The sequence below is a fragment of the Brevibacillus composti genome, from assembly GCF_016406105.1.
Taxonomy (GTDB): Bacteria; Bacillota; Bacilli; order Brevibacillales; family Brevibacillaceae; genus Brevibacillus; species Brevibacillus composti.
In genome coordinates this window covers 1,019,383-1,077,053 of record NZ_CP066308.1, presented here as the reverse complement: position 1 = coordinate 1,077,053, position 57,671 = coordinate 1,019,383, and the positions used below count along the sequence as shown (strand labels likewise).

Genomic DNA, 57,671 nt, shown 5'->3' with positions numbered 1-57,671 from the left:
CGTCTCGTCCGGACTTTTGGAGAAGCCGAAGTCGTAGATGGGATCATCCATGTCCTCGCTGAGGATGCCCAGCTTGACATGGGTGACCTTGGAGGCCTCCTCCAGCTCCCGCGTGCGGATGATCCCCAGCGCCTGATTCAGCTCGCTGCCGATTTCGTTTTGCCCGCCTTCCCCCCGGTTGGCAATGATGCTGGACGTGTCCACGCCCAATCCCAATGCCAGATAGGCGAGCATCGCACTATGCTCGTCGTCCGGGTGTGCTCCCGTATTCATCGCGCTGGCAATCGTCGTGAGCGGCTTGATCGCCTTCCACAGATCGACGACGCCGCGATCCGCATGCGCCGTCTGCGGCGACAGCGGCAAGACCAGACCGACTGCCAGCACAAAGACTGCAAGGAGAGAAAACAGCTTGGGATAAGTCCTCTTTCTCATGAACGCTCCTCCTCTTCTTCTGTACGATGATCTGCTCGCAGAAAGAGCCTGCTTTATCAATCATGGCCCCCGTGCCGGTGAGTTCATGCGGTCGCCATGGATTGACGCGAAAAAATACGGACTTTCTTCAGACAGCCGTGGTTGCTTTGTCGCCTGCCAGTTTGCGGGAGAGGAACAGCACGATGATGATCACGGCGATTTGCAGGACGCCGTAAGCGCAGGCAGTCCCGAATTCAAAGGCGTACATGCGCTGAAAAATCGCCACGGACAGGGGCATGGTCTTCGGCGTAAAGATCAGAATCGAAGCGACGAACTCTCCAATGCACTGGACGAAGGCGAGCAGCGTCCCCGCCAGAATGCCGCCGAACGCCATCGGAGCGACAACTCTGCGAAAGCTGTACCACCACGTCGCCCCGAGATTGCGCGCAGCCTCCTCCACCGACGGGTCCATCTGCATCAGCGTCGCCGAAGTAGAGCGGAACACCAGCGGCAGATGGCGCACGAAGTAGGCGAGCGGAATGATCCAAAACGTGCCGATCAGCACCTGGTTCAGGCTGAATACGGTCGGTTCGCTGAAGGCGGCGATCAGGTTGACGGCCACGACGGTGCCGGGCAGGGCCCACGGCAGCATGATCAGGGTATCCAGCAGGGTTTTGCCGCGAAACCGGAGCCGGACCATCGCATAGGCCGCGGCCACGCCGAACAGGACGATGCCGATCGTGGCGATTCCGCTGAGCTGGAGGCTGTTCATGATCGGCCGCCAGGTCTTTTTATCGGTAAACAGGTCCTTGTAATGCTCCAGCGTGTAGGTCGGCGGCAAGATCTGTACGGTCCAGGTGCCGTCTACCGAAAAAGAGATCAGCACCAGCACGAGGATCGGCAAAAGCAGAATCACCATCCCGACAAACGCGAGCACCATCGACACGTAGCGGCCTGCCTTGCTCTTGATCTCTGTTCGGTGCACGCTGACGCCCTTGCTCAGATTCTGGTAGTTGCGCACCCCTTGATACCAGCGCATCAGCAGCAGAAAAGCGACGGAGACGATAGAGAGAATCGTCGATTGCGTGGCGGCCATGTCCAGATCGCCGTTGGTCCGCGAGAGATAGATCTGCATCGTCATCGTCCGGTCGATGCCAAAGATGAGCGGAGCGGTATAGGAAGCCATCGAGATCATGAATACCAGCAGGGACGAGGCCACCAAAGCCGGGGTCAGCATCGGCAGGATGACCCGCCGCCAGACCGTCAGACGTCCGGCTCCGAGGCTGGCCGCCGCTTCCTCCAGGGAAGGGTCCAGCCCCTTGATCGCCGCCGATGCGGTCATGAAGAAGTAGGTGTACATCGTAAAGGTGTGGACGACGACGACGCCCCAGATGCCTTTCAGCGCAAAAGGCACCTCGGCCAGCCCGAACAGTTCTTTGATCGCCCGGGGAAAAATCCCGCTCTCTCCGTACAGGAAGGTAAAGGAGAGCACCCCGATCAGCGGCGGCAGGGCCATCGGCACCAGAGCCAGTACGGACAGGATGTTGCGCCCCGGAAAATCGTACCGCTCCAGCAAAAAGGCCATCGTCACCCCGACGATACCGCAGGTGATCACGCTCAGGACAGAGATGTAGATGCTGGTCCAGAGCGCTTCCAGATTGGCTGTATGGGCCAGGCTGAAAAAACGGGCATAGTTTTTCCAACTCGTCTCTCCGTCGATCTGGATGCTGGCTACGAAGGTCTCCCACAGCGGGTAAATCACATACGCGAGCAGGATGATGAATAGCGGCGAAACCAGCACGTAGACGAAAGCCGGAGAAGCGGTCCACGACATGCGCCGGGCTCGCCCCCATCGCGGCTCTAGCTCTGCTCTCATCGCTTCTCCTCCTTATCCGGCAAAATAGATGCTCTCTTTGGGAATCTCCAGAAAAATTGTCTCTCCCCGCTGTTTCACCGGGCCGCCTTGGTTGACGAACATGCTTTTCAACTGGTGGGGGCCGACGCTGGTCACGTAGTTGACAGAGGCCCCGGTAAACTCGGCCATCGTCACCTGTCCCCTGACCACGTTCTCACCGTCCGCTCCCGCACTCTCCCGCTGCAAAATCGCCTCTGGACGAATGGATACGGTCACTTTTTCCCCCGCCGACAGACGCGCCTCGGGCGAGGCCTGCCGCTTCGAGCCGAGCAGAATCAGCCCCGGCGACACCTGCACGCGGACGTCCTCCCCCCTGATCTCGGTCACCACTCCCTCCCACAGATTGGTCTCGCCGATAAAGGAAGCCACAAACCGATTCACCGGCCGGTGATAGATGTCGTGCGGCGTGCCGATCTGCTGGACGATTCCGCTGTTCATCACCATGATCCGGTCGGACAGGGACATCGCCTCCGCCTGATCGTGGGTGACGTAGATCGTGGTGATGCCCAGCTCCATCTGGAGGCGCTTGATCTCATAGCGCGTCTCTTCCCGCAGCTTGGCATCGAGATTGGACAGCGGTTCGTCCAGCAGCAGGATTTGCGGCTCGATCACCAGCGCCCGGGCCAAGGCCACCCGCTGCTGCTGCCCGCCGGACAGCTGATCGATGCGGCGGCTGCCGTAGCCGTCGAGGCGCACCAGATTCATGATCCGCTCCACCCGCTCCCGGATCACCGCTTTGGAAGCCTTGCGCACCTGAAGCCCAAACGCGATATTTTCAAAGACGGTCAGATGCGGAAACAGCGCGTAGTTTTGAAACACCATGCCGGTATTCCGCTTGTGCGGCGGCAGATGGGTCACATCCTGACGGCCGAAAGCGATCCGCCCCTCTGTCGGATAGTAAAAGCCGGCGATCATCCGCAGCGTCGTCGTCTTTCCGCAGCCGCTCGGTCCGAGAAAGGTAAAAAATTCACCCGATTCGATATGGATGTGGACATCCTCTACGCCTTTGGCCTGGCCAAAGCGCTTATGTACATGATCCAAAGTCACACTGCTCATCTGGTGTCCTCCCTTGCAAAAATGAGCGGTCATTGTTGGGGAACCGGCAGAAAGCGGGCTTCCACGCGCAAGCCGGATGAGGCCAGACGGAGTGGACCTCGCCGCTCCGCCTGGACGCTCGCCTGCTTGGCTCACCGGCTCTTGGTGCCAGCCAATGGCGAGCCAACCGCGGGTGTTTCCATGCCGCTTGCTGTCACCCGGTGGTTACTTCTTGCCTTTGCCCTTGATGTTCTCGTCCCAGTACTGCATCCACTCTTTTTCCTTTTGCGCCATGACGCCCCAATCCAGCTCCAGCGGCTTCAGCTCCAGGTTTTTCATGAAGTCGGGGAGATCGTCTTTGCTGATGTCCGTGCGGGAAGGGAACTGGAAGCGTTCCTTGGCGAGCTGCGCCGCGATTTCCGGGCTGAACAGGAATTCGTAGAACTTCTTGGCGGCTTCGGCGTTCTTCGCCCCTTTTACCAGGGCGACGCCGTCGACGAGAATCGGCGCGCCGCTCTTCGGATAGATGAAGTCATACGGGTGATTGTTCTGCTTGCTCTGAATCAGCACATCCTGCAAATTCCACAGGGAGATGACGCCTTCCTGACGGTCCAGCTTGAGATAGAGGTTAGTCGGGTCCTGGGTGTATTCCTTGGTGTTGGCATCCAGCTTGAGCAGCCACTCATAGCCCTTTTCCGGGGTGTCGGGGCCTTGGCGGTAAATCATCGCGGAGTAGATGGTTCGCATCGTGCCGGAGGGGAGGACGTTGCGGATGACGATTTTATCCTTGAATTTGGGATCGAGCAGCTCATCCCAATCCTGGGGCGCTTCTTCCGGCTTCAGCGCGTCGGAATTGTACATGATCACCTCGGGCAGCAGCATCTCCCCGTACCAGCGGTCCTGCGGATCTTTGTACAGATCGGGGATCTTGTCGGCAAACGTGGGCTTGTATGCCTCCAGCAAGCCTTCATCCGCTGCCGTGCTCAAAGCCGACTGGGTGCCGCCCCACCAGAAGTCGGCCTGCGGGTTGGCTTTTTCCGCCCGGACCCGCTCCAGAATCTGCTGCGCCCCCATCTCCAGCGTTTCCACTTCGATGTTCGGGTACTTTTCATTGAATTTGGGGATGACGATTTCGAAGATGTTTTTGTCGCGGGCCGTGTAAATGATCAGCTTCTGGTCGCCCTCCGGTTCGGCAGGCTTCGTCTCGCCGCTCGGTGCCGGCTGTGCGCCGGGATTTCCGTCAGCGGGCTTTGCCTCCTGACCGCCGCCGGAGCAAGCGGCCACGGCCAGGGCCAGTGAGCTGGCAAAAATGCCGCGCATCCATTTTTGAAAAGCGCTGTTGGACCTTTTCAACACAAACTCCCCCTTTTTCTACCTACCTGTCCAGCAGACGTGTGGACGGGAATGCCTCTAAAACACTGTGGACGGCACCGATCAAGCCTGCCTGCTCTCCCAGACTGGCCCTTTTCAGCTCTGGCGCGACAGGCACCCACTCGCACAGCCAGTCTTGTATCCGCTTCACCCCTTCGTCATCGATATGGACCATCTCCCCGCTCAGGATCAAGAGCTCCGGATTGAGGATGCTGGCGATATTGGCCATGCTGTACGCCCAGTGGCGGTACACCTCATCCAGGAGCCTGGCTGCTTCCGCCTGTTCCTCCTTCGCGCAGCGAATCAGCGCTTCTATGACACTCGAACCCACCTGAAGGTCAGAGAGAAATCCCTTTGCCTTGTTCATGATGCCGGGAGCGGCGTAATGGGTCTCAAAGACGCCGGACGCATCGTCTCTCCTGGCCGGCTCGGGACCGATCATCATAAAGCCGATCTCCCCGGCCGCTTCCCGGCTGCCCCGGTAAAACTGTCCATCCAAAATGATCCCGGAGCCGATCCCTGTGCCGACGTAGAGATAGACGACGCTCGAATAGCCCACCCCCACGCCGCGGACGTACTCGCCCAGCGTCATCATATTCACGTCGTTGTCGATAATGACCGGCAAGCCCAGCCGCTCCTCGATCGTCTGCTGAATCGGCGAACCCATCCAGCCTGTGCTGGGCGAGTAACTGACCGTGCCGCTGCCCCGCTGCGTCACGCCGGGAAGTCCGACGCCGATCCCGAGAAACCGCTCGCTCTCCAGGCTGCACTCCCGCATCATCTCCTCGAATCCCTGAGCCAATGCTTCCATCACCAGCTCTCCGTTGGCTGGCTGCGGCAGTCTTTTCTGGTACCGGACCAAGAACTTTCCTTTCAGGTCGGCGACTGCCATCTCCAGCGTCAAGCCATCAAATACCGCTCCCGCGATGGCATACGCCCGATAGTTGTACTCCAGCAATATCGGCTTGCGGCCGCCGCGGGAGTCGCCCCTGCCCACCTCCTGCAGCAGTCCCTCCCGCATCATCTCCTCGACGAGCGCGGAGACGCAGGGACGGCTCAGCCGCGTATGCTTGGAAATGTCAGCACGGGAGATTTGGCCATGGGCAATCACCTGCTGCAAGATCTCCTCCTTGTTCCACTTTTTGACCAGTTGGCTGCTGCCAGTTCTTTTGGAAGAGCGCACGCCTTGCTATTCACCACCGGAAGAGTTAGTTAACCTTACTAACAAAGTAAGCCGAAACCCATCTTTTTATTACTGAATAATCAAACAATTTATCTTGCCAACATTTCTCTTTACATACTATACGGGGGTATTGTATATTTACTGACACAAGCACTGATTCCATCAATCCTGTCTTGCAGAGTTGCCACTTTCAAGGAGTGAAACCCATGAACACCCAAACAACTACGGTCGAAAATCACAGACAAGGACTGAATCGAAGACTCGTCACCTTCCTCTTTCTCGCCGGCATCTTCCTCGGCGCGCTGGATCACGGCATCGTCGGGCCCGCGCTCAGCACGATCTTTACGACCTTTCAGGTCAGCTCCTCCTGGGGCGTGTGGAGCTTTACGATATATACCCTGGTCTTCGCGATCAGCATCCCTGTGCTTGCCAAGCTCTCCGACCGATTTGGCCGGAAGGAGACCTTTCAGTTTGGCATCGCTGCTTTTGCTCTCGGTTCCCTGATCGCCGCTCTCGCTCCCAACTTTCTCGTCTTTTTGCTCGGACGAGCCGTTCAGGCTGTCGGTGCCGGCGGGATCTTCCCGATTACCGCAGCCCAAATCGCCGCTACCTACCCGCCGGAAGAGCGGGGGAAAGCGATGGGCTGGATCGGTATCGCCTTTGGCTCGGGGACGATACTCGGACCGCTGGCAGGCGGCTGGATCATTTCCTCCTGGGACTGGCAGTGGATATTCCTGATCAACCTGCCGCTCTCCGTCATCATCTTTCTGCTGATGGGCCGGTACAAACCCGTGCAGCAAACCGTGAAGCAGCCTGTAGACTGGATGGGCATTGCCCTTTTGGGCGGCGTGATCTTTTCGGCAATGACCGGCATTTCCAGCGGCAATGGCTGGCTCCTGCTGATCGCGCTCGCCCTGCTTCTCGCACTCGTTCGCATCGAAAGGAAACAGACCGATCCGGTTCTGAACGTCTCCTATTTTACGAACCCGCATTCTTTGTTCGTGCTTTTGGCTTCGCTCGTTTCGGGATTCGTGATGGCTGCGGCGAACACGCTGCTGCCTCTCTACTCCGAGACCGTTCTCGGACTGGCAAAAGGCGCAAGCGGCGTCAGCATTATCCCGCTGGCCATCGCCACCATGACCGCTTCTTTGGCTGGCGGCATCCTGACCGACAAATGGGGCGCCTCTCGCGTGCTCCTGGGCGGCTTCCTGCTCACCGCGATCAGCGGTCTGTCTCTCGCCTTTGCTGTTGACGGAATGATTCTCTACCTGATCACGATCGTCCTGATGGGCTTTGGCATCGGCGTTATCGTCGGCGCCCCCCTGAACATCCTGATTCTCCGTGCCGCAGCCCCCCGGGAGATGGGAGCGGCTGTCGGCTACGTAAGCCTGTTTCGGTCGATGGGCTCTACCCTCGGGCCAACGGTTGCCGGATTGATGCTGGACCGGTTTGCCGACGGGTTTTCCTACCTGTACAGCATCAGCGCGCTCGCTTCTCTGCTCGGTCTGCTGTTGATCGGCGCCCTTCTCAAAAGTAGAGTAGAGAACTGAAACTTTTGGGCGACCATATGGTCGCCTTACTCATTTCAGCTCCCCCTCATCAAACCGTACGTGAGGTTTTCCCTCATACGGCTTTCCGATGCTCTTCTTTCTTTGGCATTCGGTAGTCCTCTCCGGCAAGTTTCACCAATGATCCCCGTGTGGCTTTCATTACCTCCCCGACCCTGGAATGCTTGTTTCGCACATTCCTTTTCTTGTTAACGAATAGCGTCAGCCTTTCTATTACATACCAATCAATTCTGTTTAACCATCTTGCTGCTATAGTTGAAATTGAATAGTAGTTCTTGAATCCCTTAAGCTTTCGATTAAGCCCTTGTACCACCTCATGCAGCGGCCAGTACAACTTGCTGCGCGGTTCGGTGTACATCTTAATTTTCCGTCTCATTTCTTTCATTGCTTTCTTGCTTGGAATATGTGACATGACATATATCCTTTTTCCACCTTTAATGAGAACGGGAAATTTTCGATGATGAAAACCGAGGAAGTCAAAGCCTGCGGTGTTGTCCCAGATATTGATCAATCGAGACTTTTCCTTGCTAAGAGTCAGGTCAAGTTTGCTCATAATGGCCTTTATAACCTGAATGCTTTCCAAGGCATCCTTTTTCGTCTTGCACATGACCACGAAATCATCGGCGTATCGAACTAATTTGCCAAGATGAGAAAATTGTTTCTCCCAGATTGTATCCATGTAGTTGAGGTAAATGTTCGCAAGCAGCGGCGAAATTACTCCTCCTTGCGGAGTTCCCCAATCCGTTTCATGGAACTGTACACCTTCCATGACACCTGCTTGCAGCCATTTTCGAATCAGTTTTAGTACTCTGCGGTCCGAAATCCTTTGCTCAACCAGTTTCATCAGCTTCTCCTGATTGATGTTGTCAAAGTACCCCTTGATGTCTACATCAACTACCCAATATGCCTGTTTGCTCGCTTTTCTGATTTGTGCAATCGCCTGGTGGGCATTTCGTTTCGGTCGGAATCCATATGAGCAATCTTTAAAGTCCGCCTCGAAAATTGGCTCAATGACCATTTTGGTTGCCATTTGGACAACTCGATCTCGTATCGTCGGGATGCCAAGCGGTCTTTGCTTCCCATCCGCTTTTGGAATGTACGTGCGTCGAACTGGTGCCGGATGGTACCGTTTTCTCTTTAGGTCGAGGTAGATTTCATTGAGGAATTTACTCTCTCCGTATTCATGTACAATTCTTTCGATTGTCTGTCCGTCCACTCCGCCGCTTCCTTTGTTGGCACGCACTCTGCGCCATGCTTCGGCGAGGATGTCAGGACGATACACCTTGTCATACAGAGCATGAAATCGCCGTTTTGGATTTTCCTTGGCACAAAGATATAGGGTTGTCCAAAGTTGTCGAGCTTTTGCATCGGTGTAGTTAGCAAGTTTACTTGCATTCACTCACTCTTACCTCCTTTCAACCCGTGAACAAAGCAGGGCTCCTTTCCTCCATGGAGTTTTGTTGTCTCCACTTCTCTGGTACTATGAGCCCCTCCGACTCCCTCTCTGCCGTCCACCACTTCCCTTACGGTTATAGGTTTCCGCTTTACACTCCGACGGAGTGTGCAAAGTAGGGTCTCCCCAGTTCCGTTCCTTACTTTCTCAGCATACCGTTCCCCTTACCCCGAGAGGTTCTTGAGTGCTGCGATCCAAGTTCTACACACCTTCCGTGGCCTTCGCCCACTTCCCCCAGGCTCGGCTCCTCCTTGTCCATCTTACAATGGTCTTTCTTAACGAGGCGGCAGGATTCACTTTATGTTACGGTCTGCTGATTTGCTTGCACCCTTTCGGGTTACTTTGTCACAGGGCTTCAACCTTAGGATCACTCCACCAGTTGCCTGTCAGCTACGAGGCGACTTGGCTCTTACCTCGGTTGGACTTTCACCAACTAGCAATTAACGGCTTGCTGGGCACGCAGGCAGCATAAAAACAAGCCTCCCCTCCCCGCAGCACCGCGGGGAAGGGAGGCTTTCTTTTCGAAAGCAACCTCTTGTTTATTGCGTTTCCCGAACCGATTGCCATACATCCGAGACCAGCTCGGTAAAGGTCTGGATCGCCGCTTCCTCTTTTCTCCGGTCCAGACAGATGACCGAGGTCTCTGCCCGCTGGGAGAAGCGGTGGAGCTCCACTAGTGCCCCGGAGCGCAGTTCGGCTACGACCAGCGCTGTACTGAGAAAGGCTACGCCGGTCTCGTTGAGGACGGCCCGTTTGATCGTCTCTTCGCTCGTACACTTGATGACAGACGGCGGCGCGTAATTGATTTCCGACAGGCATTGGCTGATAAAGCTGTCGAGATTGCAGCCCTCCTGGTAAGAGAGGAACGGATACTGCTCCAGCACCTCCGAAAAGCTGCGCTCTCCGACCATGTCGGGCGTGGCGACCAGGGCGAACTCCTCCAGGTCCACTACGCGGGCATGCACCTCCGGCAGCTCGCAGGTGCCGGCGATGATGCCCACGTCTGCCTCATGGTTGCTTACTCTCCGCAGCGTCTCCTGGCTGCTGCAGGAGATCACCTGCAAATTGACCTGCGGATGCATTTCCAGATAGGACTTCAGCATTTGCGGCATGTACTGCGTACAGTAAAATTCGGGAGCAGCTACGACCAGATTGCCATAGGGATTATTGAGATGGTTCAGCTCTTCCTCCATCAACTGCATCACGGAAAACAATTTTTCCGTGTGCGCCAGGACGACCTTGCCCGCCGGCGTGAGAAAGGTGCGCTTTCCTACCCGGTTTAACAAGGAGTGGCCCAGTTCCCGCTCCAATGCCTGGATTTGCAGCGTGATGGTCGGTTGGCTGTATCCCAGCTGTTCGGCTGCTTTGGTCAGATTCAGATGTTCGGCGACGACCTGAAAGGTCTTTAAATTACGAAGCTCCATCGTCTACTCTCACTCTTTCTGAATGTTGAAAGGCGAAAACCGCACAATCTTCTTCACAAAAGTGTACCCGATGGAGCCACTGAATGCTATGTCAATTTTATGTGAATGCGCGCCAGGGAGGCTATTTTCTCCTCCTGGACGTCGATGCCCAGCCCCGGCGACTCGCTCAGCCGGATGCGGTCCCCCGCGATCGGGAAGTCCGCCACATCGTCGGCAAACATGCGCGGTCCGACCATTTCATTGGACCAGACGTTCTTCTTGGCCAGGGAGAGATGGGCCCCCGCCGCCGTCGCCACGGCAGACTCCACCATGGAGCCGATCTGCGTCCGGATCCCCGCCATCTCCGCCTGGTGAATCAGGCGAACTGCCGGATAGAGACCGCCGCATTTCATCAGCTTGATATTGATCCAATCGGCCGCATTCTTCTGAATGATCTGCCGCATCTCTTTGTCTCCGAGGAGACCCTCGTCCACCATGACCGGAATCGCGGTCTGGCGGCGTATGTCGGCCATCCCGTCCAGATCGTCGGCGTGGACGGGCTGCTCGATCCAGTCGATGTGGCAATCGGCCAGCTGCCCGAGCGCCCCTAGGGTCTCGGCCGCATAGCCCCAGCCCTGATTGACGTCGACGCGGAGCCTGATGTCAGGCCCGACCGCCTGACGAACAGCTCGGACGCGGGCGACATCCGTCGGGACATCGGTTCCGACTTTCAGCTTCAGGGTCCGATACCCGTCAGCCACGGCTGCCTTCGCTTCCTCAGCCATCACATCAGGCGGCAGGATGCTCATGACGTACGGGATTACCAGTTCCTCATGAGCGGGACCTCCCAGCAGGCGGTAGAGCGGCTGTCCGGCCAGCTTGCCCATCAGATCATGGCAGGCGATGTCGATGGCCGCCTTGGCCGCAGGCACACCCTTCACCTTCTGGTTCATCTTGGCGTGAATCCGCTCCAGCGCAAAGGGATGCTCTCCCAGCACGGCCGGTCCCAGATGGTGCTTGAGCACTTCGATCGTGCTCCAGTAAGTCTCTCCCGTCACATGCTCATCCGGGGTAGCCTCGCCGTACCCCACGATCCCCTCCTCGGTTTCCAGGCGAACCAGAATCGTCGGCATCTCGTGGAAGGAATCGTAGGAAATGATAAACGGACGAATCAGCGGCAGCGCAATCGCGTAGATGTCCACCGAACGAATTCGCGCCATTTTACTGGTACCTCTCGATCAGCTTCGCCAGTTTGCCCGCATCGACATTGCTGCCGCTGACGATGTTCAGCACCTTTTTGCCCGCCACTCCGGGGACTGCCCCCTGCAGCAGAGCGGCGACACCGACAGCTCCCGAGCCCTCTACCATCAGATGATGCTCTTTCGCCAGCCAGTGCATCGCCTGTCCGACATGTTCTTCTTCGACGAGCAGAATATCGTCGACGATCTTCAGCGCCAGCTCGAGATTCCCCTGGGTAATGCCTCCGTGCAGACCGTCGGCGAGGGAATCGCTGTACTCCACGTCGACCAGATGTCCGGCGCGGAAGGAGTAATACCACGGCGGCGAAGCGTGGGTCTGAATCCCGATGACTCTGATCGCCGGGTTGATCGCTTTGGCCACTGTGGCAATCCCGCAGATCAGCCCGCCGCCGCCTGCAGGGACGATGATCGTATCAAAATCCGGCTCCTCCAGCAGTGCTTCCAATCCAACCGTCCCCTGCCCGGCGATGATGTGATCGTCCTCGAACGCATGGACAAAGGTTCGGCCGGTCTCTTCGGCCAACTGGTACGCATGGGCTTCGGCCTCATCGTAGTTGTCTCCGTAGACGACCAATTCGGCTCCGTATCGCATGATGCCGGCTCTTTTGGTCTCGGGTGCCGTCTTGGGCACGACGATCAAAGCCGAGATCCCCTTCAGGGCGGCCGCATACGCCACGCCTTGGGCGTGATTCCCGGCAGATGCCGTAATCACGCCCTTTGCCAGCTCCTCTTCGCTCAGGGAGGCCATTTTATTCAGGGCTCCCCGCACTTTAAAGGAGCCGGTCTTCTGCAGACACTCCAGCTTCAGCCAGACGTCCGCTCCCGCTGCTGCGGACAGCGCGGCGGAATGCTGCAGCGGCGTTTTCGTCACCTGTCCTTGCAAATCCTTATGTGCTTTCACAACGTCCAAAAAAGAAACGGATAACATGCTGTCAACTCCTTCTTGGGCAACTCTACGCAATCTTTAGGCAAACTCGCGGACGAGCTGGATAAACAGATTGACCGCGGTCGGAATCGCCTCTTCGTCGATATCGAAGCGCGGATGGTGATGGGGATACGCGCTCTTTTCGCTGTTCATGCCGATGAAGACATAAGCCCCCGGCTTCTTTTGCAGGTAGTAAGAGAAGTCTTCGCCGCCCATGACCGGGTCTACATGAACCAGCAGATCGCTTCCGATATTTTCGGTAACTACGCGCTCCACGAACTGGCTCATCTCTTTGTCGTTCACCAGCGCAGGCGTCCCCCAGTCCACTTCCAAGGTGCCTTTGGCGCCAAAAGCGGCACAGATGCCTTCGACCGTGCTCTTCATTTCAGCCGCCAGCGCTTGGCGGGTCGACTCCGAATGCGTGCGGAACGTCCCGGACATAAACGCCTGGCTCGGGATGATGTTGTAGGTAGTCCCCGCCTCGATCTTGCCGACGGAGATGACGACCGGCTCGATCGCATTCATCCGGCGGCCGACAATCCCCTGCAGAGCGCCGATGATATGGCTGGCGATGTAGATCGGATCGACCGTCTCATGCGGCATGGAGCCGTGGCCGCCTTTTCCTTCGATGACGATGCGGTAGTCATCCGCCGAAGCCATCATCGCCCCGTAGGTAATCCCGATCTTTCCTTTTTCGAACGGCTGCCAGAGATGCAGGCCAAACACCGCGTCCGCCTGGTCGATCGCTCCCTGGGCGACCAGTTTTTCCGCCCCGCTGGGCAGCATTTCCTCGGAGGATTGGAACAGGAACAGGACGTTCGATTTCACTTCCTGCCTGTTTTCCGCCATCCATTTGGCCGCCGCGAGCAGGATCGCGGTATGACCGTCATGGCCGCACACATGAGCGACTCCCGGACGCTTGGAAATATAGCCCGGCTTGTCGCCGTCCTCCACGATCGGCAGCGCATCAATATCGGCGCGAAGGGCAATGGTTTTCTTCCCTTCAGTCCCTTTCAAAAATCCGACGACGTTCGGCGCCGGATAATCGAGAATCTCGATGCCCAGTTCTTCCAGACATTTTCGGATGTAAGCCGCCGTCTCAAACTCTTCTCCAGACAATTCTGGATGTTGATGCAAATAACGGCGGTGTTGAATCGCCCATTCCGCAAGCGAAGGCGTGCACAAGGCAGTCGTCATACGATCACGCTCCTGAAAAAGTAGTCACATGGTATTATAACGGATCAAAAAGGTCCGTAGCCAATCAATTGCGCGATGATTACTGCGGCGGTGGCAATCGCGTAGTGGATCGCCAGCAGCGGCAGAATCCATTTCATCCAGCGCACCCAAGGGATGCCGGCGATGGCCAGCCCCGCCATGAAGTACCCGGAGGTCGGGACAAAAATATTGGAAATGCCGTCGCCGAATTGATAGGCGAGGACGGCGGTTTGCCGCGTGACGCCAACCAGATCGGCGAGCGGCGTCATGATCGGCATCGTCAGGGCGGCCATGCCGCTTCCGGACGGGACGATGAAGCTGATGATCGTTTGCAGCACGAGCATGCCAAACGCAGTCAAAGCAGGCGGAATCTCATTGATCAGAGCTGCTGCATAGTAGAGGATCGTATCGAGAATATGTCCGTCGTTCAGCACGACCACGATCGCGCGGGCTACCCCGATCACCAGCGCTCCGGCCAGTACCCCGGCTGCACCCTTTATAAAGGAATCGACAACGGTGTTTGCGGGCAGCTTTCCGGCGATCCCGATAATAATTCCCAAAAGAAGGAAAAGTCCGGCAATTTCAGTGATATACCAGCCGTATTTGATGACGCCATAGGCAAGCACACAAAAGTTGAGGGCAAAGAAGCTGAGAATCACCTTGTGACGAGTGGTGAGCACGGCGTCGCCGCTGAACATCTCTGTGGCATTTTTGCCTTCGAAGTTGCCGAAAAAACCATAGCCGCGGTCTCGCTTCACCTTCATGGCGTAGCGATAGACAAAAGCCACAGAAGCAATGTACATCACCACAAAAATCCCGATGCGGTAAGCGGCCCCGGAGAACGTAGGCAGCTCGGCAAGTCCCTGGGCAACGCCGATTGTAAACGGATTCATCACCGCCGAAGTGAATCCGACAGAGGCGCCGACCAAAACAATGGCGGCTCCGGTGATCGCGTCAAAGCCTAAGGCGATCGCCAGCGGGATCATAATGGCGATATACGGAATCGTCTCCTCCGCCATCCCCATCAGCGAACCTCCCATGGCAAAGAAGAACATCATAATCGGGATCAGCCACTTTTCCTGATTTTGCAATTTTTTGGATAGTGTGACAATTAGAGCCTCAATGGCCCCGGTCGCTGTCAAGATACCGAACGTCCCGCCGATGATCAGAACGAAAAAGATGATGCCCGACGCTTCCTCCATGCCGGTGTGGACACTGTTGACCAGACCAAGCGGCTTCACGGGCGATGATTCGGTAAATTGGAATGATTGCGCGTCGACGACACTTCTGCCGTTTACATCCACCCGGGCGTATTCCCCGGCGGGAATGACGTACGTGAGGATGACGGAGATTGCCAGTACAGCAAAAAGCAGGACAAACACGTTGATTTCCAGCAATTTGGATGTGGATGATTTTGGTTTCAATTCAAGTTGCGCCATCAGATTTTACCCTCCTTTAATTTGTTTAATTATAACATACTTTATTATAATTATTCATCAAAAGGTATGAAGAAAGCCCACACTTATTGGTGAGCTCTCAGATATTCAGATACTTTTGCCAGCCCTTGCCGCAGCACCTCGGTCCCACAAGCATAGCCGATCCGTACATACCCTTCCATGTCAAAGCAGCTTCCCGGTGTTAAAAAGGCCCCGGTCGTCTTGAACAGATCGATGCAAAAATCCTTCGAAGGCATGTCCATCTCGATCTTCAGCATGGCCGTCGTCCCTGCTTGCGGCTTGACATAGGAGACCCGCGGCTCCTGCTTCACCCACTCGTCCAGAATCTGCAGATTGGTGCGGACAATCCCCAGGTTGCGCTCCATGATCTTGTCGTAGTTTTTCAGCGCGTGGACGGCGAGGACATCGTCGATCATGCCGCAGCTGATCGTGTTGTAGTCCCGGTGCTTGAGGCATTCTTTGATCACGTCGGCAGGCGCCGCAATCCAGCCCAGTCGGAGTCCGGCGAGGGAGAATACCTTGGACAAGCTGCCCGTGCTGATCCCTTTTTCGTACAGATCGGCGATAGAGGGGATCACTACTTCGGGATCCTGATGCAAGCCCCGGTACACTTCGTCGCAGAGCAGATAGGCATCCACACTCCGGGCGATCTCTACGATCTCGCGCAGCATCTCTTCGCCCATCAATGCACCAGACGGGTTGTTGGGGTTATTGATGCAGATCAGCTTCGTTTTCGGACTGACCAGACTTCTCAGTTCGTCCAGGTCAGGATAAAATCCATTCTCCGGCAGCAGCTTCAACAGTTTGACATCAGCACCGAAGGATTCCGGCACAGAGTATAGCTGCTGATAGGTTGGATGGACAGAAATTACCTCATCGCCCGGCTCGACCAGGGAGTAGAGCAGGAGAAAGTTGGCCCCGATCGCACCATTCATCGCGATTACATTTTCCGGCTTCACGGTTTTGTACAGTCCGGCGACCAGGGAGCGGAAATTAGGCGAGCCTTCGATATGTCCGTAAGTGAGCTTCATCTTTGCCAGTTCCCCGAAAAAGGCCTCCGGTTCGTCAGAGAGGCGGATGAGCTCTTCCAGCGTCAAAGAGTCTACGCAGGTCTCCGCGATGTTGTAGACCGCATCCATCTCGTACTCGTTCATCCACTCTTCCACTTGAAACGGCTTTACTTGCATCTCGCTCGTTCTCCTCCTTTATTTGCGGGGTCGTCCCCTATCCTAGATCTCTACGACAGTGCCTGCCCCCAGCTTTTCCGCTTCGTCCAGCACGAGATTGGCGGTGAGCAGATCCTGGATAGCGATGCCCGTGCTGTCAAAGATCGTAATCTCCTCAGCCGATTGTCGTCCGGGGACGCGTCCAAGAATCACTTCACCGATCTCGGCCACGATGACGTCAGGTGTCACGATGCCTTTTTTGATCGCTGTCTCCAGCTCCCCTACGCTGACCGACTGCGTCACATCGTCTACGAAGACGCGCGCCTCGGCAAACAGACGCTCATCGATCTCTTGCTTGCCTTCCATGTCGGCTCCGACGCAGGTAATATGCGTCCCTGGCTGCACCCACTCTCGCTTGATCAGTGGCTGACGTGCAGAAGTGGCGGTGATGATGATATCGGCCTCTTTGGTTGTCTGTTCGATGTTTTCGACGGGGACAAACTCAATCTGACAGCGCTTCGTGTACGTCTCACGCAGCTCGTCCTGGCCGCTGTACTGATCCGCTACCATCTGGAGCAGCTTCTCCTGAATCTTCTCGCAGAAGGCCTGCGCTCTCTCGTAGGAACGCGCATTGTAGACAGACACCTTTTTCACATTCTCCATCGTGGTCAGCGTGGCCAAAATCTGAAAAGGTGCCTGATGTCCGGTACCGACGAGGAGCAGATGCTCCGATTCCGGCCGCGCCAGGTACTTGGCACCGATCCCTCCCGCTGCGCCGGTGCGCATGCAGGTGATATGCTCGCCGCTGAGGATGCCGCGCGGGGCTCCCGTCCGGCTGTCCAGCACCATGACGGTACCGATGAGTTGGGGCAGATTTTTCTCCGTGTTCTCGCCAAACCAGGAAACCACCTTCAAGCCAAAAATATTGGCGCCGGTGAGATGGCCGGACTTGATGTCCATATCCGCTTTGCCCGGTTCAAATTCATGGAAGACCATCGGAAACAGGGTCGCTTCCTTTTGGGCTTTCAAGGTATATGCTTGTTCCACTTTCTCAATGACACGTGCCATGTCCAAAATCTGTTCGATCGTTTTCTGGTTGATGACGCGAAAAGGCAACAACGGACAACACTCCTTTTCTCTCATGTTGTTCTTTGGACTTACAGTACCATAGTCGAAAGAAACACAAAAATGAGAAAACGCAATCGTAACCATTGCAAAAACTTTAGATTCGCTCCGGCGCACCTCTCGCGGAAAAGTCCGGCGAGGCGAAAAACGGCCCGGTATCTATGCGATACGGGCCGTAGGTTGGCAGCGGGTCACGCTTGTCCCTGCCGAGTTTTTTCTCGATCCTTTTTGGGTGCGGGGCTGCTTTTCCCCAGTTTGTGCTTGATGTAAAGGTATTGTTCGATCTCGCGCAGCAGATAGAACAGCGCTGCCTGCGTCTCGAATTCCTCCTGCGTCTGCGGCAGGGGCGTCTCGCGAATCTTTTCCCGCATGGCATGAAGCTTGTCCAGAAAGCGGTACGCCGTATTGCCGGGGTGGATGGAGTGACTCAGGTGGTCGAGAAAATCGGCAATCTGCTGTCCCTCTGGCACCTGTGCATGTAATTTGGAGACGACGGGCAGCATCCGTTCCAGATAATCAAACTGCTTTTGCCGCATGAGAAAATACTGGTAGTAGGTATCCTCCCCTTTGCGTCCAAACCGGTTTTCCTCATCCCGTGCAGCGAGCATTTTCGCTTCGAGCAGCAGCTTCTCTGTCTCGATCATCTCATGGCCGTCCCAGTTGCTTTGGCCGTGGCGCAGATAGTAGGCAAACTCCTGCATAATCCGGGAGAAGTTGCGCTCGACGGCGGCCTGCATCCCCTTCAATTCCTTTTCCAGGCTGGGCATGTAGAGATTGGCCAGAAGCGCCACCCCCACCCCGATAAGAATCAAGAACAGCTCATTGAGGATGACGGCCGGGTCGATGCTCTGCACCGAATAGAGATGCAGCAGCACGACCATGCTGGTCACGAACCCCTCCTGGATCCCGAAGCGGACCGCCAGCGGCAAAAAAGCCAAGATCATAATCGTGAGCGTCACGGGCTGAAAACCGAGCGAGGCGTAAAGTACGATTCCTACCGCCAAGCCCAGCAGGCAGGCGAGGACGCGGTTCAGCGCCGCGCGGAACGACTGTTTCCTCGTCACCTGAATGCAGAGGATCGCAATGATGCCCGCCGAAGCGTAAAAGGATAGGCCCAGTTTCTGGGCAATCAGGATCGCCACGCCGGTTCCGATCGCCGTTTTAATGGTACGATAGCCAAGCCTCAAAGCCATGATTCCACCATTCCAGTCTCTGTCCATGTTGCTGATCGACAGAATCGATCAGTACGTCCTCTCTACAGTAGCAAAAACCTCGTCGAAAACAAAGGAAAAAGAGCCCCTCGCGCGGAGAGACTCTCTGTTGTTCACCATTTATTCGAAGGTGACCGACACGCCTTCCGCCACGGCCCAGTCTCCTGCCGGCGCTACCAGATACGTGGTGCCCGGCACCAGGGAGGCGTCCTTCAGTTTGCTGCGGTTTGATCTGGTCAGCCCCGTATCCGGCCAATACCTGCTGGGCCACCAGGGCCTGGACAGCCGCCTGGTACGCGCCCGCTTCATTCATATCGGTAAAAACTCCTGCCGCTCCAGCCGTTTGCGCAGGGAGCAGGGCAGCGGTACTGATCGCCGCTGTCGCCAGCAGGGCGGTGAATCTTTTCGCGTTTATCTGTTTCATCTGAGTAGACGCTCCTTCCATTCCAGGGATTATTTCTCTCTCCCAGAATAAAAGGCAAATCTAACCCCCGCCTAAAGCTGTTCTTAAATAAATCTTAAACGGAGCAAAACATTTGGTAAACTAGACGGTAAACCGATAGCCCGCCCCCCACACCGTCTCGATGTACTGCGGATGGGACGGGTCTGCCTCCACCTTTTCCCGGAGCTTGCGGATATGGACGGTCACCGTCGAGATATCTCCCGCCGAATCCATCCCCCAGATTCGTTCGAACAACTGCTCCTTGCTGAACACGCGATTGGGATGGGTGAAAAAAAACGTGAGCAGATCAAATTCTTTCGTCGTAAAAGAGACCTCCGCTCCATGGACATAGACGCGCCGCGAAGCCCTGTCGATCCGCAAGCCCCGGATCTCAATTTCGTCGGTTTGCTCCTCTTTTCCGCCCAGCAGGCGCTCGTAGCGGGCGAGATGGGCCTTGACCCGGGCGACCAGCTCTCCCGGGCTGAACGGCTTGATGACGTAATCGTCCGCGCCCAAGCCGAAGCCTCTGATCGTATCGATCTCTTCCTTCTTGGCGGTGACCATCAGAATCGGGATATTCTTGCGCGCGCGAATCTGCTTGCAGAGCTCAAAACCATCCACATGCGGCAGCATCACATCCAGGATGATCAGGTCGTAATCCCCTTCGAGCGCTTGGGCCAGTCCGCTTTCCCCGGATTGCTCCACATGGACGGAGAAACCATTTACTTCCAGGTAGTCCCGCTGCAGCTCCGCGATGCTGATATCGTCTTCTACGATCAGTATTTTCTTGTTCATCGTTCCGCCCCCTTTTCGCGCGGCAGGGTAATGATGATCGTCGTTCCTTTGCCCGGGACAGCCTTCGCGGCAATGAAGCCGCGGTGCTCGTGCACGATTTGGCGGGCAATCGCCAGTCCCAGCCCGCTTCCCCCCGAATCGGCGTTGCGCGACTTCTCCCCACGGTAGAAGCGCTCAAAGATGTGGGGGATATCCTGCGGTGCGATGCCCGGGCCGTTATCCGCCACCTCGATCACCACCTCGTCTGCCCCGATCCGCAGATCAAATCTCAGCTGCCCTTCAGCCTTGTCCATGTATTTCAGACTGTTGTCCACGATATTGGCCAGCACGCGTCTCAGCTTTTCCCGATCGGCCAGGACGACGGCTTTTTCCTGGCCGGGTCCCGCCTTCTGCCCCGCAGCCGATGCCAGCCCCTGCTTTTCCCAGCGGAGGGCGACATGCCGCTCCTCCAGGTCGAACTGCAGCTCCGTCAGATAGTCGTCCAGAAAACGCTCGATGTCAATCCGCTCGAAGGTAAACGGCAGCTTGCCCAGATCCAGCTTGGAGTACAAGAACAGCTCGTCGATCAGCCGATCCATCCCCTTCGCCTTGCGGGCGATCGTATCCAGATACTTGTCCAGCTTCTCCGGCGTATCGGCCACGCCGTCCCGGATGCCTTCTACATAACCGAGGATGGACGTGATCGGGGTCTTTAGGTCATGCGAGATGTTGGAGATCAGCTCTTTGCGGTTCTCCTCGTACTGGAGCTGAAGCTCGACGGATTCCTTCAGCTTTTTCCGCATGTCTTCGAAGGTTTGGGAGAGCTGGCCGATCTCGTCGCGCCGGGTGGAATCGACATGAAAATCGAGCTCCCCGTCACGGATTCGCTCCGCCGCCGTCTTCAGCTTGTTCAGCGGCCGGACAATGCTGCGGGAGACATGCAGATTTAACAGGCCGTTCATCAGGGCCAGCATCAAGAGCAAAAACAGAATCAAGACGGGCAGGAGGCTCCGGGCCAGCTCCGCGTAGGGACTGACCTCTTTCATCACGTAGACGCCGCCTGCGGTCTTGTCCGAATAGGTAAAATCAAATTTGACGTAGGCAAAATAGCGGCCATCTGTCTCCAAAATGTCCCGCACATGAATATTGCCAAACTCATAGCCCGGCAGCACTTGATCCATCCCCGGCACCCGCAGCACCGGTGAGGCGTAATAGATCTCCCCGCCCCTGCGGACGAGGAGGCCCGCATTCACGGGCTCCAGCCGCTGCTCCAGCTCCTGGAGCAAGCGGGGGTCGAGCAGCTTTTCGGGACTGTCTTTGCCCAGAAATTTGGTCTCGACGGACACCGTCTCCTCCGGTTCCGTGAGCGGCATGACGGCGTAGCGGCTGGTAAACAGATCGCGCACATGCTGCACGTCACCCGTCACGGCGACCGCAATGAGAAAAACGGCCGCCACAAATAACAGCACGGTCACGAGCAGCATCGCTGTATAGGAAAGCAGCAAACGAAGCCGAATCGACACAGATACTCCTCCAAGCTCTCATGAAAAGTAAACAGCAAGCGGTTCTCACTGCGCGATGCTCCGCAGATAATGAGAACGCGGCGATCAGCCATGGGAGCGATCACCTCCATTTTCTTTCTCTGTCTGGTTTGTTACAACCGTTTTGTTTTTTACTGTACCATAACGAAAAAATGAAAGGCTGTCGACTTCAAATCGTCGACAGCCTGCTCTTCGTCCGTTCTTTTTCGCAAAGAAATCAAGTCGGTTCCATACCTCTTCCAGCATCTCCATCCGATCGGCAAAGTCCTGCGCCTTTCAGCCGTTACCGCTCCTCTTTCTTCAGCTCCATGAGCTGCTCGATGATTTTGGCCATATCCGCACGGGTAAGCGTCGCATTAGGCTGGAAGCTTTGTTTTCCTTTATCTGTCATCAGCCCGTGGGCGTACGCGATGGCCGCCGCCGGCACGGACTGTTTCTGCAAATCGCCGTAAGGTACGGTGAAGATCTCCGTCTTGTTCAACAGGTCGCCATAACCCAGCAGCCTCGCGATCAAATCCGCCATCTCAGCTCGCGTGATCAACCGATCCGGCTCGAAGCGCTTCCCTTCCTTGGCAATCAAACCGTACTGGAGGCTCTTCTGGATGACGCCATACAGCGGGTGCTTGCTGTCTACATCTTCAAACACATAGGGCTTCTCCTCTTCGTCTCTGCCAGAGTAGACGTAATGCACCCGGTGGAATTCGATGCGATCGAGCAGTTTGGCCGCGATCTTCGCGACTTCGCCGCGCGTCATCTCCTGATCCGGTTCCAGCTTTCCGTCGGTAACGGTGAACATCCCCTGTTCCCACGCATAGACCAGCGCTTCCCGGTCGGGGTGTTCCGCGATGTCGCTTGGCTCCGATTTGGTGTTCAGCTTGTCCAGATTCACCCATTCGCCCGTCACCGCATCTACCACGCCCCGCTCGCCGACATAGCGGTATACCAGCACAGGCTCTCGTTTTACAGGTGTGCCTCCGTAGTAGTTCATTTGCGGCAGGAGGTAGGTGAGCATGACTTTTTTCCGTTCTTGTTCCGCTTTTTTGGCAGCTTCCCGATCGATTTTGGCGGCGGTCTCTTCAGCCGCAAAAGAGTGGCTTCTTCTCCACAGATTCAGCGATTCGGCTTCCCCGGTCTCGGGATGGACGACCACTTCGAACTCCGCCGACTCGATGGGAATGCCGCCCTTCATCTTGCCGAACGGAATCGTGTAATACTGGCCGCGCTCATGCATTAACGCCAACTCTTTGGCAGACGGAGCCCGGTCGATCAGGTAGATTTCCCCGAGCTGGTCTGCCAGCAGCGTCTTCACCAATTTTATCGCGCTTTCCACTGCTTGCTCATAGGGAACGGCCTTGTCGATCATCTTGCCTGTCTCTCTCGGGTAGCGGCGCTCGTTGCTGGAATAGCCTACCAATTCCCCGCGGTCCCCGATCTCCAGCTCCACCTTGTTGACCGTCTTCCCTTCAATATGGAGAGGCGTGTACTCAAAGCTCCAACTGCGGCGAGTGATGCCATCCGGTCCCGTACTGCCCCCGCTCCCCCGATTTCCCTCGGAGCGATACGATCCCGGGAGGAGCTTGATTACCTGATCCGCGATCTTCTGCGCTTCCTCTTTGGTGATCGTCTTCTCATCGTCGATTGGTTTTTTCACCGTGCTGCCCAGCGGCTGTATGTCTTCCGCGACCGCTTCCTGTCCCAACAGGTTCAGCGCCGCTCCGGTCCTCGCGTCGAGAAACTGCGGGTCCTTGTCCGTGTAGCGGTATACGAGCTGATACTTGCCGTAATCCACTTCGTGATCTCCGGTCAGGAACGATTTTTCCGCGAAAACCAGCGAAGGTCTGGTCAGTTCGGCCAATTGCTTTTCCGCTTCTTCCTGCGAGAGCACCTCCCCTACCTCCGGCAGCGGACCCGGACTCCAGATGCGGTCATAGCGTGCGATCGCGCCGTCCCGAGATACTGTCACATCTACCCCATTCTCCAAGAAGGGGATGTTATTTTCCATGCGCGTGAAGCTAAATCCGTATTCGTTCCAGCTGGTGAAGCGGGGACGGCTGAACTCGTTCGGTTTGGAGAGCTTCGCCATCTCCTCGGCCTTCAATACCTTCTGGAGAAATTCCTCTGCGACCGCAAGCGCCTTTTCTTCTCCTACCGCAGCGTCGGCACTCTTGCGATTCTCGTCTCCGTAGGTGTAGTACTGGAGCAGTTGTCCGGTGACCGCGTCGATGGTCATGGACATCCGGCCCTTATTTCCTTGGTCCCAGTACAGTCGCCAGGATGGCCCTTCCATAAAATACCCTTCTTTTTCCGGATCGAAAAAGTTCGCATCTGCCAATTTGTAGTCGGCGGGAATCTTCACATAGCTCTGCGCCTTTTGAATGGCTTGCTCTTTGGTCAGGGTAGCAGCCTTGCTCGCCGCTTCCGCCGCATAGGCAACTCCTCCCCCTGCCATGTGCCCTCCCGATGGCACTGCAAATGACGTCAACAACACTGCCGTAGACAGTCCGGCAATCATGCACCAGGACTGCTTTTTACTCGTCACGTTCGTCCAACCCCTTTTCCTCTAGTAGTGATCTTTTCTATCTTACCAAAAGTTTTCCAATTAACAAAATCTTGCTACTCTTTTGTAGCTCTCTGTTTTTGATTCATCTCGCTCGACCTGTCCAGGTGGATCCACTTGCCCGTCACGGCATCGACCACGCCCTTGTCTCCGACATAGCGGTATACCAAACGGGGGTTCTTTTTCTCTTTTGCGCTCCCTTCCGGCAGGAAGTAGGTCAACATGAGCTTCTGGTTCGCTTGCACCACCTGATGAGCGGCCGCCGGGTCCAGTTTGGCGGACGGAAGCTCTATTTGCAGGCGATCCAATCGGAAGCCGTCCAGCATTTCCACTGTGCCTGTGGCTGCATTGACTGTTAGCCGAAAACGATCATGCAGCACCGGCACGCCCTCCTTCATCCAGCCAAAGAAAAAGGTGTATTTCTCATTCTCGACTGAAACCAGCCGATCCAAATAGATCTCTCCCAAGCGGTCAGGAAAGTTTTTACGGACAAAGGAAATCGCCCGCTCTTTGGCTTGTTCGGCAGTGAGAGCCGGTGCGCTTCTCTGGACCGCCCCGGAGCCCACGATGCCATCCGCCGTCCGCATGTCCGCGATCACCCACCGGAAATCAAAGAGTTCGCCTCTGTCTGTGATGACCACCTGTAGGGTAGACCCCTGCTTCCCATTTTGTCCCGGCAGCTCGTATTTATAGATCCAAAACTGGACCGGCATGCCGTCTTGATTCTCTTTTCTCTCCTCCTCGTTCGCTGGCCGGTATGCGTCGCTTTGAGGACCCGCAATTTTTTTCGTCCATTCATCAGCGAGCTTCCTTGCCTCTTCCCGGCTGATCCGATGGTTAGCATCCCCCTTGCGGACCGTCTCCCCCAGTGCCGCGGGCACGAACTCCTTCGCGTCCGCCTCTCCTCGGCCGTTCAACAGCTTGCCGCTTATGGCGTCCACCATCTGTGCGTCATCTTGCTGATAGAGGAAAACCGGCAAGTACGGCTCCCTGTCGAAGCTCTCGTATTCGAAGCCCCAGCCGCTCATCAGCGAGAAGAGATCGACAATCGCCAGTCCAGGCTTTGCCTGTGAGGCCAGGAGCTGTGCCGCCGCTTCCTCCCCGATTACCCCCTTTGCATCCGGCAGGGATACGTCGTCCCATAATCTTTGGAAATGGCGAATGTCTCCCTCCGGCGACAGGATGATCCGAATGCCGTTTTCCAGAAAGGGAATGCCGTTCTCTACCCGCGTAAACGTATATGCGCGCTGCCGCGAAGCATCGTACACATACGCGTAATGCTGTCCGTATTCATTGGGCCGGGAGAGTTTTTTCCGCTCTTCCGCCGAGACGGCTTTATCCAGAAACGCGTAGACCTTGTCCAGCGCCGTCTGATCGTCGACCGCTGACTTCTCGGATGACTCCTGCTTTGTCTTCCTCCTAAACTGATAATCGAGAAGCGATCCGGTCTTCGCATCTATTTCCACCGAGAGAGAGCTCCACCCCTCTTTCCCTATCTGGCCGCTCTCCCATCGGAGATGCCAAACCTGACCATCAGAATCCTGGATTACATCCGCCCCTTGCAATACAAGGGTTTCAGGAATGTTGGCTAGTTCCGCTGCTTTTTTCACTGCCTCTTCCCTGGAAAGCCCAACTTCTTCTGCAGCGTGTACAGCCTTCGTCCCCCCTGCCAGACAGACCCCTGTCGGCACTGCCGCCACCGTCAGCCATGCAGCCGCAGACAGTCCGGCCATCTTGCTTCGGAGATGCGCTTTGCTCTTCACCAACAGCCACACCTTTCCTTCCTTTTTCTAATCGCCATAATCTTACCATTTATTTGGCCCATTTTCCAAATTAAAGAAATAAAAAACCTCTCCTACGGCAGGGATCGGCCATGCAAAAAAGCACGGCGTTCATCCGCCATGCTTTTTTAACTTCCTTGCTTATTTATTTTTCTGCATGCCACTCCTGCTCCGGGTGACAGGCGTTTCTTCGTGCTATCAGAGCTGCAGCATGGCTTGCAACGATTCCGAGGTCACGCGATTTCCGACCAGGAAGTTGCCAAATTCGCCGTAGCGGGCGCTGACTTCGTCGAAACGCATTTCATAGACGATATGCTTGAATTCCAGCGGATCGTTGGCAAACAGGGTAACGCCCCATTCCCAATCGTCGAAGCCGACGGAACCGCCGATAATTTGCTTCACGCGGCCCGCGTACTTGCGGCCGATCATGCCGTGCGAGCGCATCATCTCCTGGCGCTCCTGCATGGTCAGCATGTACCAGTTGTCCTGGCCGTCCCGCTTTTTGTTCATCGGGTAGAAGCAGATATGCTCCCATTTGGGCAGGATCGGGTAGAGACGCTCGCGGACATGCGGGTTGGATTTCGGGTCTTCGCCTGGATTATGTACGTAGTTGCTCAATTCCACGACGGAAATGTACGAATAATCCACGTCGGTAAAGTCAGCGAACTTGGTTTTGTTAAAAGCGGTTTTGATCGCATCCAGCTCCTGCATGGTCGGACGCAGGAACATGAAGACCAGGTCCGCCTTGTGGCCCAGGATCGAATAGACGGTCGTGCTGCCGGCTTGCTCCTGTTCGTTTGCCTCCCAGGTGCGAATCAGCCCTTGCAGCTCGTCCACCGCCGCATCGCGTTCTTCCTGAGTCGCCTTCTTCCATTTCTCCCAATTAATCTTGCGAAAATCGTGATACGTATACCAACCTTCCAAGGTGAGAAGCGCTTCATTTGTACTCATCAGGATCAGCTCCTTTTCATCATGTGGCTTGTTTTTCCTGCAACATTCCCAGTATAGCATAATTGGCGAAGTCGTAATCGATACGAATTGGTGAACAAGCCGCGGGCCGCTGCTCGGCTCAGCTCGGCTCCACAAAGTCGCTGCGCATGGGAACATGCTTCTTCTTCGGGCCTCTGAACAAACAAAAAACACGCCCCCTACAGGACGTGCTTCGGATCCAGAAACCGCTCGCTCAGTCTTGCGGCCGCTTGCCGGTCCATGATCACCGTTACATCCGGATGCTCCCTCAGCAGCGAAGCGGGCACACCCGGGGTGATCTCCCCTTCCAGCATCCGCTGCATCGCCTCCGCCTTGGAGGCTCCACAGGCCAACAGGACGATTTTCTTCGCCTCCAGGATGGTCTGGATCCCCATGGTGACGGCTTTCGTCGGCACCTCCTCGATCGACGCAAAAAAACGGGCATTGTCTGTGATCGTTCTCTGCGCGAGATCGACTACCCTGGTACGGGACGATACCGGAGAGCCTGGCTCATTAAAACCGATGTGGCCATTTCCGCCAATGCCGAGAATCTGCAGGTCAATTCCGCCAGCAGCTTGAATCGCCCGCTCGTACCGGTCGCATTCTTCGTCCAAATCGGCGGCATCTCCGCAAGGGATGTGGATTCTCTCCGGCTGTACGTTGACATGCTGAAAAAAAGTCTCATGCATAAACACCCGATAGCTTTGCGGATGCGTTGCCGAAAGACCGACATATTCATCCAGATTAAACGTCGTGATGCGGGAAAAGTCGAGATTCCCGGCCTGGTGCTGGCGAATCAATTCCTGGTACATGCCGACAGGGGTGCTGCCTGTTGCCAGTCCGAGCACGGCGTCCGGCTTTTCCCTGACCTCTCTCGCTACCAGTTCTGCCGCTTCTCCGCTTAACGCTTCATAATCCTCGACAATCAACCATCTCATGTTGGTCACCTCATCCGATCCCGATTGTGAGATCTGTATGGAAAGTGCAAAAATTCTTCCGAAATATCTTATCATGAAAAGGAACTTTTATCCAAAGCAAAATGAAAAGCAAATGAAATTGTACCTGTTGAATAAATAAGGGCCGTTCCCCTTTGGTTGCTACGTCAGGGGAAACCGCCCATTTTTCCGGAAACAGCCTTTTTCATGGAAACAGCCTAGAAAAGAACGCGATAGCCGATCAGTATGACCACGACCAGCAGCACGAGGGCGCCCACAAAGAAACCGATGCTCGCTTCGTTTCGGCGTGCACGCCCCAGGGACATTTCCATCAAGCCAAAGGCAAGGATCGCCAAGATTCCTTTGACATAGTACAGAACGTCGCCGGCGTGGTAAGCAAACAGCATCCAGATGCCGGAAACCGCGATGATGATAATCATCAAGCGCAGAATCATATGCAAAATTTTAGCGACACGCTCTTTTCCTGCACGATACAAAATATAGCCAATGATCAGAAGCACGAGGGCGACTTCCCATCCGCCTACATGGGATTCCAGCAACGCATTTTGCACGAACGTTTCACTCCTTGGCAGAATATCAATTTTTCACTCGCCTCATTATAGCAGAAGGAACCAGATTACCAGATGCTTGGCAGTTTTGTGACAAAAACAGGGCCAAACGGGATCAGTCCCGTCTCTCCTTCGCCTGCTGCCAGAGGATGAACGGATTTTCCTCGGATTGATCATTTTCCAGCTTGGCCATCCGAATCGAGCGTTTCTCCATCGGCAAGGCGATTTGTTCGTAGATGGCACCGGAATTGAAACCATAAGGCTGTGCTTCTTCTTTGGAGTAGCCGTAGTAGACCGTCTTGATGCCCGTGTAGTAAATGGCCGTGAGACACATCGGGCACGGCTCTCCGCTGGCGTAGACCACGCAGTCCTCCAGTTGGAGGCTGTTCTCGTGCTTGCAGGCTTCCTTGATCGCGAGAATTTCGGCATGCGCCGTCGGGTCGTTGGTCGCTGTCACTTCATTGACGCCGCGGCCGATGACCTCGCCGTTTTTTACCACCAAAGCGCCGTACGGGCTGCCGTGGCCCGAGCGTACATTGTCGCAGGCCAGCTTGATCGCTTCTTGCATGAAATCCTGCTCTCTCATGGTCGATTCCTCCTTTGTCCATCGGACGATCATCTTCTTCGTTCTATTCTAGCATATCGTCCCTTTTCCTCTAAAACTCCGCTTCATCCGGGAATCTGTGCCTGAAAGATTCCGCCTATCCGTCTTCCCTGCTACACCGCCCGAAACCCTTCTCCCAGCACCTCCTGCGCCGGACAGAGGATGATAAAGGCTTCGGGATCGACAGAGCGGACCAGCATCTTCAGCTTGCTGACCTCACTCTGGCTGACGACGGCCATCAGTACCTTGCGCTCGTCTCCGGTGTAGCCGCCGGAGCCGTCCAGAAGCGTCACGCCGCGGTCCAGATCATAGAGGATCGCCTCGCGTATCTTGTTCGTCTCGTCGGAGATGATGTAGGCCACTTTGGAGGTATTCCAGCCCATCTGCACGATGTCGATCGTCTTGCTGGTGACAAACAGGGCAATCAGCGCGTACAGGGCTTTTTCGGGCGTAAACACAAAGCCGGCGAGAAAAATGACCAGCCCGTCAAAGACAGCTACGGATACCCCCAGGCTGATCCCGCTGTATTTGTGCAGAATTTGCGAAGCGATGGACAAGCCGCCGGTAGAGCCCCTGCCCCGAAAGACGATGCCAATCCCCAGTCCGACCCCCATCCCGCCGTAAATACTGGCGAGCAGCGTGTTGTCCGTCATCGGCTCCAGATGGCTGGTCAGCGCGACAAACAGCGGCAGGATAACCGAGCCGACTGCCGCTTTCATGCTGTATTGTCTCTCCAGCAGCCAAAAGCCCAGGAGGAACAGCGGAATATTAAACGCCCACTGCACGATGGACGGCGGCCAATTGAAAAGGTGATGAAAAATGACAGACAGGCCGGAGACGCCGCCCGACGCCAATTGGTTCGGGTTGAGAAAGAGGTTGAAGCTGGTGGCGAGCACCAGGGAGCCGATGATCAGCATGCCGTACTCCGCGATCTTTCGCTGCGGGCTGTTGAGGTTGTGAGCGGTCCGACGTTTTCGAGGCACGTTCGTTCTCCTGCCTTCCTTCTAAGATGAAAAACCGTCCATACATTACCATGTTTTGCCCAAAAAAGAAACCCTGAAGCCGCGCAAGCCGCGATCCCGTGCGCCTCACACGGACGATGCAGCAGCCCCGAAGGCCGGACAGAAGAAAAAAAGAAGAACCCGGCGAACCGGGCTCTCGATCTAATTCTCAAACCACCCCACAGGCTGCACCTGCAGATTGATGTTGATCTGCTTCACTTCGGTAAATTCGTCAAAGCCGTACGTGCCCAGACCGCGCCCGATGCCGCTCTGCTTGTAGCCGCCCCACGGCGCTTCATTGTAGGTCGGATGGTAGCAGTTGATCCAGGTGATGCCGGCCCGCAGCTTCTTGATCACCCGCATCGCTTTGGCGCCGTCCTGGGTAAAGACCCCGCCTGCCAGACCGTAAACGGTGTCATTGGCCAGGCGAATCGCCTCCGCTTCGTCCGAGAAACGCTGTACGGCCAGAACCGGGCCAAAAATCTCCTCCTGCACGATCCTCATCTGGGGCGTCGTGTCTACAAAGATCGTCGGTTCGACAAAATAGCCTTTGTCCAGCCCGTTTTCCGTGATGCGGTTGCCGCCGCAAACCAGCCGGGCCCCCTCTTCCTTCCCGTATTCGATGTAGCGCAGCACCTTCTCCATATGAGCCTGGCTCACCAGCGGCCCCATCTCCGTGGCCGGATCGTCTCCCGCCCCCACGCGGATTTTCCGGGCCCGCTCGACCAGCCGCTCCACAAAGCGGTCGTGGATGCTGTCCTCCAGCAGCAGACGTGAGCCTGCCGAGCAGACCTGTCCCTGGTTGGCAAATATCCCGAACAGAGCATAATCGACCGCCGTCTCAAAATCTGCGTCGGCAAAGACGATATTGGGCGATTTGCCGCCGAGCTCCAGCGAGATCTTTTTCAGGTTGCCCGCCGCTGCATTCATGATGCTCCTGCCGGTTACGGTTCCGCCTGTAAACGAGACCTTGTCGACCAGCTCGCTGGCAGCCAGCTCATGCCCGACAGTCGGACCGGGGCCCATGACCAGATTGGCGGCGCCCCTCGGCAAACCGACCTCCTCCAAGATCTCAAACAGCTTGATCGCCGTCACGGGGGTCACCTCGGAGGGCTTGAAGACGATGGTGTTGCCGGCGGCGAGGGCGGGCGCGATTTTCCAGACCGCCATCAGGAGCGGGTAGTTCCACGGCACGATCAGCCCGCAGACGCCCACCGGCTCGCGCACCACCATCGCCTGGATCGGGTCCGCCACCTGGTAGGTCTGCCCGTCCGGCTTCGTCACCAATCCCGCGTAGTAGCGGAAGCATGCGGCCGCATCCGCGATGTCAAAGCCCGCTTCCCGCAGCGGTTTGCCATTGTCCAGCGTCTCCAGCGCGATCAGCTCCTCGGCGCGCTCCTCCAGTTTGTCCGCCACTTTGAATAAAAGCCGTGCCCGCTCTGCTGCCGGCACCTCCGACCAGACGCCGCCGTCAAAGGCCTCCCGGGCGGCGCGGATCGCTCTTTGCGCATCCTCGACGGTTCCCTCCGCCGCCAGCGCAATCACTTCGCCGTTGGCCGGATTGACAATCTCCCGCGTCTCCCCGCTTCCGCCCTCCACCCATTCTCCCGCGATGTACATCTTCAGATTCATCATTGTGAACGCCCACCTTTCTTTATTTTTCTGCCCCATTGGCGGGACGAGCCGTTTTCGCTTCTTCCGCCGTTTGCTTGGCTGCCACCAGTGCCGCGAAGTCATGCACCAATGTCGCCGCCAAGAGAGAGGTCGTCTGCGCCGGATCGTAGGGCGGAAGCACTTCCACCAGATCGAAGCCGATGTAAGTCAGGCCCGTCAAACCGCGGACGAGCTCCAGCGTCTCGGAGCTGGTAAAGCCGCCGACCTCCGGTGTCCCCGTCCCCGGCGCAAACGCCGGATCGACAAAATCAATATCAAAGCTGAGAAAGCAGGGAGTCTCCCCAATCGTCTGCCTGATCTCCCGGATGATGTCCGCTGTCCCCCTCTCTCGCAGCTCCTGGGTGGTGATCACCCGGTAGCCCAGCTCCAGACTCGCCTCCACATCTCCCGGGTGGTTCAGCGTGCCGCGAATCCCTAGCTGTACGACCTTGTCCGGCTGCAGCAATCCTTCTTCATGGGCACGGATAAACGGGGAGCCGTGCCAGTACTTCTCCTCGTAGTAGGTGTCCCAGGTGTCCGTGTGCGAGTCAAACTGGAGCAGCGCGACGGGTCCCCATACTTTTTTGGCCGCCCTGAGCGTCGCCAGCGTGACCGAGTGATCCCCGCCCAGCCCGATCGGCACGATGCCGCTGGCCATCAACTCGCGCATGGCCGCTTCTATCCGCTCGTAGCTGCGGTGGATATTGTGCGGAATGACCGGCACATCGCCGACATCGATGGCCCTGGTGTCTTCAAAGGGATAGACCCGATGCACCGGATGATAGGGAAACAAGAGCATCGAGGCCTGCCGGATGGCCTGCGGGGCAAAGCGCGCTCCGACGCGAAAGGAGGCAGCGGTGTCAAATGGCAGGCCGACGATTGCCACCCGCGCCCCTTCGCGATGGGCTGGCAGGCGCATATAGGAGCCGGTCGTGCAAAATTCCGGCTTGACGTCCGGAGAGAGCGGATACTGCAAACTGTTCACCTCCGTTGGTTCGTGCTTTCTCACTACCTTGTAGCAAGCGTCATGCCAACGGGATCTAGCGCGCCCGGGACCGCCCTTTGCCTCGCGGATGCGGGATGGATAGAGGCGTTTTGGGAACCCTGACGTGCTGTTTGCTTCTCACGGCTTGGAATTCCCTCTTAAAAGTGAGAAACAGAGACAAGTAGTCGGAAACGGAGAATAAAAAAAAAGGCCGGTTTCTCAACCTGGCCTTTTTCGCGCCTAGAGCTGTTTCACAGCCGCCTGCAGCAGCGCGGCTGCCTGTTTGTTGTACTGCTGGATCAGGACCTGGAGGTGACGGTCCAGCTCAGCTGCCGGAAGCGGCACGGGCAGACTCATCAGCTCGCGTCCGTTCACCTTGATCAGCGCTCCCAGCATGTTGCGCTGGTATTCGTCGAGCGTGGCCAGCGACAGCGGCTTGGCTTTGTAGAGGCCGCTTCCCGCCTGCGCGCGGAGCAGCTCGCGGAAAAAGAGCTGGTGGTAATCCGCGTAGATGTCCACATTGATGGGATGGCCGTATTGGCGAACCAAATCCCGTTTCATCGCCCATTCTTCGAGCTGCTGCGCGGTCAGCGCTTGGCCGCTCGACCCGGTGACCACGAAATGCATCAGCGCGAACCAATCGGGAGGAGTCAGCTCTGTCCGCAGCGGATCGGCTTTCAACACGCCCCGCTCTGTCAGCTCCGCGAGCACCTCCTGCTTGCCCGCAGCGGGCGGCAACTGCAGGTAGAGCGCGAGATTGGCAAAGAAATTGGCCTCGCTGCCCTGTCCGCTCGCCCATCCGTACGGCTTGCCGAAATCGACCAGGCGGAGCGGATCCATTCGCAGCAGTTCCCGGTAAGCGGGAAATGGCTGTGCGGTCAGAGGCTGGTAGGTGACGGTCGGCCGCTTGGTCAAAAGTGCGGTCTGAAACAGCTCCGCGCCTGTTTGGCTCAAATAGCCGAATTTCTCCTTTTTGGTAAAGACAAACGGCGCCGGTTTCCGCTCAAAAGCGAGCTGCCGAAATACCTGATCAAACGGCTTGATCGAGTCATAAACAGGCGGAGTCGCCGGATGCCAGTCCTGACTAAGCACGCCGAGAAGGCCCGTTTTTCTGTCACGGTAGGTCATGATCTTCTCTCCGCTGTAGGTGGAGAGGGCTTCGATGCTGCCGTAGCTTCCGTCTGTTAGCGGCTTCAGATCAGCATCGTAGGCATCCCAGCCGCCCGCCTGCTGAATCAACAGCGCCGTGCGGGTTTCTTCCATCCGAAAGGCCTGGACGTTCTCCCGTTTGGCCAGCGTTTCCCCGTTCATCTGTATCCACAGCTCATAGCTGCCGTCCAGCTTTTGAAAACTGACCAACTGCCGCTCTCCCCACGGCTGAGCCGCGATTCTGCGGTATTGATAGGGCGTGAGCAGCTCCAGCTTGCCCTCCGTGATCCGTACGAGTGCCTGGGCCGTTTTGCCTTCGCTCGCACCCGCCGCGTAATAGCTGTTCCCCGCCGGGAAGATCGTGACTGGCGGCCCTCTTCCAGCATGGCAAGAGGTGATTTTGCTTTGGCTTTACCCGCATACAGCGAGCGAAACAGCTCCAGATTTTCCAGCGCGGTGAACCTGCCGTAAAAATTGGGGAACTCAAAGGCGACGCCGATTCGCTGGTAGAAGTCGGATCGGGTCTGGCGGATCTCCTCCCCAAGCACGATGGCCTCCCCTTCATACTGCCTCAGCATCCCGATGAGAATTTTCTGCAGCGTACTTTTTCCCGCTCCCGACGGCCCCAAAAAGCCAAAGATCTCGCCGCTTCCAATCGAAAAAGAAATATCCCGGAGCGTGTACGCTCCACTCCCCGGATAGCGGAAACACAATTCTTTTACCTGTATCAATGCGCATCATCTCCTGAACGGATCAAGCCTGAGGCGATCAGCTCCGCAAGCAAGTCTAAGGTAGGGGGAAACAGTTCGTCCCCAATCTGTTTTTTGTGCAGCACGAGCAGCATCACGGAGCGGATCAGACTGACGATGACTTCTGTCCGATGCTCCCCGGATATGATCCCCTGTTCCTGCAGACGACGAATCGCAGGTCCAAACGAGCGGGAGTCGCTTTCGAACAGCTCCTCCAGCTTCTCCGGCGGCCATTTTCGCAACAGGATGGCCATCGTCTCCTCTTCATGCAGCTGTCGCAGCAGCGGGTTGTTCTCCATGATCGCAAAAGACTCCCGCAAAAATCGGCGAAAGCTCTCTTTTGTCACGCTCTTCTCGGAGAAATAGCGTTCCATCAGCAACTGCTGAATCCGCGCTTCCTCCTGCTGCAGGATCTCCAGATACAGCTCCTCTTTTGATTCAAAAAAGAGATAAAAGGAACCTTGCGCGATCCCGGCGGCTTTGGTCATATCGGCGACGCTCGTCTTTTTCAGCCCGAGCGTGGAGAAACAATGACGGGCCTGCTCGATGAGCCGACTGCGAATGCTTGCCTTTTCCTCCTCGGAAAACTTCTTAGCCATATTGCCTCCTCAGTGATTGTGAATGTATGAATAATTTTATTTTATATTCATATACATATCGTATCGCATCTTTCCAATCCCTGTCAATCATGAATCCGCACGAGGAGGCGAATCATGCGCTCGGCTGTGCGATGGTTGCAGGAAAAGCCCAATAAAAAAGAGGAGTCCCTCTGCTGTCTTCTCAGGCACAAGGGACTTCCTCCTATTATTTTATGCCGCTCCTGCCGCCAAAATGGCCGCTAAACTGTCTCGCCAAAATGCTTGTCGTACCATTTGATCAGCGCCTGCGTGCCATTGTCCTCCAGCCCTTGGGCCGCCAGCTCCTGATAGAGCGAGAGGGACAGCTCCAGGCCCGGCGTGGCCAGGCCCATCTCTTTGGCCGCTTCCAGCGCAATCGAGATATCCTTGATGATGTGCTTGATGTAGAAGCCGGGGGCGAAATTGCCTGCGATCATGCGGGGGGCCAGATTGCTCAGCGACCAGCTACCTGCTGCTCCCGCCTCAATGCTCCTCAGTACGCTAGACGGATCCAGTCCGGCTTTTTTGGCGTAGGCGATCGCTTCGCACACCCCGATCATATTGGAGGCAATCGCGATCTGGTTGGACATTTTGGTATGCTGGCCCGCACCCGGTCCGCCCTGCAAAATCACATTGGTGCCCATGATCTTGAAGATCGGCTCCATCGCCGCGAACGCTTCCGCATCGCCGCCGACCATGATCGTCAGGCGGGCTTCCCGCGCTCCCACGTCGCCGCCGGACACCGGCGCATCGAGCGAATGCAGCGAGCGTTTTTTCGCTTCCTCGTAGATTTTGACCGCGAGAGACGGTTTGGATGTGGTCATATCGATCAGGTAGCTACCCGGTTTGGCATGGGCGACGATGCCCTTCTCGCCGAGGTAGACTTCCTCTACGTCTGCCGGGTAACCGACCATCGTGATGATGACATCCGCTTCGGCGGCCAGCTCGGCAACCTGATCCTTCCACACCGCGCCTTGCGCGACCAGTTCCTCCGCTTTCTGCTTGGTGCGGTTGTATACCAAGACCTGATGGCCTGCCTTCATCAGATGAGCAGCCATGCTTTTGCCCATGACGCCGATCCCGACAAATCCAATCACTTTTCCTGCTGACGTTGCTGCCATGTCCTCTTCCCCTTTCATCTGCCGAAAATGCTAACCCTTTCCTTTTCTCTACATCCGCCAGGAAAACCTTCCAGACTTTTGCGAATTCTTTCCCATTACCGGTGATGCCGGACAAGCTGACCGTCCGTCCGATTGGCAACTCACACCCAAAGACCAGCAAAAAGCAGCCAATAGGTCATAGGGCGATCGAACCAAAAGTAAATGCTGTTCAGCCCCGCTCCGGCCATGCACGCATCCGCCCAGGATCTCCAATACCAGACCGCCATGCAAAATGACAAGCTGATCGTGACGGCGTCCCTGAAAAATCAGGGCGATGGCCGGAACATCGGGATCATCGCGGTCGGCTATGACGCGGGCGGAAAGCCCGTCGCCTCCAAAAGCGGCAAGACCTATATCCCGCGAAACGAAGTGGGCAACTATCAGCTCTCGCTGCCGAACGCAGGCAAAATCGCAAGCGTCAAGGTGACGGTAAACCCGTAGTCCCCGCTCCGGCCCATCCTGCCCTATCGGAACAGTGAAAAGGAACAGAGAGAAGAGTCAGCCTCTTCCCCTGTTCCTTTTTTTGACGAGTGATTTGACGAAGCGGCCCGGTCCTTGCTCCGGGTCAGCGCTCCAGATGCTGTTTGAAAAACTGAACCACTTTGGTGCTCAGGGCGATATGGTTCTCCAGCTTCTCCGTCTGATGGCCTTCGTCTTCGAAGACGATCAGCTCCACTTCCTGCCCTCTCGCCTTCATGTCGGAGTAGAGCTGCTCGGCTTCACTGACCGGCACGCGCGTATCGTTGCGGCCGTGGAAGATGAGCAGCGGCACCTTGATCTTCTCCGAATGATTCAGCGGCGCAATCTCCTCGAAGAAATCGGAATCATCCGCGAGCGTGCCGTACTCCGATTCGCGCAGCTTTCTGCGCCATTCGCCGGTGTTTTGCAAAAACGTGCGGAAATGCGAGATGCCGACGATGTCCACGCCCGCCGCCCACAGGTCCGGATAATGCGTGAGCGAAGTTTCGCGTTCCTCTATCATGATTTCATCACTCCTGACGCATGAAAGCAACGGGTCCAATGACCGGAGGCGATCTCCTCCAACGCCGGTTTTGCGGATTTGCACGTCTCATCGGCCAGTGGACACCGGGGATGAAAGGCGCAGCCGCTCGGCATGTTCAAGGGATTGGGCACAGAACCGCTGATCGAATCCAGTTCTTCACGCTGTTCATCAATTTTCGGCAGGGATCCCAGCAGTCCTTTGGTGTACGGATGGCTCGGATGGGCAAACAGGTCGTACACCGACGCCTCTTCCACCACTTGGCCGGCATACATGACGACCACCCGGTCAGCCATCTCCGCCACCACCCCGTGGTCGTGGGTGATCAGGATGACGCCCGTATCCCGGTCTTTGCTCAAGTTTTTCAACAGCTCCAGGATTTGCGCCTGAATCGTCACGTCCAGCGCCGTCGTCGGCTCGTCCGCGATCAGCAAGGCGGGGTTGCAGGCCAGCGCCATGGCGATCATCACCCGCTGCCTCATCCCCCCGGAGAGCTGATGGGGGAAGTAGTCGACGACCTGGTCGGCACGCGGAATCCGCTTTCCAGCATTTCGATGCTCTTTAGCTTGGCCTGCTTCTTATCCATATTCCGATGGATTCGAAATACCTCGCCGATCTGATTGCCCCGCAGGAGGCGCATCTCCTTTTTGCTTTTTTTCAACAAATCCTGCCCTTCAAACAGGATTTCGCCGCCTACCACTTTCCCGGGGTGTGCGACCAGCCCCATGATCGAGAGCGATGTGACACTCTTGCCGCAGCCCGACTCTCCGACGATCGCGAGGGTCTCGCCTTTGGAGACGGAGAAAGAGACGTCATTGACCGAAGCGATCACGCCTCTGTCCGATTGAAAATGTGTTTGTAAGTGTTTCGCTTCCAATAAGTTCGTTCCCACGGATCACACCTCTTTTACGTATGGCTCTTCTTAGGACTCTTTTATTTTCATCCGCGGATCAAGCATGTCGCGCAGCCAGTCTCCAAGGAAAATAATCCCCAGGACAGTCAAGGTAATGGCAATGCCGGGGAAGGTAGCCACCCACCAGCTGGTAGCCAGATACTGCCTGCCGTCGCTCAGCATGCCGCCCCAGGATACGGTAGGGGGCTGAATCCCCAGGCCCAAAAAGCTGAGGGACGCCTCGGCAATAATCGTGGTCGCGACGCTTCATGTGGAAATGACGGACCGAGGACGGACAGAATCACCAGCATAAACAAAATATTGGGAATGGCTAAAAACGCATCGACGATCCTCATGATGACGCGATCGATCCAACCGCCATAGTAGCCTGCGATCAGCCCCAGCGTCACGCCGATCGATCCGGCCACGGATACGGCGCATATGCCGACGAGCAGCGAGATCTGCGAGCCGTAGATGATCCGGCTCAGGACGTCCCGGCCCAGGTTGTCCGTGCCGAGGATATGGTCCGGCGATCCTTTTTCCATCCACATCGGGGGGAGCAGCCGATCAGAAGCGTTTGTCTTCGCCGGCTCATGAGGAGCGATCACCCCGGCGAACACGGCCATGAACACCACGGTCAGCAGAAGCGCCACGACGAATACCGAGGCTTGCACGATCGCCATATCGCTCGTATTGACCGCCTGAATGATCAATTGCCCCATGCCCGGCCAGGCAAAGATGGCCTCGGTAATCAATGCGCCGCCGATCAGACTGGACATCTGCAAGGCCATGATCGTGACAACCGGAATCAGTGAGTTGCGGAATGCGTGCTTGTACACGACGAGCGTCTCTACCAATCCCTTGCTGCGGGCTGTCCGGATATAGTCCTGCCCGAGAATTTCCAGCATGCTGGAGCGGATCAGCCTCGTCATTTCGGCGGCCGCGCCGGTGCCCAGCGTAATGGCGGGCAAAACGAGGTGGGACAGCGTGCCGCTTCCCGAAACCGGAAAGACGCCCATTTTTACAGAGAGCAGCAAAATCAGCATAATTCCCAGCCAGAAGTGCGGCATCGCTTTTCCCAAAACGGCTGCGCCTGTCGCGATCACATCGATAAAGGAATTGCGGGTGAGTCGCCGAGAGGATGCCCAGCGGAATCGAGATCACGGTCGCGACCAGCATGGCCGCCGCCGCCAGCTCAAACGTGGCCGGCAAGCGCTCCAGCACAATCGGCAGCGTTTTCTTCTTCCCGTAAGCAAACTCGCCGTAGACGACAGGATATCCGGCCGTTTCGATCTGTTCGGCTTTTCCGCCGATATCCGCGATCAGCTTTTCAACCATGGCCGCCGCCTCGGACATCCCCCGGTCTTGCGTCGCGATGCTGGGCTGTCTGCACAGCTCCTGCAGCCACCGGATATACAGGTCTTTGTTTTGATCGACAAAGGCTAACACATCTTTCATCTGGATCACCCCGCTTTATTATGGTATATTTCCTAAATGATTCCCTTAATACGAATATAAAACTGGCTGTTATTCAGTGTCAACTTAAATAATTTTTAATTGTCCACCGATTTTGACATATGAAAGGGTTTTCTATTTATGAGGCGAATATTATCTGTTCATTTCTATTTTCTATTTTTAGGCAAAGGAAAGGGATCGCACTATGATTGCTAGAGTCGGAGCAGTCGGCCCGAAGGACTCCATCGAGCTGATTTGCGAAATCGGGAAAGAATTTAATGAACACATGACCATCCTTCCGCTTATTTACCACGATATCCAGGAGACCCCCCGGATCGTGCGGGAACAGGAAGGGCAGATTGATATCTGGATATTTTCCGGTCAGGCCCCCTATTCTCTTGCCAAAGAACATCTTGCCAATGAAAAGGTGCTGTTTCCCCAATTAAACGGCTCCAGTCTGACCAAAGTCCTCATGGAGATCGTCTACCGCGACCGGCTCCCCGTGGACCGCGTCAGTTTCGATACGTTTCACTTGCACCACCTGCAGGAGACCTGCAATGAGCTGGACTTGCCCTTCAGCGAGTTTCACCTGCTCTCGTATCCGGGCTACAAACCGACCCAGGACCTGGTCTCCTTTCATTCCGCGCTGTACCGGGAAGGCAAGGTAGACGCCTGCGCCACCTGTATCAGCGCCGTCTACGAGGAGTTGCGGGCAGTCAATATTCCCGTATACCGGATCACCCCCAATCGCATGAGTATCCGCTCGATGCTCCATCTGGCGCGGACGACGGGAGAGTCTCTCCATTTTAAAAAGTCGCAGATCGCCGTGATGACCATCGAGGTCAACGGACTGGAAAAGCTGATCGGCGAAAATAAAAGCTCGTACGACGTCAGCAAGCTGCATCTGCGCCTGCAGGACACGATCCTCGATTACGTCGAGAAGGTCTCCGGCGCCTTCATCAGCACGGGGAACGGAAAGTACATGATCTTCTCCACACGCGGGGCGCTGGAAGGGAATCCAGATGCTCATGCCTCCTCCCTGCTGGAGAGACTCTCCGTCGTGACAGACCAGCAGACGAATATCGGAATCGGGTACGGCGTGACGGCGCTGGCAGCCGAGCGCAATGCGCGGCTGGCTCTGCTTTACGCGCAAAAGATGGGCTCCTGCGCGATCCTGGTCGATGACGAGGGCCGCATCGAAGGGCCGCTGCAGCGGCCGGACAGCATCAGCTTTACCTATCGAACCGATGACACCCAGATGAGTGAATTGCTGAAAAAAGCGGGAGTCGCCATCACCACCTTTGCCAAACTGCTGGCGGTCCAAAAACATCTGGGGAAAAACTCGATCAGCGCCCCGGAAATCGCCGAGATGCTGGGCATGACCACGCGAAATGCCCGCCGCATCCTGACCGACCTGGAGCAGCACGGACTCGCGGAAGTGATCGGCGAAGAAGCCCCCACCAACCGCGGCAGGCCGCGCAAAATCTACCGGATCACAGACAGAAGCCGGAGGGATCTTTAGCTCCCTTTGATCACAGCGAGTGCAAAAGCCGTTTTCTCCTTATTCCCGGGAGGCGGCTTTTTTTGTACATGCGTGCACCGAGCCTCGGACAGTGTGATCATGCGGGACTTGCGCTCAAAGAATCACGCGGGCCACGCCCTGCCCGATCTCCATTCTCGTCCCGAACGGCTCGGAAAGCGCCCGCAGATTCTCCAGCGCATCGGTCTTCTCCGACAGTTCCGGCCATCCTCGCCGGTAGCGGGGCAGGTCGAATCCGAGCTCGATGGGATACAGCGCGAGCTCCTTCAAACGCCCGTCCTCCATCACCCAGTGGGGGATGACGGAAGACCATACCTTCGGGTCCATTCCCAATCCGCGCGTCCCCCCAAGGCTTCGCTTGTCGAGCGCATCGGACACGTTCGCCGCGTGATCCAGTCCGTACTTTTCATAGAAATCGGCGGGCAGATGCGTGACCGAATCATTTTGGAAAATGAAATTGCCCAGGCTGTAAAAAATCGGACGTTCCTTGTAGATCTCCACGGCTCTGAGGATATGCGGTCCATGCCCGATCACCGCATGTGCCCCTTCATCGATACACGCGCGGGAAAACTCCACCAGAAAATCAGCCGGCTGATCCTTGGCTTCCCCCTTCATCTCATGGGCGTGAATGCTGACCAGCACGACGTCTGCCTGGCGCCTCGCCTCGGAGATCCTGCGCAAAATCCGCTGCATATCGGCCTGGTTCGGGGCGGTCGTCTTCCCCTCTGTCTCCCCCGCCCGAAAGGCATGCCCGCCGAACGGGAAGAGATCCGAATCAGCGCCCACGGCAAAGCCTTCCTTGAGGTACCAAAAGAGCATTCTTCCCCTTCTCCGGTTCGGCCCCGGCATGGGCTGCCCTGCCTGTAAACGAGACATTGATTTTACTCGTAGCCAAAAAGCCGCCGACGGCTGCCACAATCTCGCCAATGGTCTTGCTCTTGAAGGCGATATGGCCGCTGAAAAAATAATCGACGCCCTCCAGCCAGCCGGCATCCACCATCGCTTTTGCCCCGCGGCTTCCTTCCTCCGCCGGTTGGAAGAGCAGGCGGATCTCGCCGGAGAGCTGCTCTTTGTATTTCGCGAGAATCTCCGCCACACCGAGGCCGATGGCCGCATGACCGTCATGGCCGCAGGCGTGCATCATCCCTGCGTGCTGCGACTGGAAACCCTCCTGCACCGCCCGGTGATCCGGACTCGTGCTCTCCGTCAAGTCGTTGGAGTCAATATCAAAGCGAAGCGCGATGACGGGTCCCGGCTTATCCAGCTTGAGTACGCCGACTGCCCCGGTGAACCCGCCCTCCATCTGCTCGACCCAACTGGCCTGGACTCCCTCCTGAATCGCCCGGTTCTCGTGGTAGCGCAGCACGTCGGGGGATGGCACGCCCATCCGGGAGGCATCCTTGCACACGTCTTTGCTGACGTAGACCTGGTAGCCCCATTCGGTCAACAGCTCTGCGATGATGGCGGACGTGCGGTACTCAATCCAGCCGGACTCGGGATATTGGTGGAAATCTCGCCGCCTTTGGATCAGCTTCTCCTTTATGTTTTGGATGTCCTGACTGATATTCATATGGATGAGATCCTCTCTTTAGGTATCTGTTGTTTATCAAAAGGAAAAATTCCCTAATGATTCCTAAATAGAAATATAAGTTGATGAACGAATTTTGTCAATATTCGGTTTCCATTTTGGGAAAAACAAAGGCCTCGCCAAGCTGGTGGCGAAGCCTTTGCCGTACCCTATTCAAGCGGCCAAGCGGGTACAACAAAGCCGGCGTGCCTGTTCCCCGCCGGCTTCCCCCCTTATTTCTACCGTGTAACCCGATATTGTCCCGTCTACCACCCGGGATCACTCTTGCCGAAAATCGGCATCCCTTTCCGAAATGGTTGCCGCTCACAGGTCCGCTGCCCTCGCGCGGCCTTATTTCACATTCCGAAACAGATTGACTACAAACAAGATCAGTCCGATAATCAGCGGAATCGCTCCGATCGGGATGATTCCCGCAAATTCCGTCCGGCCGTAGGAGAGAAATGCAACACCCAGCATCATCACGGGCAGAGCCAAATTATGCAGCCAAAAGTGAATCTTCGCCAGCCTGCTTTCCGCCGCAGCCGGAAACAGGTGATACAAAATTCCGGCCAGCGCCATGGACACCCAGCCGACGAGATTGAGATGGGTGTGCACGCCTCTCAGCTGGAACTGATGCGACATGGACATGTACATCCCCATCAGAATCGCGATGACAAAATAAACGCCGGCAATCTTGATCAGTCTTATCCCCATGGGATCTCCCCTTCTGTAAAAAACCTATTGATGGCGGGTAAAAAGTCTGACCTCCTCCCCAGATGAAGTCCGGCTGCCGTCTAATCTGGGACAAATGCACGATCGATTCTTCGTTACTACAAGGTAATCCCGGTTTGTCGAAAATATTCACGTTTTTTCTGGCAATTTCGCCCCAATCTCCATGCGTGTTTTCAGATCGGATAAATAGGCACTTTGTGATAAGCGCGATACCCCTTCCAGACCTGAAAGCCCAGTTTCCCGTAAAATGCCACGAGATCCGTCCAGTCGATGCAGATGGTGCGGATGCCCCGCTTGCGGAGAAAATAGACTCCGGCCTGGACCACCGCCAGACCGTACCCGTGCTTTCGCTCAGCCTGATCCACCCCGACAGGCCCGATCCCGCCCAGCTCTTCGGAAAAGAGCGGCGCCCAGTACACATTCTGGGCGATCAGCGGCGAGCGGGCATCATTGATCCGGCAAAAACCGATGATCGCGCCCTGTTTCTCCGCGAGCACATACTCCCGGCCTGTCCCCCCTTTTTCAAAATAGCAGAGGGCTTCGTACTCCCAGCGTCCGGGAAAAGCGCGGTGAAGAAACGTCAGCAGCCGCTCCCGATCCTGCGGCTGTGCGACGCGAAAGCTGACCTCCCCTGTCTGCGGCGGCTGATCGGCGGGAAGCGCAGAGGGCCAAGTGGCAAGCAAGTCAAACTGCGGCCCTCCCGCCTGATACCCCTGCCGCTCCAGCCACGCCATCGCCTCCCGCTCCTCTTCCGGAACGCCGGGGAAGTAATGCCACCAATCGCTGCCCAGCGCGATCTTTTCGACCTGCTTTTGGGCGAGAGCCGCCTCTGCCCGCTTCAGCAGCGCGGAGCCGATCCCCCGTCCGCGGTGTGACTGATCGACGAGCAGCGCCTGAATCCATCCCGTCCCTTTTCCCCAATCGACCGGATCTTCTTCGCGCCAGCATTTGGCGATGACGACGCCGACCGGCTTTTGGCTGAGCTCGTCCACGGCCACCCACGAGCCTTCCCGCAGGAGATGGGGATCGTCCAGGCTGTTTTGGCGGAGCAGCTCGCCTCTCATCGGAAAGCGCTCCGCCCACTGCCCGTTCCAGAGCTGACAAACCGCTTCGAGCCACTCTTCTGCCCATGGGTAATAGTTCATGTGGGCACATCCCCCGTTCGTATAATCTCACCTCTGCCCCTGACGGAACGGACAGTCGTCCGGCGTGAGCATCCGGCACAGCCGTCCGGCATCACTTCAATCCGGAGCTTCGCGCACCTTCGACGAAGTATTTTTCCGCGATCAAAAAGACGATCAGGATCGGGATCAAGCTGATCAAAGCCCCGGCCACCAGGTACTGGTCATTGCCCCCGGTCCACTGCCCTTTGAGCGACAGGATGCCGACCGGCAGCGTGTATTTTTCCTGTGACGTGATGTAGATGACAGGCGCGAGGATTTCATTCCATTTCGCCATGAATGTGAAAATGGCCAAGGTCGCGAGCGAAGGCTTGCACATCGGCAAGGCGACGCGCCAGTAGATCTGAAACGGATTGCAGCCGTCGATCTTGGCCGCCTCCTCGTACTCCCGGGGAATTCCCAGAAAGGCCTGCCGCATCAGGAAAATCCCGAAGGGCTGTCCCAGCCACTCCAGTACCCAGAGCGGCATCAGCGTATCCAGCATGCCGAGATTCTTGAAAATGATGAACTGCGGGATGATCGTCACGACGCCGGGAATCATCATCGTCCCCAGCACGATCAAAAAGAGCGTGTCCCGAAACGGAAAACGAAGCCGGGCAAAGGCGTATGCCACCATCGAGCTGGACAGGATCGCCCCCAGGATGGAGAGCAGCGAGACGGTCAGGCTGTTGAGGGTGTACGTATTGAAATGGGCCAGCTCCCACACCTCGGGGTAATTGCTCCATTTGATCGGATCGGGAAACAGCTCCGGCGGATATTTGTTGTACTGGGCCACCGTTTTGAGCGAGTTGAACAGGGCAGTGAGGAACGGGATAAACATCAGGAGCGAGCTGATCACGATGGCCCCGTAGGCCAGTGCTTTTCGCAGATTTTTTCGCGGATTCAACGGAGTAGCTCCCCCTTCCTCAATCATAGTGAACCCATTTTTTTTGCAGTCTCATCTGGATGAAGGTAAAGACAAACAGGATCAGAAACAGCACCCAGGCAATCGCCGAGGCGTAGCCCATGTGGAAAAAGGTGAAGCCTTCCCGGTACAAGAGCAGCATCAGGACCAGGCTGGCATTATTGGGCCCCCCTGCCGAACTGACGTCCACCGTCCCGCCGGTCATCACATAGATTTGCTCGAAGTTTTGAAAGGAACTGATCGTGCTGAGGATCAGCACCAGGAAGGTAGTGCCGGAAATCAGCGGCACCGTCACGCGCCAAAACTTTTGCAGCGGTCCTGCCCCGTCAATCTCGGCGGCTTCGTACAGATCGCCGGGTACGTTTTGCAAGCCCGCCAAAAACAGCACCATCATATACCCGACGCCCTTCCACACAGCCACCGCGACCAGCACGGGGATCACCAGCTGCTCATCGGCCAGCCAGTTCTTCGGCTCCAGCCCCAGCTTCATCAACAGGCCATTGGCCCAGCCAAAGCGGGGATTAAAAATGGAGTCGGCTACATAAGCGATGACGGTCCAGGACGAAATGACCGGGATAAAATGGGCGATCCGGTAGAGCTTGAGCCCCTTCAGCTTTTGATTCAAGGCGACAGCCAGCACCAGTGCGAGCGCCGTCTTGATCGGGACGAGCAGTACGGTGAAGTAGATGGTATTCCGCAGCGCCTTCCAAAACAGCGGATCATCCAGCATCTTTTGATAGTTGGACAGGCCCGTCCATTTCGGCGGATTGAGCATGTCGTACTGCGTAAAGCTGAAATAGAGGGAAGCAAGTGACGTAAACGCGACAAAAACGAGAAAATGCAACAGGTAAGGGGAGACGAGCAGAATCCCCCATCTCCCCTCACCGTCCAGCCATTTTTTCTTTTTCGGTGTCGGATTTGGCCGACGATCGACTGGCAGTTCACGCGCAATTTCCGGGTTCTGGTTCATGACAGCGCATCTCCCGTAAGCGTTTGTTATTTTTTGTAGAACTCATCCAGTACCTTTTGGATCGCCTCATTGGTGTTTTTTAGACCCTGCTCGACGCTCATCTGGCCGGAGAATACAGGGAGCATCTGGTCTTCAAACTGCTTGCGCCATTCGCCGAAGACGGCGTTGGCATCCAGCGTGCCCGCGAATTCGAGACTGTCCAGATACGCTTTGGCATTGAGCGAGGTGTCCGAGGTGAGGACGGCTTCCGCCACGGTTTTCTTGACCGGAATCGCTTCTCCCAGCGACGCCCACTCTTTTTGCGCCTCATCGTCGGTCGCCCAGTATTTGATCCATTCCCAGGCCGCCTGGGTCTTTTTCTCATCGGCCGATTTGCTGATCACCCAGGAGTTGGCGATGCTCGGCGCGAAGCGTTTGCCCGTCGGTCCGGCCGGCAGCGGTACGACATCGAACTGGAGTCCGGCATCCCGCATCTTCACCCGTGCGGCGTAGATGTCGATCTGCATCGCGGAGACGCCGCTCAAAAACGGCTTGAACGGATCCTGGAAGCTCTGCAAATCGACCGGGTCCGGGAAGATTCCCTTTTGCATGCCGTCTACCATCCATTGGATCGCCTGCTGGTTCTCGGGACTGTCGAGAACAGCTTTTTGCAGACTGCTGTCCAACACCCCGCCGCCGTATGCTTTCATCAGCGGAAACCAGCCCCGGCTTACGCCGATGGCATTGCCGAAGATGGTAAATCCGTACTCCGACACCTTTTTGGCGTCAAAAGCGGGATCTTTGGCGTTTTTGCCGTTGGCGTCAATCGTCAACAGCTCGGCTGCTTCCTTCACCTGATCCCAGGTCCAGTCGGCTTGGGGATATTTCAGCTGGGCCTTGTCAAACAGCGCTTTGTTGTAATAAAGCACGCCGATCTGCAGGCCCTGGGGCACGCCCCAGATCTCTCCGCCCGGCCCCCGGTTGGCTTCGATGCCGTAATACTCCTCCGGTTTCAGATCCCGCTCGATCAGCTCGCGCAGGTCCTTGACCGCGCCGCGCTCGGCGAATTCAAACACTTTCACCCCGTCGCTCAGCCACAGATCGGGCGCGGTGCCGCCGGCTATCTGGGTGTTCAGCTTTTGGAAAAACTGCGCATGCGGTCCCGTCTCCGTCGTGATTTTGATATTCGGGTGCTTCGCCATGAATTTGGCCAGCAGCTCCTCCATCTTTTTCTGCGTCGGCGGATCGGAGTAGTACCCCATCTTCAGCTCGATTTGCTCGGCCGGCGCCGGGCTATTCGACGGCTCCCCGCTGGTTGTCGGCTGCCCGGTGTTCGCCTGTTGTCCAGTACAGGCTGCCAGCAGCAGGGAAAGAGACAAAAGTGCTGAGCTGAAAAGTGAAAAGCTCCTTTTCCTTTTCAATGCAGACCCCTCCATTTATCGATGAACTTGGTATTGCCGGTGGGTATGGGAATACGTCTGTTTTGTCTGCGGGGAAGTACAGGCGAGTGCGGGATCGTTCGGAGTCATGGGCCTGCATTCTTCCCGGCGGGCGGGACATAGGCAGTCGCCTATCCAGATGTCGTGTGATGGACGCGATGTCGTGGGATGGCGGCGGTGTGGGAATGCCGTGGTGTGAGAAGGCGGTGTTGTAAGCAAGCGATGGTGTAAGTAAACGGTGGCGTAAACAAGCGGTGGTGTATAAAAGCGGTGATGTAAACAAACGGTGGTGTATGATATAAGCAAACGGCGGCGTAAACAAGCGGTGCCGTGAAAAAGCGGCGATGTAGACAAGCGGCGCTGCGTGGAGGCCATGCTCGCCGTCCCGGTAATCAGGTGCGGAATTCGGCGAGAACAGCCTGGCGCGTTTTTCGCAGGCTGGAGACAGCGCTTTCATAACTCTGGGCAGCGACGCCCATAAAAATCATGTCGATCACCGCCAGCTGGGCGATTCGGGAGGACGTGGCGGCGCTCCTCATGTCCGCCTCTGAGGAGATCGTAGAGAGATGAATATCGACGAGTCCCGCGAGTGAATTCTGACCGAATTTGGTGATGCCGATCGTCACTGCACCCGCTTCCCGGGCCCGTCTGATGGCCGAGAGCACCTGACGCGTCTCGCCCGAATTGGAAATGCCGACCGCCACATCCTGATCTGTCAGGGTAACGGCAGATGTGATCTGCAAATGCGCATCGGCATGGGCGGTGGCCGGCTTGTTGATCCGGAGAAACTTCTGCTGCGCGTCCTGGGCGATGAGCTGCGAGGCGCCGACGCCGAAAAAGTCGATGCGGCGCGCCCGAAAGACGGCTTGAACAGCTTGTTCGACGGCGAGCGGGTCTAATACTTTTAACGTCTCGCGCAGCGAGTAGATATGATTGGCCGTGACGGATTCCATCAAGGTCGGGATGTCATCCGTGGGGCGTATTTCCTTGTACTCCTCTTCCCCGCCCGAGGGGGACTGCAGATCGGCAGCGATGCGAATCTTCAATTCGGGGAAGCCTTCCAGCCCCATGTTTTTGCACATGCGAATGATGGCCGCGGGACTGGCATTGCTCCGCTCCGCCAATTCCTTGATCGAGAGCCTGATCACTTCTCGGGGATGCTCCAGGATGTACTCTGCCACGCTGCGTTCGGATGGTTTGATCGTTTGCAAATATTCGCGTATCCTCAGCAATCCTCCGCTTAGCAACGGCCTCGCCCCTTTCTGCCTGCAATTGAGCCAGCATTTACCATTTGAAAATCATTATACGATATTGAAATTAAAAATCAATACAAAAGATTCAGTATAAAAATAATTTTCAGTAATAGAATGTTTCTCCACTCTTACAGGAATAAATCATTCCCCGGTGAATGTTTACTTTCAGGGGCCTGTGCGCAAATCGGCAATTCCCCCAATCGTCCTGCTCATTTCAATAAGAACCTGAGGTGGTGCCATGAAAGTTGCTCTTTTAGTTGTCGACATGCAAAACATATTTTTACAATCTCGCACGGAAGAGATGAAGGTCGAGGTCGCCTGTGAATACATCAATTATGTTGCAGACCTGCTGCGGAAACATCATCATTTGGTCATCCACATACAGGACATGGAGGAAGCTACTGAAACGAACACGGAGCTCATGGCGATCATTCCGGAAATCAATGTGGATCCCAAGGACATCATGGTGTCAAAAGTATTCTCCAATGCATTCTGGCAAACGGATCTGGAGCAAATCCTGCGACGCAACGAGATCGGCTTGGTAATCGTGGCGGGCTTTGCAGCAGAACATTGCGTCCTCTTTACATACAATGGCGCGATTGAACGCGGCTTCCCATCCGTTCTCTTGCAAAACGGCATCGTCAGTACAAAGCCGAATGCCGTCTCGGATGCGTATCGCGATCGAAATCTCATTTCCCATCCAGTCATTCAGTATATGGTCGAAGCCTCTGCGCGTTAAACGCATACAGACCGCCTCAACATCTGAATAGCCCCTTCCCCAAAAGCAAAGCCGATTCCCCCTTTCACCCTGGGGGAATCGGCTTTTTTTGCGATCCTGCGGTCTGCTTTTAGCCCTTCCGAACAAAAATCCGGTAGACGCCGTCCGCTTCCTCCGTTTTCAGAAGCTCGTGGCTGTTCGCCCGAACCCAGCCCTGAAAATCGTTGACGGAGCCTTTGTCGGTCGAATCCACTTGCATGATCTGGCCGCTCTCCATCGCATCTATCGCTTTCTTCGCCTTGACGATCGGCATCGGGCAAGACAAGCCTTTTGCATCTACAAATACATCAATGTTCATGAATACGTTCCTCCTTATATTTTTCTAATGGGAAATCCTGCTTCGCTGTACCTTCCCCGTGCACGGGTGGATAGCAGGAGCCTTGCTTGCCGTGACACATAGCTCTGGTAACGGGACTCATCCGTGATGCAGCGCGCAGCGGTTCGGTCCGATTTCCAGCTCGGTCGCTTTTTCCGCCGTGATGTGAAGCGTCCCGCGGTTCACTTCTACGATCTCTTCGTAGTTGGGCGGCGCAGTTCCCACAGCGTGGACGACCTGTCGGGTAAATGCCTCGCGGTCGGCTGTCCGCATCACTTCGTTGTTGCGGCGAATCTCTCCCAGATAGGCTCCCACATAGCCAGCCTCACCGATCTCGCTGATATCGGCGTAGTGGGTCGGCAGGACCAGGACATCATCCCCCAGCGCCGCGACGGTCGTAAAGACCGTATCGTACAAGGCTTGTGCCCACTCCGCCGCTTTTCCTCCCAGATCGGGCCGGCCCAGTCCGCCGACAAAGATCGTGTCGCCCGAAAGCAGATACTGATCGTTCACCAGTACAGAGACACTCCCCGGGGTATGTCCGGGTGTAGGAATCGCCAAGATCTTCACTTCGGCGCTGCCTACCTGCAGCCGCCCCTGGCTTTCCAGCGGGACATACGGACGATCAGAGCCCTGCATCTCGCCGGAGGAGATGTAGTAGAGAGCACCCGTCTTTTGGGCCAGCTCGTGACCTCCCGAGATGTGGTCGGCATGCAGATGGGTATCCAGCACGTATTTGATCCGTACCCCCTCCCGCTCGGCCAGTGACAGGTATTCGTCGATATGCCGGTTGGGATCGACCACCAGCGCTTCTCCGCCGGAAGCCACCAGATAAGACAGACAGCCTTTGGCCAGCCGGTTCACCTGGATCAGCCGGAGCGAATCCTCCCGGGCCACCTGTACGTGCTGGTAAAATTGGCTCCATTCCTGCATCCCCTGTGCCAGATAGCTCGCCTGGTACCCTCTCTCCGCCAGCATATCCGCCACCATCTGGGCGCTTCCCCCCTTGGCGCAAATCACGACGATTTCTTCGCCGCGGGGAAGAGGGCGGTACACCTCTTCATCTTCATTCAAAAAGTCGAAGTACGGGATGTTGATGGAGCGAACATGTTTCCCCTCTATCTTCCAGTCTGCGTAATCTTCAGGATTGCGCACATCGAGCAGGAAAATGCCGCGCTCCATTTTTTCATAGAGTTGCTTTGCGTGTACTGCTGCTTGCGCCATGTTCTATCTCCTCTCATTTTATGGACTAGATAAACAGGTTTACCTTAGACTGCTCGGCCTCGCCAAGATAAGTGGCGACACCGGCAAACTTCAAGCCGTCGATGAGCTCCTCTTCCTTGATGCCGAGCACATCCATCGACATCGTGCAGGCAATCATCTCCACATCCAGCTCACGGGCCAGCTCCATCAGCTCGGGGAGAGATGCCACCTTCTTCTTCTTCATGATGTGCCTCATCAGGGCCGAGCCCATCCCGCCCATATTCAGCTTGGAGATGCCCAGCTTTCCGGGCCCTCGCGGCATCATCCGCTCAAACATCTTCTCCAGCAGGCTCTTTTGGACGGGAACGAACTGTTCCTTCCGCAGAATGTTCAATCCCCAAAAGGTGAAGAACATCGTGACTTTACTGCCCATGGCCGCCGCGCCGGTAGCGATGATGAAGCTGGCCATCGCCTTGTCCAGGTCGCCGCTGAACACCACCATGGTCGTTTGTTTTTGGGTTTCCATCCATCTGCCACCTCTCTTATACCCTACGGGGTATTAATTTGCGTAAAAAAATATATTACCCATACCCCTATGAGTATATGGCTTCTCTTTCTCCCTGTCAATCCCCCCTCCTCCTCTTGCTTTCAGAACCGTGATTTCCGCAGGCCTAACCGCATGAGCCGGGGCATGTCCGCAGCTCGCTTGCCGCCGACAGAAAAAAGCCGACGCTCTCGTCATGGAGCGCCGGCTTTTGCCCAACCTATCAGCCTTTTTGTGGCCTACTCGATTTTCCCGATAAATTTCGTACCTTCTTTTTCAAACTGGTACATAAAGACATCCGCGTAGACGTTGTCCCCTTTGTCATCAAACGTGACTTTTACGAATTTGCCCTGGTATTCTTTGGTGTTGTGGACTTGTTCCAGAATTTGCTCACGGGTCGGCTTTTTGCCGCCGTTTGCTTTTATCGCCGCTTCGATTCCGTTGAGAATCACGTTGGCGGATTCAAAGGCGTAGTCGGAATACGTGCCCGGCTTTTTGCCCATGGCTTTCTCATAGTCTTCCGCCCATTTGCGGCCTTCCTCGGTCTGCTTGGCATCTCCGGCCAGAGAGGTCAGATAGACGCCCACTGCTGCGTCACCGGCAATTTTTAGGAGGTCAGGAGAGTCGATGCCATCCCCGCCCATGAACTTGCCGCTGTATCCTTTTTCCTTCGCCTGCTTGATAATAATGCCGGCCTCAGGGTAAATGCCGCCGAAGTAAATCAGGTCGGGATTGCTGGCGACTGCGGTATTGACGACGAAGTTGTAATCCTTTTCACCCTGGTTTACCCCTTCATAGCCCAGCACCTTGACGCCGTCTTTCTCAAATTGCGCCTTTACCTGATCGACCAGCCCCTGGCCGTAAGCGGTTTTGTCATGAATCAGGAAGACAGATGTCACGCCCAGCGCTTCTTTTGCGTATTTCGCGCCTTTTGGTCCTTGGGCGTCATCGCGGGCACAGATCCGGTGAACAGTCTTTTTGCCCTCTTCGGTCAGGGTCACACCGCTGTTCGCCGGGGAAACCATGACCAGACTGCCAGACTCGTATTTCACAGATGAAGGAATCGCTACGCCTGTATTGAAGTGACCGACGACTCCCAGCACATCCGGGTTGGCGACGAGCATCTCCGCGTTGGAAACGCCGATTTTGGGGTCCGCCTGGTCGTCTTGAGGGTATAACTGGAGGTCAAAGCCGAGCTTGCTGAATTCCTCTTTGCGCAGTTCAATCGCATAGGCCGCTCCCGTCTTGATCGCATCACCGATCGCGGACTGCGATCCGGATAGCGGGCTTTGCGTGGCGATCAAAATCTTTTCGCCGCCGCCGGACGCCTGTCCGCCGCTGCCTGCGCTTTGCGTATTGTTGCTGTTGTTCTGGGCCGGAGCCGACCCTTGGGAGCCACAGCCAACCAAAGAGACGCTGGCCAGCAGGATGGAAGCGAGAACAATACTCAACTTTTTTTGACGCAAGATAATCCCCCCTGTGAATATCTTTATCTATCATATCTGTAAATATAAGAAAAAAATGAAGATTCTTAATCTTACATATTGTCAATTAAAACAGACATTAAATCTTACATTCCAGCTATTCTCAAGTCCATATTTTCGTGCTCCATCTTCTTATTTTCAACCTGCATGTTCTTCGCGATCATTCCTGTTCCATTTTTTGTAATATAATGAAACATCTTCGCTCTCTTTTTTCATCCCGGTCTCGCTCCGGGATCGAAAACAGGGACAGCAAAAAAGCCGACGCGATCACGCCGGCTTCTTTGCTGGGCACCCCCTCTATTTTTCGGACAAAAATGTCTCCGCATACGTATACAAAGCCGGAGCCCCGCCTGTGTGCAGGAACAGGACGCGGTCCTCGGGCCGGAATGTCCCCTTGCGGACCAGGCCGATCAACCCGGCCATCGCCTTGCCCGTATACACCGGATCGAGCAGAATGCCTTCGGTCCGGGCCAGCAGCTTCACCGCCTCGACCATCTCCGGGGTGGGAATGGCATAGCCCGGACCCACGTATTCATCTTCGCAGCGGACCAGCTCTCTGGGCAAATCCCCCTTGAGTCCGACGAGCTCCGCCGTCGACAGCAGCAGCTCATGCACCTTTTTCTCCTGGCTCTCCCGGTCCCGGCTGACATTGATCCCGATGACGGCGGCATTCGACTGGCGGGCGGCCAGGCCGGCGATCAGTCCCGCCTGCGTGCCGGCGCTTCCCGTCGCCGTCACCACGTAGTCAAACGGAACGCCCATGACGAGCGACTGCTGCTCGATCTCTTCGGCGCAAGCCATGTATCCCAATGTGCCGATCTCGCTGGAGCCGCCGACAGGGATGAGATACGCTTTTCTCCCTTCCTGCTTGAGCGCATCCGCCAGCTTTTCCATTTCGGCCTGCATATCGCCATCGGCAGGGATGACCGCGATTTTTTCCGCTCCCATCAAGTGAAACAGCAGGTGATTCCCGCTGGCCTGCGGATCGTAGCCGGACTCCGGCTCGGTCAGCACCAACTGGCAGGAGAGACCTTCACGCACGGCGGCGGCGAGCGTCAAACGGCAATGATTGGACTGCACGGCTCCGCAGGTGATCAGCGTATCGGCTCCTTGTCTCAGCGCATCCTCCACCAAATACTCCAGCTTCCGCGTTTTGTTGCCGCCTGCCGCCAGTCCCAGCTGATCGTCCCGTTTGATGTAGATGGCGGGACCGCCGAGTGCTTCCGACAATCGCTCCAGCTTTTCGATCGGCGTCGGGCCGCCTGTGTAGCTTCTTCGCGCATAACGGATCTGATTCATAGCAAATGCTCCTCTCTTTCCTCCATTTACATGGACGGACATTTATGTTATCAACTTCCGGGTCGGACCGTTTCTCTCTCCATCATAGCCCATTTTTTTGGCTGTTTCTAATCAAAAGCCGGCTACCCCCTCTCTCGGGCAGCCGGCTCTTCCCACTCTCGCTTGATTTTTTGCTTCCAGTGCTCGTAATCATGGATAGCAAATCCGGCGTAGGCCGGGTATTTTTTCATGCGCCTTTCCAAGAGGAGGAGTTCCTCGCGCAGCTCTTGCGGCGGTTCCTCATAAAAAGTGGTGTGATCTCCTTCCCCGCTATCCCGGATATTCAGGCCGATCACGACCTTTTGCCGGGCATGACCTGCTTCTTCCAGAATGCGGCTGGTGATGTCCAGGACGCCATTCCTCCCGGCTACCGCATCCCGGTAGGCCATCAATGTCACATGGTCCAGCTCGCGCAGCAGCCACGCGCTGACACTCTCCGATTCGCTTGCCGACAATTGATGCATCCAAAACGGAATATCCGCGCTTACCTCCATGCCGGGCTCCTTTTTCGTCTCCCGGATCACCCATTCCAGATTGGCCAGCCACTCCTTTTTCAACTGCTCCCGATCCTCTTTCCACAGGGGATGGACGTGGGGCTCGATGTCCACATGGATGCCGGAGAAGCGCTCCTCCTCGCTGACGCTGCGGTTGTAGGCATGGACCCAATCGACGAAAGAGGCGACGCTTTTTTGCTTGGAGAGGCGGGACCAGGACGGGTCGCCGCCCAGCGCATCCACCTGGATGTTGCTCGCTCGCGCCTCCCTGATGAAATCGCGGTACGCTTGCAGCGGAATTCCCGTCTGCTCGATGTGCAGATAGATCCGGTTGATCCCGTGCTGCGCGGCAAAGGAGAGAATCTCCACCCGCTCCTGCACGATCAGCCGCGTGTTCCAGATCCAGGTCGCTTTCAGGGCGGGTGGCGCTTCCAGCAGCAGCCACAGCATCACGGCAGAGGTCAGTGCGGCTAGAAGCAGCCGCATCCCGATGTAGAACTTCACTCGATGGCTTCGCTTACGGGCGGGTATTCTGCGAATAAGGCATCCTCCTCACGTGATCCGGTCTGACAAAACCTCATCTCGTCCCTTCACGGATTTAGACGTGTGGAGTCTCTGCCTGAGTTGCGACAATTGTTTGAACCTGGAGCCATTCCTTTAGGGAATCGGCACCGTCACACTTACCGTCCCGCCCCGGGTGGACCGGATCGTCACCTGCGCCTTTCCTTTTCCTTTGACCGTCCAGGAGAAGGTCTTCGTCCGCTCCTCGCCATCCTCCAGCGCCCCGCCGAAGAAACCGGCATCCTGCGTTTGCCCCGCTGCTTCATCCGCCAGCGTCAGTCCGTCCTCCAGTTGGATGCTTGCTGTCCCTTTGCGGACCACTTTCACCAGCCACGCCTGCTTCAAGGCATCCGGCAAAAAGCCTTCGTTGGACACCGTGACACTTACGGTGGAGGTGCCGTCTGGATTCTTTTTCACCTCGCTGCCCTTGATGGTCAAGAGCGGCAGGGATTTGGCCAGCTCCAGGTTAAACGCGCTTTGTTTTTCCACGGCCGTTTTCAGCATGCTGCCGGCAGGCGCATTCTGGTTCCAGAACTTGGGGTTCCATCCGCCTACCTCCACTCTTCCCAGCTGCGGATGTTCGACGGGAGTCCAGTTTTGGAACAGCTTGCCCTTTACTTCAGGCATATGGTCGTTCATCCAGAGCTGATCCAACTCGTCCACGCTTCCGTCCTTGTTGTAGTCTTTGACGTACTCCTGTTTCCCCCAAAGCTCGTCGCCGTACCAGATCGTCCCGTATTGGAAATAGCCCCAGTCCGGCGAATGGCCAAAGAGCGGATTCCCTTCGGTGCCGCCCCGGCGTGTGTTGTAGTCGTAGTAGACGTCGCCCGCCCACGGATAACCGGTCAGCTCCTGCCCTCTTTTGTCGAAATGCTTATAATATGCCAGGTCTTCGGGAATCATTGATTCCTCGCTCTTGCTCGTGGATGGCGGACGCAGATGCATCGGCACTGTCGTATCCATCGTCTCCACGACGGAGATATGGGGATTCTCCAGCAGGAACAGGACGACCGAGCGCATCTCCGGCTCGGATAACGGGTATTCGCCCGCTCCGCCCTGAGTCCAGCCCCTGCCTGTATTTTCCGCCATCGGCCGCCAGTTTTCCGGATAATTGCGGTGCAAATCCAGGCCGCCGATGCCGTCCTCGTTGTATTTGCCGTCCCCGTCATTGTCAATTCCCTCGGGCAAAACCAGATAATCGCCTTTGCCCTGGCCTACCTGTTTCATCAATCGTCCGGACGGGTCTGCCGGATCTTTTGTGTAATCGCCTTGGCCCCTCCCGACATATTTCCGCATCTGCCGGGAATACCCGTCGCCGTCCAGATCCTCGAGGATGTCTTCGTCCATGACGCCGTCGCCGTCATTGTCTACTGGCCGATTGGTTGAGCGGTTCGTTTGAATCGTGTTCAGGTACAGCTCCGAGCCGTCCGGGTTCTCTACCGGTCTGACGTAAAAGGTGCGCGTATCCAGCAGGTGGGTAATCTCCGGATCTTTGCCGTACTTGGACAGGAGCTCATTCGCAAAATGAAGAGCGGCTACGCGTGTCGTCACCTCGCCGGAATGCCGGTTCGCCCCCACCCACATGGCCGGCTTGTCAGTCGCAGCACCGGTCTTTTTATTGGTGATCGTGATTTGCCAGATATCCCTGCCTTCGAGCGACTTCCCGGCGGAGTACAGCTCGACCAGGCCGGGGTATTGTTTCGCCCACGTCTCCAGCCAATACAACACCTCATCGTAAAGCGGATAATGCTGAATGTCGAAAGTGCCTGCCTTTTTCGGCTTGGTCTCTGGATAGGCGAACTGATCCACCTCGAAGGCTGCCTGTGCCGGGATAAAGGGCCGCGTCAAAAAGGGCACC

51 protein-coding genes and 3 pseudogenes (2 of these 54 only partly in view) are annotated in these 57,671 nt (G+C 56.3%); 4 read left to right on the top strand and 50 right to left on the bottom strand.

Annotated features, from left to right (window positions below; genetic code table 11):
• The 5 genes from JD108_RS05645 to JD108_RS05625 form a co-directional block, all read right to left on the bottom strand.
• Nucleotides 1-432, bottom strand: partial view of a PIG-L family deacetylase gene (locus JD108_RS05645; protein WP_198828931.1) — the beginning only. The gene continues 2,094 nt to the left of window position 1, outside the view; the window shows 432 of its 2,526 coding nt (coding positions 1-432); it begins with the start codon at nucleotides 430-432; its stop codon lies beyond the left edge, outside the window.
• A gap of 127 nt (nucleotides 433-559) precedes the next feature.
• The gene (locus tag JD108_RS05640; RefSeq protein ID WP_198828930.1) at nucleotides 560-2,287 is read right to left on the bottom strand and encodes an ABC transporter permease; all 1,728 of its coding nucleotides are present in this window, start codon (nucleotides 2,285-2,287) and stop codon (nucleotides 560-562) included.
• Nucleotides 2,288-2,299: 12 nt separating this feature from the next.
• Nucleotides 2,300-3,382, bottom strand: a complete 1,083-nt coding sequence (locus tag JD108_RS05635; protein ID WP_198828929.1) for an ABC transporter ATP-binding protein — start codon at nucleotides 3,380-3,382, stop codon at nucleotides 2,300-2,302.
• 204 nt (nucleotides 3,383-3,586) lie between these two features.
• A complete protein-coding gene (locus JD108_RS05630; RefSeq protein WP_407649423.1) occupies nucleotides 3,587-4,681 on the bottom strand; it encodes an extracellular solute-binding protein in 1,095 nt (364 codons plus the stop codon).
• Nucleotides 4,682-4,736: 55 nt separating this feature from the next.
• The gene (locus JD108_RS05625) at nucleotides 4,737-5,915 is read right to left on the bottom strand and encodes an ROK family transcriptional regulator (RefSeq protein ID WP_198828927.1); all 1,179 of its coding nucleotides are present in this window, start codon (nucleotides 5,913-5,915) and stop codon (nucleotides 4,737-4,739) included.
• A gap of 206 nt (nucleotides 5,916-6,121) precedes the next feature.
• Between JD108_RS05625 and JD108_RS05620 the strand changes: the two genes are divergently transcribed.
• Entirely contained in the window at nucleotides 6,122-7,465 is a 1,344-nt protein-coding gene (locus tag JD108_RS05620; protein ID WP_198828926.1) for an MFS transporter, read from the top strand.
• Nucleotides 7,466-7,538: 73 nt separating this feature from the next.
• On the opposite strand, the gene ltrA is transcribed toward JD108_RS05620, so the two are convergent.
• From ltrA to JD108_RS05495, 25 genes are all read right to left on the bottom strand, one after another.
• Nucleotides 7,539-8,882: a group II intron reverse transcriptase/maturase gene (ltrA, locus tag JD108_RS05615; RefSeq protein ID WP_198826945.1), complete on the bottom strand. Its 1,344-nt coding sequence runs from the start codon at nucleotides 8,880-8,882 to the stop codon at nucleotides 7,539-7,541.
• Between the two features lie 593 nt (nucleotides 8,883-9,475).
• Nucleotides 9,476-10,360, bottom strand: coding sequence for a LysR family transcriptional regulator (locus tag JD108_RS05610; protein WP_198828925.1), 885 nt, complete (start codon nucleotides 10,358-10,360; stop codon nucleotides 9,476-9,478).
• Between the two features lie 86 nt (nucleotides 10,361-10,446).
• Nucleotides 10,447-11,559, bottom strand: coding sequence for a mandelate racemase/muconate lactonizing enzyme family protein (locus tag JD108_RS05605; protein ID WP_198828924.1), 1,113 nt, complete (start codon nucleotides 11,557-11,559; stop codon nucleotides 10,447-10,449).
• Nucleotide 11,560: 1 nt separating this feature from the next.
• Entirely contained in the window at nucleotides 11,561-12,526 is a 966-nt protein-coding gene (locus JD108_RS05600; RefSeq protein ID WP_198828923.1) for a threonine ammonia-lyase, read from the bottom strand.
• Between the two features lie 36 nt (nucleotides 12,527-12,562).
• Nucleotides 12,563-13,720: a M20 metallopeptidase family protein gene (locus JD108_RS05595; RefSeq protein ID WP_198828922.1), complete on the bottom strand. Its 1,158-nt coding sequence runs from the start codon at nucleotides 13,718-13,720 to the stop codon at nucleotides 12,563-12,565.
• A gap of 44 nt (nucleotides 13,721-13,764) precedes the next feature.
• Entirely contained in the window at nucleotides 13,765-15,177 is a 1,413-nt protein-coding gene (locus JD108_RS05590; protein WP_198828921.1) for a YfcC family protein, read from the bottom strand.
• 83 nt (nucleotides 15,178-15,260) lie between these two features.
• Entirely contained in the window at nucleotides 15,261-16,382 is a 1,122-nt protein-coding gene (locus JD108_RS05585) for an aminotransferase (RefSeq protein ID WP_198828920.1), read from the bottom strand.
• A 42-nt stretch (nucleotides 16,383-16,424) separates the two neighbouring features.
• Complete coding sequence (locus JD108_RS05580; protein ID WP_198828919.1) at nucleotides 16,425-17,480, bottom strand: ornithine cyclodeaminase family protein; 1,056 nt, start codon at nucleotides 17,478-17,480, stop codon at nucleotides 16,425-16,427.
• 197 nt (nucleotides 17,481-17,677) lie between these two features.
• A complete protein-coding gene (locus JD108_RS05575; RefSeq protein WP_198828918.1) occupies nucleotides 17,678-18,679 on the bottom strand; it encodes an aromatic acid exporter family protein in 1,002 nt (333 codons plus the stop codon).
• The gene (locus tag JD108_RS05570; RefSeq protein WP_198828917.1) at nucleotides 18,648-19,121 is read right to left on the bottom strand and encodes an S-layer homology domain-containing protein; all 474 of its coding nucleotides are present in this window, start codon (nucleotides 19,119-19,121) and stop codon (nucleotides 18,648-18,650) included. The genes JD108_RS05575 and JD108_RS05570 overlap by 32 nt, the downstream gene beginning before the upstream one ends.
• A gap of 120 nt (nucleotides 19,122-19,241) precedes the next feature.
• Entirely contained in the window at nucleotides 19,242-19,934 is a 693-nt protein-coding gene (locus JD108_RS05565) for a response regulator transcription factor (protein WP_198828916.1), read from the bottom strand.
• The gene (locus tag JD108_RS05560) at nucleotides 19,931-21,436 is read right to left on the bottom strand and encodes a sensor histidine kinase (RefSeq protein ID WP_198828915.1); all 1,506 of its coding nucleotides are present in this window, start codon (nucleotides 21,434-21,436) and stop codon (nucleotides 19,931-19,933) included. Before JD108_RS05560 ends, JD108_RS05565 begins: the two co-directional genes overlap by 4 nt.
• A gap of 301 nt (nucleotides 21,437-21,737) precedes the next feature.
• Nucleotides 21,738-23,993 (bottom strand): S-layer homology domain-containing protein, encoded by a 2,256-nt coding sequence (locus tag JD108_RS05555; RefSeq protein WP_198828914.1) that lies wholly within the window; start codon nucleotides 23,991-23,993, stop codon nucleotides 21,738-21,740.
• A 74-nt stretch (nucleotides 23,994-24,067) separates the two neighbouring features.
• Nucleotides 24,068-25,774, bottom strand: coding sequence for a YcdB/YcdC domain-containing protein (locus JD108_RS05550; RefSeq protein WP_198828913.1), 1,707 nt, complete (start codon nucleotides 25,772-25,774; stop codon nucleotides 24,068-24,070).
• Between the two features lie 216 nt (nucleotides 25,775-25,990).
• Nucleotides 25,991-26,743, bottom strand: a complete 753-nt coding sequence (gene hemQ / locus JD108_RS05545) for a hydrogen peroxide-dependent heme synthase (protein WP_198828912.1) — start codon at nucleotides 26,741-26,743, stop codon at nucleotides 25,991-25,993.
• Between the two features lie 197 nt (nucleotides 26,744-26,940).
• A complete protein-coding gene (nagB, locus tag JD108_RS05540; protein ID WP_198828911.1) occupies nucleotides 26,941-27,699 on the bottom strand; it encodes a glucosamine-6-phosphate deaminase in 759 nt (252 codons plus the stop codon).
• Nucleotides 27,700-27,914: 215 nt separating this feature from the next.
• Nucleotides 27,915-28,268 (bottom strand): DUF1516 family protein, encoded by a 354-nt coding sequence (locus JD108_RS05535; protein WP_198828910.1) that lies wholly within the window; start codon nucleotides 28,266-28,268, stop codon nucleotides 27,915-27,917.
• Nucleotides 28,269-28,380: 112 nt separating this feature from the next.
• Entirely contained in the window at nucleotides 28,381-28,851 is a 471-nt protein-coding gene (locus JD108_RS05530) for a nucleoside deaminase (RefSeq protein WP_198828909.1), read from the bottom strand.
• A 131-nt stretch (nucleotides 28,852-28,982) separates the two neighbouring features.
• Complete coding sequence (locus JD108_RS05525; RefSeq protein ID WP_198828908.1) at nucleotides 28,983-29,852, bottom strand: YitT family protein; 870 nt, start codon at nucleotides 29,850-29,852, stop codon at nucleotides 28,983-28,985.
• Between the two features lie 180 nt (nucleotides 29,853-30,032).
• The gene (locus JD108_RS05520; RefSeq protein ID WP_198828907.1) at nucleotides 30,033-31,505 is read right to left on the bottom strand and encodes an aldehyde dehydrogenase family protein; all 1,473 of its coding nucleotides are present in this window, start codon (nucleotides 31,503-31,505) and stop codon (nucleotides 30,033-30,035) included.
• A gap of 19 nt (nucleotides 31,506-31,524) precedes the next feature.
• Nucleotides 31,525-32,499 (bottom strand): agmatinase, encoded by a 975-nt coding sequence (gene speB / locus JD108_RS05515; RefSeq protein ID WP_198829999.1) that lies wholly within the window; start codon nucleotides 32,497-32,499, stop codon nucleotides 31,525-31,527.
• A 249-nt stretch (nucleotides 32,500-32,748) separates the two neighbouring features.
• Entirely contained in the window at nucleotides 32,749-33,867 is a 1,119-nt protein-coding gene (locus tag JD108_RS05510) for a hypothetical protein (RefSeq protein ID WP_198828906.1), read from the bottom strand.
• Nucleotides 33,816-34,388: an ATP-binding cassette domain-containing protein gene (locus JD108_RS05505; protein ID WP_198828905.1), complete on the bottom strand. Its 573-nt coding sequence runs from the start codon at nucleotides 34,386-34,388 to the stop codon at nucleotides 33,816-33,818. Before JD108_RS05505 ends, JD108_RS05510 begins: the two co-directional genes overlap by 52 nt.
• The gene (locus JD108_RS05500; protein WP_198828904.1) at nucleotides 34,385-35,005 is read right to left on the bottom strand and encodes a TetR/AcrR family transcriptional regulator; all 621 of its coding nucleotides are present in this window, start codon (nucleotides 35,003-35,005) and stop codon (nucleotides 34,385-34,387) included. Before JD108_RS05500 ends, JD108_RS05505 begins: the two co-directional genes overlap by 4 nt.
• Nucleotides 35,006-35,244: 239 nt before the next feature.
• Entirely contained in the window at nucleotides 35,245-36,144 is a 900-nt protein-coding gene (locus JD108_RS05495; protein ID WP_198828903.1) for an NAD(P)-dependent oxidoreductase, read from the bottom strand.
• A 201-nt stretch (nucleotides 36,145-36,345) separates the two neighbouring features.
• Between JD108_RS05495 and JD108_RS05490 the strand changes: the two genes are divergently transcribed.
• Complete coding sequence (locus tag JD108_RS05490) at nucleotides 36,346-36,624, top strand: hypothetical protein (protein WP_198828902.1); 279 nt, start codon at nucleotides 36,346-36,348, stop codon at nucleotides 36,622-36,624.
• A gap of 124 nt (nucleotides 36,625-36,748) precedes the next feature.
• Here the strand turns inward: JD108_RS05490 and JD108_RS05485 are convergent.
• From JD108_RS05485 to JD108_RS22275, 5 genes and pseudogenes are all read right to left on the bottom strand, one after another.
• Nucleotides 36,749-37,144: pseudogene (locus JD108_RS05485) on the bottom strand (alpha/beta hydrolase family protein); the annotation flags it as partial.
• A 17-nt stretch (nucleotides 37,145-37,161) separates the two neighbouring features.
• A pseudogene (locus JD108_RS05480) lies at nucleotides 37,162-38,075 on the bottom strand (ABC transporter ATP-binding protein).
• 30 nt (nucleotides 38,076-38,105) lie between these two features.
• On the bottom strand, nucleotides 38,106-38,300 hold the full coding sequence (locus JD108_RS22285) for a hypothetical protein (RefSeq protein WP_267459307.1): 195 nt from the start codon (nucleotides 38,298-38,300) through the stop codon (nucleotides 38,106-38,108).
• Complete coding sequence (locus tag JD108_RS22785; protein WP_228728410.1) at nucleotides 38,252-38,620, bottom strand: ABC transporter permease; 369 nt, start codon at nucleotides 38,618-38,620, stop codon at nucleotides 38,252-38,254. Before JD108_RS22785 ends, JD108_RS22285 begins: the two co-directional genes overlap by 49 nt.
• A 57-nt stretch (nucleotides 38,621-38,677) precedes the next feature.
• Nucleotides 38,678-39,311, bottom strand: a pseudogene (locus JD108_RS22275) (ABC transporter permease); the annotation flags it as partial.
• A gap of 424 nt (nucleotides 39,312-39,735) precedes the next feature.
• On the opposite strand from JD108_RS22275, the gene JD108_RS05465 reads away from it, so the two are divergent.
• Nucleotides 39,736-41,052 (top strand): helix-turn-helix domain-containing protein, encoded by a 1,317-nt coding sequence (locus tag JD108_RS05465; RefSeq protein ID WP_198828901.1) that lies wholly within the window; start codon nucleotides 39,736-39,738, stop codon nucleotides 41,050-41,052.
• A 114-nt stretch (nucleotides 41,053-41,166) separates the two neighbouring features.
• Here the strand turns inward: JD108_RS05465 and JD108_RS05460 are convergent, their stop codons facing one another.
• The 8 genes from JD108_RS05460 to JD108_RS05425 all read right to left on the bottom strand — a co-directional run bounded on the left by JD108_RS05460 (nucleotide 41,167) and on the right by JD108_RS05425 (nucleotide 49,089).
• Entirely contained in the window at nucleotides 41,167-41,856 is a 690-nt protein-coding gene (locus JD108_RS05460; RefSeq protein WP_228728320.1) for a CapA family protein, read from the bottom strand.
• The gene (locus JD108_RS05455) at nucleotides 41,846-42,640 is read right to left on the bottom strand and encodes an amidohydrolase (RefSeq protein ID WP_198828899.1); all 795 of its coding nucleotides are present in this window, start codon (nucleotides 42,638-42,640) and stop codon (nucleotides 41,846-41,848) included. Before JD108_RS05455 ends, JD108_RS05460 begins: the two co-directional genes overlap by 11 nt.
• 348 nt (nucleotides 42,641-42,988) lie before the next feature.
• Entirely contained in the window at nucleotides 42,989-43,351 is a 363-nt protein-coding gene (locus JD108_RS05450; protein WP_198828898.1) for a heme-copper oxidase family protein, read from the bottom strand.
• A 191-nt stretch (nucleotides 43,352-43,542) separates the two neighbouring features.
• Nucleotides 43,543-44,514 (bottom strand): GNAT family N-acetyltransferase, encoded by a 972-nt coding sequence (locus JD108_RS05445; RefSeq protein WP_198828897.1) that lies wholly within the window; start codon nucleotides 44,512-44,514, stop codon nucleotides 43,543-43,545.
• A 91-nt stretch (nucleotides 44,515-44,605) separates the two neighbouring features.
• The gene (locus tag JD108_RS05440) at nucleotides 44,606-45,370 is read right to left on the bottom strand and encodes a carbohydrate ABC transporter permease (protein WP_228728408.1); all 765 of its coding nucleotides are present in this window, start codon (nucleotides 45,368-45,370) and stop codon (nucleotides 44,606-44,608) included.
• An 85-nt stretch (nucleotides 45,371-45,455) separates the two neighbouring features.
• On the bottom strand, nucleotides 45,456-46,424 hold the full coding sequence (locus tag JD108_RS05435) for a carbohydrate ABC transporter permease (protein ID WP_198828895.1): 969 nt from the start codon (nucleotides 46,422-46,424) through the stop codon (nucleotides 45,456-45,458).
• A 26-nt stretch (nucleotides 46,425-46,450) separates the two neighbouring features.
• The gene (locus tag JD108_RS05430; RefSeq protein WP_198828894.1) at nucleotides 46,451-47,824 is read right to left on the bottom strand and encodes an ABC transporter substrate-binding protein; all 1,374 of its coding nucleotides are present in this window, start codon (nucleotides 47,822-47,824) and stop codon (nucleotides 46,451-46,453) included.
• A gap of 410 nt (nucleotides 47,825-48,234) precedes the next feature.
• Nucleotides 48,235-49,089 carry a MurR/RpiR family transcriptional regulator gene (locus JD108_RS05425; protein WP_198828893.1) on the bottom strand — a complete coding sequence of 285 codons (855 nt, stop codon included), beginning with the start codon at nucleotides 49,087-49,089 and terminating at the stop codon, nucleotides 48,235-48,237.
• Between the two features lie 244 nt (nucleotides 49,090-49,333).
• On the opposite strand from JD108_RS05425, the gene JD108_RS05420 reads away from it, so the two are divergent.
• Nucleotides 49,334-49,834 (top strand): cysteine hydrolase family protein, encoded by a 501-nt coding sequence (locus JD108_RS05420; protein ID WP_198828892.1) that lies wholly within the window; start codon nucleotides 49,334-49,336, stop codon nucleotides 49,832-49,834.
• 109 nt (nucleotides 49,835-49,943) lie between these two features.
• On the opposite strand, the gene JD108_RS05415 is transcribed toward JD108_RS05420, so the two are convergent.
• The 7 genes from JD108_RS05415 to JD108_RS05385 all read right to left on the bottom strand — a co-directional run.
• On the bottom strand, nucleotides 49,944-50,171 hold the full coding sequence (locus JD108_RS05415; protein WP_198828891.1) for a sulfurtransferase TusA family protein: 228 nt from the start codon (nucleotides 50,169-50,171) through the stop codon (nucleotides 49,944-49,946).
• Between the two features lie 117 nt (nucleotides 50,172-50,288).
• A complete protein-coding gene (locus tag JD108_RS05410; RefSeq protein WP_198828890.1) occupies nucleotides 50,289-51,413 on the bottom strand; it encodes an MBL fold metallo-hydrolase in 1,125 nt (374 codons plus the stop codon).
• Nucleotides 51,414-51,438: 25 nt separating this feature from the next.
• Nucleotides 51,439-51,918 (bottom strand): DsrE/DsrF/DrsH-like family protein, encoded by a 480-nt coding sequence (locus tag JD108_RS05405; protein WP_198828889.1) that lies wholly within the window; start codon nucleotides 51,916-51,918, stop codon nucleotides 51,439-51,441.
• A gap of 257 nt (nucleotides 51,919-52,175) precedes the next feature.
• Nucleotides 52,176-53,402, bottom strand: coding sequence for a branched-chain amino acid ABC transporter substrate-binding protein (locus JD108_RS05400; protein WP_198828888.1), 1,227 nt, complete (start codon nucleotides 53,400-53,402; stop codon nucleotides 52,176-52,178).
• A 315-nt stretch (nucleotides 53,403-53,717) separates the two neighbouring features.
• Nucleotides 53,718-54,719 carry a D-cysteate sulfo-lyase gene (cuyA, locus tag JD108_RS05395; protein ID WP_198828887.1) on the bottom strand — a complete coding sequence of 334 codons (1,002 nt, stop codon included), beginning with the start codon at nucleotides 54,717-54,719 and terminating at the stop codon, nucleotides 53,718-53,720.
• A gap of 122 nt (nucleotides 54,720-54,841) precedes the next feature.
• Nucleotides 54,842-55,756 carry a hypothetical protein gene (locus JD108_RS05390; protein WP_198828886.1) on the bottom strand — a complete coding sequence of 305 codons (915 nt, stop codon included), beginning with the start codon at nucleotides 55,754-55,756 and terminating at the stop codon, nucleotides 54,842-54,844.
• A gap of 153 nt (nucleotides 55,757-55,909) precedes the next feature.
• On the bottom strand, nucleotides 55,910-57,671 hold the 3' portion of the coding sequence (locus JD108_RS05385; protein WP_198828885.1) for a M14 family metallopeptidase. 83 nt of this gene lie beyond the right edge of the window; 1,762 of the gene's 1,845 nt are visible here — the last part of the coding sequence; the start codon falls outside the window, past its right edge; the stop codon is at nucleotides 55,910-55,912.

What these genes read in the sequence shown, in the direction of transcription:
- JD108_RS05640 (WP_198828930.1), bottom strand. Translation starts at nt 2,287, where the DNA reads ATGAGAGCAGAGCTAGAGCCGCGATGGGGGCGAGCCCGGCGCATGTCG.
- JD108_RS05635 (WP_198828929.1), bottom strand. Translation starts at nt 3,382, where the DNA reads ATGAGCAGTGTGACTTTGGATCATGTACATAAGCGCTTTGGCCAGGCC.
- JD108_RS05630 (WP_407649423.1), bottom strand. Translation starts at nt 4,681, where the DNA reads ATGCGCGGCATTTTTGCCAGCTCACTGGCCCTGGCCGTGGCCGCTTGC.
- JD108_RS05620 (WP_198828926.1), top strand. Translation starts at nt 6,122, where the DNA reads ATGAACACCCAAACAACTACGGTCGAAAATCACAGACAAGGACTGAAT.
- JD108_RS05610 (WP_198828925.1), bottom strand. Translation starts at nt 10,360, where the DNA reads ATGGAGCTTCGTAATTTAAAGACCTTTCAGGTCGTCGCCGAACATCTG.
- JD108_RS05605 (WP_198828924.1), bottom strand. Translation starts at nt 11,559, where the DNA reads ATGGCGCGAATTCGTTCGGTGGACATCTACGCGATTGCGCTGCCGCTG.
- JD108_RS05600 (WP_198828923.1), bottom strand. Translation starts at nt 12,526, where the DNA reads ATGTTATCCGTTTCTTTTTTGGACGTTGTGAAAGCACATAAGGATTTG.
- JD108_RS05595 (WP_198828922.1), bottom strand. Translation starts at nt 13,720, where the DNA reads ATGACGACTGCCTTGTGCACGCCTTCGCTTGCGGAATGGGCGATTCAA.
- JD108_RS05590 (WP_198828921.1), bottom strand. Translation starts at nt 15,177, where the DNA reads ATGGCGCAACTTGAATTGAAACCAAAATCATCCACATCCAAATTGCTG.
- JD108_RS05585 (WP_198828920.1), bottom strand. Translation starts at nt 16,382, where the DNA reads ATGCAAGTAAAGCCGTTTCAAGTGGAAGAGTGGATGAACGAGTACGAG.
- JD108_RS05575 (WP_198828918.1), bottom strand. Translation starts at nt 18,679, where the DNA reads ATGGCTTTGAGGCTTGGCTATCGTACCATTAAAACGGCGATCGGAACC.
- JD108_RS05570 (WP_198828917.1), bottom strand. Translation starts at nt 19,121, where the DNA reads ATGAAACAGATAAACGCGAAAAGATTCACCGCCCTGCTGGCGACAGCG.
- JD108_RS05565 (WP_198828916.1), bottom strand. Translation starts at nt 19,934, where the DNA reads ATGAACAAGAAAATACTGATCGTAGAAGACGATATCAGCATCGCGGAG.
- hemQ (WP_198828912.1), bottom strand. Translation starts at nt 26,743, where the DNA reads ATGAGTACAAATGAAGCGCTTCTCACCTTGGAAGGTTGGTATACGTAT.
- nagB (WP_198828911.1), bottom strand. Translation starts at nt 27,699, where the DNA reads ATGAGATGGTTGATTGTCGAGGATTATGAAGCGTTAAGCGGAGAAGCG.
- JD108_RS05530 (WP_198828909.1), bottom strand. Translation starts at nt 28,851, where the DNA reads ATGAGAGAGCAGGATTTCATGCAAGAAGCGATCAAGCTGGCCTGCGAC.
- JD108_RS05520 (WP_198828907.1), bottom strand. Translation starts at nt 31,505, where the DNA reads ATGATGAATCTGAAGATGTACATCGCGGGAGAATGGGTGGAGGGCGGA.
- JD108_RS05500 (WP_198828904.1), bottom strand. Translation starts at nt 35,005, where the DNA reads ATGGCTAAGAAGTTTTCCGAGGAGGAAAAGGCAAGCATTCGCAGTCGG.
- JD108_RS05495 (WP_198828903.1), bottom strand. Translation starts at nt 36,144, where the DNA reads ATGGCAGCAACGTCAGCAGGAAAAGTGATTGGATTTGTCGGGATCGGC.
- JD108_RS05490 (WP_198828902.1), top strand. Translation starts at nt 36,346, where the DNA reads ATGCTGTTCAGCCCCGCTCCGGCCATGCACGCATCCGCCCAGGATCTC.
- JD108_RS22785 (WP_228728410.1), bottom strand. Translation starts at nt 38,620, where the DNA reads ATGGAAAAAGGATCGCCGGACCATATCCTCGGCACGGACAACCTGGGC.
- JD108_RS05465 (WP_198828901.1), top strand. Translation starts at nt 39,736, where the DNA reads ATGATTGCTAGAGTCGGAGCAGTCGGCCCGAAGGACTCCATCGAGCTG.
- JD108_RS05455 (WP_198828899.1), bottom strand. Translation starts at nt 42,640, where the DNA reads ATGAATATCAGTCAGGACATCCAAAACATAAAGGAGAAGCTGATCCAA.
- JD108_RS05450 (WP_198828898.1), bottom strand. Translation starts at nt 43,351, where the DNA reads ATGGGGATAAGACTGATCAAGATTGCCGGCGTTTATTTTGTCATCGCG.
- JD108_RS05445 (WP_198828897.1), bottom strand. Translation starts at nt 44,514, where the DNA reads ATGAACTATTACCCATGGGCAGAAGAGTGGCTCGAAGCGGTTTGTCAG.
- JD108_RS05440 (WP_228728408.1), bottom strand. Translation starts at nt 45,370, where the DNA reads ATGTTTATCCCGTTCCTCACTGCCCTGTTCAACTCGCTCAAAACGGTG.
- JD108_RS05435 (WP_198828895.1), bottom strand. Translation starts at nt 46,424, where the DNA reads ATGAACCAGAACCCGGAAATTGCGCGTGAACTGCCAGTCGATCGTCGG.
- JD108_RS05420 (WP_198828892.1), top strand. Translation starts at nt 49,334, where the DNA reads ATGAAAGTTGCTCTTTTAGTTGTCGACATGCAAAACATATTTTTACAA.
- JD108_RS05415 (WP_198828891.1), bottom strand. Translation starts at nt 50,171, where the DNA reads ATGAACATTGATGTATTTGTAGATGCAAAAGGCTTGTCTTGCCCGATG.
- JD108_RS05410 (WP_198828890.1), bottom strand. Translation starts at nt 51,413, where the DNA reads ATGGCGCAAGCAGCAGTACACGCAAAGCAACTCTATGAAAAAATGGAG.
- JD108_RS05405 (WP_198828889.1), bottom strand. Translation starts at nt 51,918, where the DNA reads ATGGAAACCCAAAAACAAACGACCATGGTGGTGTTCAGCGGCGACCTG.
- cuyA (WP_198828887.1), bottom strand. Translation starts at nt 54,719, where the DNA reads ATGAATCAGATCCGTTATGCGCGAAGAAGCTACACAGGCGGCCCGACG.